This is a genomic window from Bifidobacterium sp. ESL0798, assembly GCF_029395415.1.
Classification (GTDB): domain Bacteria; phylum Actinomycetota; class Actinomycetes; order Actinomycetales; family Bifidobacteriaceae; genus Bifidobacterium.
The window spans coordinates 115,343-173,013 of the sequence record NZ_CP113914.1 but is presented as its reverse complement, the minus strand read 5'-3'; the positions used below and the strand labels follow the sequence as shown (position 1 = coordinate 173,013).

Annotated in this window: 33 protein-coding genes, 6 rRNA genes and 4 pseudogenes (2 of these 43 running past the window's edge); 12 read left to right on the top strand and 31 right to left on the bottom strand. The window is 56.0% G+C overall.

The window, feature by feature from the left end:
- Together OZX74_RS00615 and OZX74_RS00610 are read left to right on the top strand one after the other, a co-directional pair.
- Positions 1-29, top strand: partial view of a YhgE/Pip domain-containing protein gene (locus tag OZX74_RS00615; protein ID WP_277156677.1) — the final stretch only. Its footprint begins 2,572 nt before the window's first position; only the last 29 of its 2,601 coding nucleotides appear in the window; its start codon lies off the left edge, out of view; its stop codon occupies positions 27-29.
- A complete protein-coding gene (locus tag OZX74_RS00610) occupies positions 26-2,434 on the top strand; it encodes a YhgE/Pip domain-containing protein (protein WP_277156676.1) in 2,409 nt (802 codons plus the stop codon). The genes OZX74_RS00615 and OZX74_RS00610 overlap by 4 nt, the downstream gene beginning before the upstream one ends.
- Positions 2,435-2,566: 132 nt before the next feature.
- Here the strand turns inward: OZX74_RS00610 and OZX74_RS00605 are convergent, their stop codons facing one another.
- The 19 genes and pseudogenes from OZX74_RS00605 to OZX74_RS00515 all read right to left on the bottom strand — a co-directional run bounded on the left by OZX74_RS00605 (position 2,567) and on the right by OZX74_RS00515 (position 25,869).
- Positions 2,567-3,358 carry an ABC transporter ATP-binding protein gene (locus OZX74_RS00605; protein ID WP_277156675.1) on the bottom strand — a complete coding sequence of 264 codons (792 nt, stop codon included), beginning with the start codon at positions 3,356-3,358 and terminating at the stop codon, positions 2,567-2,569.
- Between the two features lie 260 nt (positions 3,359-3,618).
- Positions 3,619-4,257: pseudogene (locus OZX74_RS00600) on the bottom strand (FtsX-like permease family protein); the annotation flags it as partial.
- A gap of 531 nt (positions 4,258-4,788) precedes the next feature.
- Positions 4,789-5,310: pseudogene (locus OZX74_RS00595) on the bottom strand (ABC transporter permease); the annotation flags it as partial.
- A 261-nt stretch (positions 5,311-5,571) separates the two neighbouring features.
- Positions 5,572-7,080, bottom strand: a complete 1,509-nt coding sequence (locus OZX74_RS00590; protein ID WP_277156674.1) for an FtsX-like permease family protein — start codon at positions 7,078-7,080, stop codon at positions 5,572-5,574.
- Positions 7,081-7,096: 16 nt separating this feature from the next.
- Positions 7,097-8,371: a Fe-S-containing protein gene (locus tag OZX74_RS00585; RefSeq protein WP_277156673.1), complete on the bottom strand. Its 1,275-nt coding sequence runs from the start codon at positions 8,369-8,371 to the stop codon at positions 7,097-7,099.
- A 476-nt stretch (positions 8,372-8,847) separates the two neighbouring features.
- A complete protein-coding gene (locus tag OZX74_RS00580) occupies positions 8,848-9,495 on the bottom strand; it encodes an iron transporter (RefSeq protein WP_277156672.1) in 648 nt (215 codons plus the stop codon).
- Positions 9,496-9,705: 210 nt separating this feature from the next.
- Positions 9,706-9,834 carry a hypothetical protein gene (locus OZX74_RS00575; protein ID WP_277156671.1) on the bottom strand — a complete coding sequence of 43 codons (129 nt, stop codon included), beginning with the start codon at positions 9,832-9,834 and terminating at the stop codon, positions 9,706-9,708.
- The gene (locus OZX74_RS00570; RefSeq protein ID WP_277156670.1) at positions 9,831-11,477 is read right to left on the bottom strand and encodes an FTR1 family protein; all 1,647 of its coding nucleotides are present in this window, start codon (positions 11,475-11,477) and stop codon (positions 9,831-9,833) included. The genes OZX74_RS00575 and OZX74_RS00570 overlap by 4 nt, the downstream gene beginning before the upstream one ends.
- Before the next feature lie 127 nt (positions 11,478-11,604).
- Entirely contained in the window at positions 11,605-11,964 is a 360-nt protein-coding gene (locus OZX74_RS00565; RefSeq protein ID WP_277156669.1) for a hypothetical protein, read from the bottom strand.
- A 551-nt stretch (positions 11,965-12,515) separates the two neighbouring features.
- A 5S ribosomal RNA gene (gene rrf, locus OZX74_RS00560) occupies positions 12,516-12,632 on the bottom strand.
- A gap of 161 nt (positions 12,633-12,793) precedes the next feature.
- A 23S ribosomal RNA gene (locus tag OZX74_RS00555) occupies positions 12,794-15,862 on the bottom strand.
- Positions 15,863-16,284: 422 nt separating this feature from the next.
- Positions 16,285-17,807 (bottom strand): 16S ribosomal RNA (locus OZX74_RS00550).
- Together the 16S, 23S and 5S rRNA genes form the textbook arrangement of a ribosomal RNA operon.
- 778 nt (positions 17,808-18,585) lie before the next feature.
- Complete coding sequence (locus tag OZX74_RS00545; protein WP_277156668.1) at positions 18,586-18,849, bottom strand: Txe/YoeB family addiction module toxin; 264 nt, start codon at positions 18,847-18,849, stop codon at positions 18,586-18,588.
- The gene (locus tag OZX74_RS00540; protein WP_277156667.1) at positions 18,846-19,109 is read right to left on the bottom strand and encodes a type II toxin-antitoxin system Phd/YefM family antitoxin; all 264 of its coding nucleotides are present in this window, start codon (positions 19,107-19,109) and stop codon (positions 18,846-18,848) included. The genes OZX74_RS00545 and OZX74_RS00540 overlap by 4 nt, the downstream gene beginning before the upstream one ends.
- Before the next feature lie 200 nt (positions 19,110-19,309).
- On the bottom strand, positions 19,310-19,756 hold the full coding sequence (locus OZX74_RS00535; RefSeq protein WP_277156666.1) for a GNAT family N-acetyltransferase: 447 nt from the start codon (positions 19,754-19,756) through the stop codon (positions 19,310-19,312).
- Positions 19,757-19,970: 214 nt separating this feature from the next.
- Complete coding sequence (locus OZX74_RS00530; protein WP_277156665.1) at positions 19,971-20,279, bottom strand: GNAT family N-acetyltransferase; 309 nt, start codon at positions 20,277-20,279, stop codon at positions 19,971-19,973.
- 299 nt (positions 20,280-20,578) lie between these two features.
- Positions 20,579-20,695 (bottom strand): 5S ribosomal RNA (rrf, locus tag OZX74_RS00525).
- Between the two features lie 161 nt (positions 20,696-20,856).
- Positions 20,857-23,925 (bottom strand): 23S ribosomal RNA (locus OZX74_RS00520).
- Between the two features lie 423 nt (positions 23,926-24,348).
- A 16S ribosomal RNA gene (locus OZX74_RS00515) occupies positions 24,349-25,869 on the bottom strand.
- Between the two features lie 327 nt (positions 25,870-26,196).
- Here OZX74_RS00515 and OZX74_RS00510 point away from each other — a divergent pair.
- The 3 genes from OZX74_RS00510 to OZX74_RS00500 all read left to right on the top strand — a co-directional run bounded on the left by OZX74_RS00510 (position 26,197) and on the right by OZX74_RS00500 (position 28,439).
- The gene (locus OZX74_RS00510; RefSeq protein WP_277156664.1) at positions 26,197-26,811 is read left to right on the top strand and encodes a hypothetical protein; all 615 of its coding nucleotides are present in this window, start codon (positions 26,197-26,199) and stop codon (positions 26,809-26,811) included.
- A 394-nt stretch (positions 26,812-27,205) separates the two neighbouring features.
- Positions 27,206-27,994 carry a Sir2 family NAD-dependent protein deacetylase gene (locus tag OZX74_RS00505; protein ID WP_277156663.1) on the top strand — a complete coding sequence of 263 codons (789 nt, stop codon included), beginning with the start codon at positions 27,206-27,208 and terminating at the stop codon, positions 27,992-27,994.
- Between the two features lie 13 nt (positions 27,995-28,007).
- Complete coding sequence (locus OZX74_RS00500) at positions 28,008-28,439, top strand: pyridoxamine 5'-phosphate oxidase family protein (RefSeq protein ID WP_277156662.1); 432 nt, start codon at positions 28,008-28,010, stop codon at positions 28,437-28,439.
- Between the two features lie 226 nt (positions 28,440-28,665).
- Here the strand turns inward: OZX74_RS00500 and ilvA are convergent, their stop codons facing one another.
- Both ilvA and OZX74_RS00490 read right to left on the bottom strand, forming a co-directional pair.
- Positions 28,666-29,931, bottom strand: a complete 1,266-nt coding sequence (ilvA, locus tag OZX74_RS00495; RefSeq protein WP_277156661.1) for a threonine ammonia-lyase — start codon at positions 29,929-29,931, stop codon at positions 28,666-28,668.
- 58 nt (positions 29,932-29,989) lie between these two features.
- On the bottom strand, positions 29,990-32,668 hold the full coding sequence (locus tag OZX74_RS00490) for a bifunctional alpha,alpha-trehalose-phosphate synthase (UDP-forming)/trehalose-phosphatase (RefSeq protein ID WP_277156660.1): 2,679 nt from the start codon (positions 32,666-32,668) through the stop codon (positions 29,990-29,992).
- A gap of 511 nt (positions 32,669-33,179) precedes the next feature.
- Between OZX74_RS00490 and OZX74_RS00485 the strand changes: the two genes are divergently transcribed.
- Complete coding sequence (locus OZX74_RS00485; RefSeq protein WP_348519568.1) at positions 33,180-33,986, top strand: sulfite exporter TauE/SafE family protein; 807 nt, start codon at positions 33,180-33,182, stop codon at positions 33,984-33,986.
- A 294-nt stretch (positions 33,987-34,280) separates the two neighbouring features.
- Here OZX74_RS00485 and OZX74_RS00480 read toward each other — a convergent pair.
- Positions 34,281-34,791 (bottom strand): annotated as a pseudogene (locus OZX74_RS00480) (nucleoside deaminase).
- 177 nt (positions 34,792-34,968) lie between these two features.
- Here OZX74_RS00480 and OZX74_RS00475 point away from each other — a divergent pair.
- Positions 34,969-37,047 (top strand): Na+/H+ antiporter, encoded by a 2,079-nt coding sequence (locus OZX74_RS00475; protein WP_277156658.1) that lies wholly within the window; start codon positions 34,969-34,971, stop codon positions 37,045-37,047.
- A 365-nt stretch (positions 37,048-37,412) separates the two neighbouring features.
- Here OZX74_RS00475 and OZX74_RS00470 read toward each other — a convergent pair whose 3' ends face one another.
- Positions 37,413-38,207: an alpha/beta hydrolase-fold protein gene (locus tag OZX74_RS00470; RefSeq protein WP_277156657.1), complete on the bottom strand. Its 795-nt coding sequence runs from the start codon at positions 38,205-38,207 to the stop codon at positions 37,413-37,415.
- A 166-nt stretch (positions 38,208-38,373) separates the two neighbouring features.
- Entirely contained in the window at positions 38,374-39,090 is a 717-nt protein-coding gene (locus OZX74_RS00465) for a hypothetical protein (RefSeq protein WP_277156656.1), read from the bottom strand.
- 569 nt (positions 39,091-39,659) lie between these two features.
- Between OZX74_RS00465 and dcd the strand changes: the two genes are divergently transcribed.
- Both dcd and rlmB read left to right on the top strand, forming a co-directional pair.
- Entirely contained in the window at positions 39,660-40,241 is a 582-nt protein-coding gene (gene dcd, locus OZX74_RS00460; protein WP_277156655.1) for a dCTP deaminase, read from the top strand.
- Between the two features lie 217 nt (positions 40,242-40,458).
- On the top strand, positions 40,459-41,466 hold the full coding sequence (rlmB, locus tag OZX74_RS00455) for a 23S rRNA (guanosine(2251)-2'-O)-methyltransferase RlmB (RefSeq protein WP_277156654.1): 1,008 nt from the start codon (positions 40,459-40,461) through the stop codon (positions 41,464-41,466).
- Positions 41,467-41,997: 531 nt separating this feature from the next.
- Here rlmB and OZX74_RS00450 read toward each other — a convergent pair.
- Together OZX74_RS00450 and ugpC are read right to left on the bottom strand one after the other, a co-directional pair.
- Positions 41,998-43,365 (bottom strand): annotated as a pseudogene (locus OZX74_RS00450) (DUF4032 domain-containing protein); the annotation flags it as partial.
- A 177-nt stretch (positions 43,366-43,542) separates the two neighbouring features.
- A complete protein-coding gene (gene ugpC / locus OZX74_RS00445) occupies positions 43,543-44,670 on the bottom strand; it encodes a sn-glycerol-3-phosphate ABC transporter ATP-binding protein UgpC (protein WP_277156653.1) in 1,128 nt (375 codons plus the stop codon).
- Positions 44,671-45,292: 622 nt separating this feature from the next.
- Between ugpC and OZX74_RS00440 the strand changes: the two genes are divergently transcribed.
- On the top strand, positions 45,293-45,643 hold the full coding sequence (locus OZX74_RS00440; protein ID WP_277156652.1) for a hypothetical protein: 351 nt from the start codon (positions 45,293-45,295) through the stop codon (positions 45,641-45,643).
- A gap of 11 nt (positions 45,644-45,654) precedes the next feature.
- On the opposite strand, the gene OZX74_RS00435 is transcribed toward OZX74_RS00440, so the two are convergent.
- Both OZX74_RS00435 and OZX74_RS00430 read right to left on the bottom strand, forming a co-directional pair.
- Positions 45,655-49,221 (bottom strand): FtsX-like permease family protein, encoded by a 3,567-nt coding sequence (locus OZX74_RS00435; RefSeq protein WP_277156651.1) that lies wholly within the window; start codon positions 49,219-49,221, stop codon positions 45,655-45,657.
- A gap of 2 nt (positions 49,222-49,223) precedes the next feature.
- The gene (locus OZX74_RS00430) at positions 49,224-49,925 is read right to left on the bottom strand and encodes an ABC transporter ATP-binding protein (protein WP_277156650.1); all 702 of its coding nucleotides are present in this window, start codon (positions 49,923-49,925) and stop codon (positions 49,224-49,226) included.
- A 316-nt stretch (positions 49,926-50,241) separates the two neighbouring features.
- Between OZX74_RS00430 and OZX74_RS00425 the strand changes: the two genes are divergently transcribed.
- Both OZX74_RS00425 and OZX74_RS00420 read left to right on the top strand, forming a co-directional pair.
- Positions 50,242-51,999: a leucine-rich repeat domain-containing protein gene (locus tag OZX74_RS00425; RefSeq protein ID WP_277156649.1), complete on the top strand. Its 1,758-nt coding sequence runs from the start codon at positions 50,242-50,244 to the stop codon at positions 51,997-51,999.
- Complete coding sequence (locus OZX74_RS00420) at positions 51,929-53,512, top strand: InlB B-repeat-containing protein (protein ID WP_277156648.1); 1,584 nt, start codon at positions 51,929-51,931, stop codon at positions 53,510-53,512. The genes OZX74_RS00425 and OZX74_RS00420 overlap by 71 nt, the downstream gene beginning before the upstream one ends.
- A 512-nt stretch (positions 53,513-54,024) precedes the next feature.
- Here the strand turns inward: OZX74_RS00420 and OZX74_RS00415 are convergent.
- The 3 genes from OZX74_RS00415 to OZX74_RS00405 form a co-directional block, all read right to left on the bottom strand.
- On the bottom strand, positions 54,025-54,909 hold the full coding sequence (locus OZX74_RS00415) for a class C sortase (RefSeq protein ID WP_277156647.1): 885 nt from the start codon (positions 54,907-54,909) through the stop codon (positions 54,025-54,027).
- Positions 54,910-55,276: 367 nt separating this feature from the next.
- Positions 55,277-57,280 (bottom strand): hypothetical protein, encoded by a 2,004-nt coding sequence (locus OZX74_RS00410; protein ID WP_277156646.1) that lies wholly within the window; start codon positions 57,278-57,280, stop codon positions 55,277-55,279.
- Between the two features lie 97 nt (positions 57,281-57,377).
- Positions 57,378-57,671: the 3' end of a hypothetical protein gene (locus tag OZX74_RS00405; protein ID WP_277156645.1), read on the bottom strand. Its footprint extends 4,908 nt past the window's final position; only the last 294 of its 5,202 coding nucleotides appear in the window; its start codon lies beyond the right edge, outside the window — the gene reads right to left on this strand; its stop codon occupies positions 57,378-57,380.

Here is a 57,671-nt window from a genome sequence, read left to right as displayed (position 1 = left end):
AGAACACGGAAGGAGGTGACCGGCGATGAGAACAATCTGGAGACTCTTCCGCGGTGATGTTCGACGCATCACCAGCAACATCATCTCGATCATCATCCTGATGGGGCTGGTCGTCATCCCCGCGCTCTTTACATGGTTCAATGTCACCGCGAGCTGGGACCCGTTCGGCAACACGAAGAATCTCAAATTCGCGGTCGCAAGCGTGGATGCCGGCTATTCCAGCGATCTGATGCCCGTGAAAATGAAACTCGGCGACCAGGTCATCGGCCAGTTGCGCGCCAACAGCCAGCTCGATTGGACCTTCACCACTCGCGACAAGGCCATCGAGGGGACCAAAGCGGGCACCTACTACGCGGCGGTCATCATCCCCAAGGATTTCAGCCGCAACATGATGACCTTCTTCTCCTCAAACGCCAAGCACGCCACCCTTGAGTACTACACCAACGAGAAGAAGAACGCCGTCGCGCCGAAGGTCACCGGGCAAGGCGCGGACCAGATCTCCAAAGAGGTCAACGAGATGTTCGCGCGTACCATCACCGGCACCGCACTGAGCGTGGCGAACGGATTGTCGAAGCAGCTCGATTCCTCCAACGCCCGTAATCGTCTGACCACATTCAACGGTAATATCAACGATCTGGCCAGCCAGCTCAATGACTCCGCTACGAGTGTAGACGCCTACGCGGGTCTTATCGACGTCTCGCAGACCCTGCTTTCGAGCTCCTCGGCCCTGCTTGGCAACGCCTCGAACGGTACCGGCGAATCGTTGCGACAGCTCCACAAAGCCGGCGGCAGCATCAACGACGTTTCGAGTGCGCTCACCACCGCGGCTTCCGCGCTGTCGCAAGCGTTGAAGGCCAGTAGCTCAGGCAACGCGACTATCGGCACGAGCATCGGCAACGCCTTCGACAGCGCCGGCAAATCCTCCGCCGACGTTTCGGCGACACTGCGTAAACAGGCGGGTCTCATCGGCGAGCAAGCGGCACAATACCAGAAAATCCGGGATACGTTGGCCGGCTTGCCGACCGTTCCGAACGAAGCGCTTGCCAGCCTTGACGACATTATCGCGCACCAAAAGGCCCTGCAAACCGCTCTGAATACTTCAGCCAGCGATTTGGAGACGAAAACCGGAGACGCAGCGCGGCAACGCGAGCAAATCGTCAGCCTCACCAATCAATCAAAAACCGCCATCGACGGGCTCAACGCCAACTTCTCAGCAACCTTGAAGCCGCAGATTGCCAGCATCACTTCGTCGCTTTCATCCGTTTCCGGTACTCTTGGCACCGGGGCCGCCGACCTCAACAACGCGGTGACGGCGCTCAACGGCACCGCCAATCAGGCCAGCGACAAACTCCAACAGGCACGAACGACACTCAGCAACACCTCAGCAACGCTTTCACACGCCAGCGGCAAACTGGCCACGTTCAGCCAGCAATTGACCGAAGCGCTCAACAGCGGCGACATGGCCAAAGTCAAGAAACTGCTTTCCGGCGATCCCGACAAGCTCGCGGCCACTCTCGCCGCACCCGTCGCGCTGAAACGCAACGCGGTGTTCCCGGTCGAGAATTTCGGCACGTCGCTGACCCCGTTCTATACGTTCATTCCGCTATGGGTCGGCTCGCTCCTAATCGCACTGACCATCAAAACCGACGTTTCACGTGGGTCTCGGCGCAGGCTGGGCGAGATCGGTTCCGGAACCGGCTGGAGCTGGTTGCGCAGACGTCGTCGTCAAAAGAATCCCGGCACGAAAACAAATGCGGCCATTGCAGACAAAGCGGATACGCTCGTTCTCAGCAATCCAATCGATGCCGATAACGAGACCACACAACCCATAGATACCGCCGATACCCATATTGAGACCAAGACCGCCGCAACCTCGGCCTCACCGGATGACGAGTCCATCCCCATCGATGACGCCGGACGCCTGTTCACCGAACCGAAGTCCTACCAGCTCTTCCTCGGACGCTTCGGCATCTTCGCTTTCATTTCCCTACTGCAAAGCACCTTCTCCTGCGCCGGCACGTTGCTCTTCCTGCGCGTCCACGCGGTTCACCCGATGCTGTTCATGCTTTCCGGCTGGATTTCCGGCCTGGTCTATGCGTTTGTCATTTACACATTGGTGGCTTGCTTCGGCACCATCGGCAAAGCGATGTCGGTGATTGTGCTTGTCATGCAGATTTCCGGTTCTTCCGGCACCTACCCGTTGCAGGTGCTGCCGAAATTCGTGGCAGTCATCAACCCGTTCCTACCGGCCACCCATTCGATCCAAGCCGCCCGCGCCGCCATCGCCGGCATCTATCAGAACGATTTCTGGATCCAGCTGGGTATCGTCCTAATCTACGCCGCCGTGATGCTCATCATCGGTCTGCTCATGCCAAAGCCTTCAAAATTCAACACCTGGTTCTCCAAGCAAATGGAACGCACCAAGCTGATCTAACTGAAATCCGCTGGCAAGACCCACGAGAGATACGCGATTGACAATAAAACATAGCGGGTTGCAATCATCGAAACCGATAGTTGCAACCCGCTATGTTTTTAAAACTCTTAAAACAAATACTGCTCTTCTTGCTTAGCCTTGCACCTTGGCGGCCTTGGTCGGATTGACGAACGAAATCGGCGCGTCACCCTGCTGTGCGCCTTCGACCTGAGCACCCGTGGAAGCCGGCTTGCCACCCGCTGCCTCGTAAGCCTCGCGCGCCTTGTCATCGTTCCACTGCTCACCGACCAGAACGCCGTGGTTCAGCATAATCTCACGCTGCGCACACGAGGCGACCAGCGCATCATGTGTCACCACAATGATGGTCGTTCCCTGCGCGTGCAGCTCGCGGAAGAGGTCGAGCACGATTTTCTCGTTCTTCTCATCCAAGTTGCCGGTAGGCTCGTCGGCCAGGATCAGCTTGGGGTGATTGATCAGCGCACGGGCGATGCACACACGCTGCTGCTCGCCGCCGGAAAGCTCGCTTGGTAGGTGCTTCGCGCGGTCCTTCAGCCCGACGTGGTCAAGGGCTTCAAGCGCTTCTTGCTCGTCGACCACCGAATGGTAGTACTGCGCCACCATCACGTTCTCGACGGCGGTGAGGTGCGGTACGAGATAGAACTTCTGGAAGACCAAGCCGATGACGTTCTTGCGCACATCGGCCAGCTGGGTGGCGTTCAGATCGTTGAGTTCGCGGCCTTCCAGCGTCACCGAACCCTTGGTGGGCGAATCCATGCAGCCGATGATGTTCATCAACGTGGTCTTGCCGGAACCGGACGAACCGACTACCGCAAGCCACTGCCCCGCCGGGACGGTGAGGCTGAGGTCATCCACCGCGTGAAGGTCGCCGTAGATCTTCGAAATATGATCAAGTTCGAGCAGCATAGCCACTCCTTTCATTCATTACCAAATAATTGTTGCGTCGCTGCTGGTAAACGGACTCTACCGTCGTTTACAAGTCCGTTTACCAGCATCTACGTTGTTGCCTACGCTGATTAACACATTCATCGGATTCATCCGTTTATCAGTAGCCATTCACATTGCTGCTGGTAAACGGACTCTTAGAACGTGTCAGAATCCGTTTACCAGCACTACCGTCGATTTTCACGGCCAACCGTATTCCCGTATCATGGTATTTTTCATGCTCACTCCTCCTGCAGCACGACAGCTGGGTCGATCCGTACCGCGTTGCGCACAGGCGGCAACGAAGCGAGCACCGCGACCAGCATCGCCACCAACACAGAAGCGAGCGCCAGCGGCCAATTGAGCGACAACTTTTGCCCGAATACGGCAGAACTCAACGCACGGGCGAGCACATAGCCGATGGCGGTACCAAGCAACCCCCCGATCAGCCCGTAAAGCGCCGCCTCGACGGTGAATTCCACTGCGATATCGCCAGACGAGGCACCGAGCGCCTTGCGTAAGCCGATTTCGTTTCGCCGCTGGGAGACGATGGACGAAATCGTGGTGCCGACCCCGACGAGCGTCAGCACAAGCACCACCACGGTGACAATCCAGAACAGCATCTGCAGCATCGTAATGATACGGACATTGGACGAGGTGATCTTCGTGACCTTCTGCGCCTTGGCGTTGAGCGAAGCCTTCTTATTGACCACGTTTGTCAGGTCACTCAACCCGGCATCGCTTGCGTCGACGGAGAATTCGACGACGTCCGCACCGCGCTCAAAGCCGGTGAGCTTGTTGACGTCAAGATTGTTGGCATAGACCATATCATCCTCGCTGCCGCCGGTGTCGACGATGCCGTCCACCCGGAATTCCATCCCACCCGCGTTGGGAGCCGTGGGCTTCCATTCAGCGGGCTCGACCGAACCGGAATAATTTTCGGCATTCTTGACGTTTGAACCCACCGATTCCCATACCGCGAGGTTGACGGAACCGGGGCTTGCGGCAGACATCTTCATACCCGGCATGCTCTGTGCGCCCTTCATACCTTGTGCGCCTGTAGCCGACATATCCATACCCGGCATATCGGGGGTCTTGTCCTCCGCCGATATGCCGTCCAACGCCTTGCCCAGCTTGTCCTTCACCGTCGCGTCGGCCATGCCCTGCCGCACATCATCGGCATGCGACGAATCGGACATATTCATGCCCTTCATGTTTTGCGTGTCATGACCCGACGAATTGCCGTTTGCCGGTGCGGCTGAGCCGGTGCCGGAACCATCAGTGTCACTGCTACCACTGGTCGAGCCGTTCGAACCTGAGCTTCCACTGCCCGAACCAGCGTTGCCGGAACCATTGGAACCATTGGAACCATCAGTTCCGCCAGCCGCGGCGGCCACGTTCTTGCCAGGACTGTACTTGATAGTGATAACCGAACCAATCTTGGCGTCGAGTTTCGTCGCCGCGTCGCGTCCGAGCATCACCCCGCCGTTCGATGGCCATTTACCTTCCACACTCCAGTGATGGTTCAGCGCCTTCACCTCGTGCGGATCGATGCCCGCCACCACAAACGGCAACGAGTTGATACGCGTATTTTCGTATCGGTACGAAGCCGAACGTTCAGAACCAACACTTTTAACCGCCGTATCCAGCGCTTCGACGGATTTCCGGTCAAAGCCGGAATCCGCCACATTGTCACCGTTAGCGCTTTCAACGGCCTTTCCGCCGACGGTCCGCTGGGTCGGGGTCACAATGAGATTGGCACCGTAAGCACGCATCTCCTCGTTCATCTGCTGCGGCACCGCCACACAGATCGCCGCGAGACAGAAAAGCGTCGCCGCCCCCACCAGAGACGCGACCACAGCCATCAAAGCCCGCGAGCGCCGCCGGAACACCGCGCTCAAGAGCATACGGAAAAACATACGACGATTCGTCATCGGCCGCCCATCGGAGACACCGACGGCGTTTGCGGCGGTGCTTGCTCTGCCTTCAGCAGGCGGGGCGACGCGCCTGTCAACGCTGCTACCGACACCTGAATCATGCTGGTCACGTTTCACATCACTCATGCCGTCCTCCTTTCATTCCCGTCATTCCCGTCATTTCCGCCATTTCCTGCGATAAAGCCATATAGCGCACAGCGCACCCGCATATTCCGACGTTGGCATTGATACTTGCGCGTGCGCTCACACCCATTGCAATCAGCGACCATGCAGCACCTCCGCCGGACGCAGGTGCAGAATCGAACGGATCGAGGAGAACGAGGCAATCAGAATGGTCACGGTCAACAGCACGAATACCAGCACGAATACCATGGGTCGCATCGCCACCCCCGAGCCGAAAACGACATGCCCGATCACTTGTGCGAGCAACGAACCGAGCCCTGCACCGACCAATCCGCCAATCAGTGAAATGACGGCCGTCTCGGTGAGCATCAGCCTTGAAACCGCACCATCCGTCGCGCCGATGGCTTTCAAGAGCGCCAGTTCCGAACCGCGCTCACCGATTGAAGACGCCATGAGATTGGCCACGGCGATGGCCGCCGCGATGAGGCTCAACGCGGTCATCAGTATCATCACGGCCTGCGTCTTGTGCAGCACGTCGCCCTGCAGCGCCGCCACCTGCCGCACCTGCTTGGCAACGGCTCCCGGCATGACCTCCTCGATCTGATAGGCGATTGAAGACGGATAGGCCGTGCAATACCAGGTCTCCCACTCCTCCTGGCTCAGCGCCGCCGGATCTTTCTCAGCCTTGCGAGCCAACGCGTTCTCGGGAGTGGTGAGCGCCTTGACCTCGATTTTGTCGATGGCATCCGGCAAATCGGAGAGCCTCTGAGCTGACCACGAGGGAATGTACAGACCGCTCGAATCATTGTCGCCCGAATCGAAAATCCCGACAACCCGCACACGCTGGCTGCGATGCTGTCCGTCGGCCGCGACCTTGGAAACCGTAACGGTCTGTCCGACTTTGGTATGGGTAACACCGGCCAGTTCCTTGCCCATCATCCCCTGAACGACACCGTTGGCATTCTCGGAATGAGATTTGTTTCCCTTGTTTTGCGTATTTGGGGAATCGGCAGTAACGGTTTGCTTTCCGCTATTGTCATCCATGTCCGTATTCGTATTCATGTCGTTTTCGGATTGCCCGGACACTTGGCCACTACCAGTCTTACCGGCATCAGCCGCCGCAACGACCTTGCCGGTTCCCGCAACTCCGGCTCCGTCCTTGGCCCAGGCCCCGTCGATCTTCCACCACGAGCGCATGCCCCTGACCCCGGCGACCACGCTTTCACCGGTTGCCAGCGGCACTTTCTTGGAAAACCACGTCCCCGTCACCGGCACATTGCGCCCGTCGATCGTGGCGTTCACGTTGAGTTCCGGCGCAAAATCGGTGATATTGAACGCCCAGAACGTCGTCTTGATGCTGGGCACGTCCGATTCCTTGAGGAACGAGGTCGGGTCCGCGGTTTCGGCACCATTACCCGCGTCGGCAGTATTGTACAAGTCCGACACCACCGCGTCGGCCTTGGGACGCACCACAATATTCGAGCCGTACGTCGACAGTTCGGCATTGAGTTTGTCGCCCACATCGAAGACGACACCGAGCATCGCCACGCAGATTGTGGCCGACAGGCATACGGTCACCGCAATCAGCAACCGCCGCTTGAGCTGCCGTGAAAACGAGCGAAACACCATTCGTAACAGGAACATTGTTAGCCTCTATTCCTCATTCCTTGAAATGCGACGACAACGCGTCGAGGTCGGAGGTGTGTATGGTGATCTTGCCGTGCGATGCCTCGAACGGGAACGGAATCGGGTTGCATCCGCCCTTGAAGCCGATGGTCGCCACGTTCATCTCCACTTCGCAGCGCTTGCAGATGATCTTGCCGTCTTTTTCGTAATAGCCCGCGTCGCCGCAGGTCAGGCAGGCGTCAAGGCCGACGCCGTAGGAGCCGCCGTTCTTCTTGATGATGATGAAACGCATCACCGTGCCGTCCTTGGCCTTGTACTGGAAGCGGTGCAAATGGCCATCATCCACCTTGTTGAAGGCGATGGTGGCGATGCCGTTATGCTGTGAATACCCTTCCGGCGGCGAAAGCGAAGGCTGTTCGTGGACTTTGGCGACACCGGCCGTCAGCGCGACCGTCACCACAATCATGGCGATCAGGCTCCATACTCCTGCGGCTTTGGCACGACGCCGGAACGCTTTGTGTTCGCGGACCACGGCATCATTGGCACCGGCCAACGGCGTGCGGAACCCGGCAACGATGGAGGCAATGACGGGAATAATAAATACCAATACCGAAGCGATGACCAGTTTCATATCATTGTTCGCCGCAACGATCAGCGCGCTGAACGCCGTCCCGTCGAATTCGACGAACATCATCGACATCAGCAGCGAGCAGAGCTGTGTCAGGTGGCGAATCAGCAAAACCAGCAGCATCAGCATCGAAGCCACCAGGAAACCGCCGCGCACGGCGGTCGTGCGCATGGTGCGGAAAATGGCCGCCACCACAACGGCTGCGGCAATACCCAAGGCGAAGCCAAGCGCGCGCAGCAGCATCTTGGAAGTGAACGGAGATTCGCCGGTCTCCACAAAACTGGTCAGCTGCATGAAGACGTCCTGCGAGGCGAAGAACGTAGTCAGTGCGATGCCGATCGCGCAGACCGCGTTAGCCACATGGAGTCGAACCGGATGCTTGTGCCAGTCGCGCACAAGCCGTTTCGAACAGGCCATAATCGCCAGAATGAGTACGTCACACACCACACAGCCAATGAGTACCGGCAGATTGACCCCGGAGCGCCGATCGACGATGACCAGCACGCGCAACACCGTAAAGATCAACGCCGCCACAATCCCGACGAGCAGCCCATAAAGTCGCCACTGCCGGCTGACGGGCCTATCGCGTCCCTCGCCCACACCGAGCAGCACGCTCAGCGTCATCACGAGCAGCGCCGGCGCCACCATCCCCGGCAGCGCCCCCACAAATTCCTCGAGCATTTCTCGAATCCTTATCCTTGCCAATCATCACAACTCGGCAGTTTGCAACTCATCATTAAGAGATCAATGATGCGGTTCATACCAGTTGCTTTACAATATGGCGAACATTTACCTCGGAATAAGTTGAATTCCCTGAGTGGTGGAGGAAGGGGACATGCTTGCTGAGGAGTAAAGCTTGGCCTACCGGCCTTGAGGGTTCCGAAGCAAGTATGTCCCCTTCCTCCACCGCGTCAATCATTCCAAAAGATTTTATGCATCCATCGTCTAAAGCATGGCTACCATCGCAGTCAGAAGAAGACATTTGCTAATGAAGCTTGGCCTAAGCAAAATCAGAGATTTTGCCTTCGCGCTCGATACATCGCGCTCACCTCGCCTACAGACAGCCCACAGGGCTATCTGCTTAACGGTTCAGCCCGGAGCGTGTTGAACACAATACATATCGCCCCACCACGTCAGTTAGTTATCTGCAGAAGCAGTCACCATTGATGCACGACGTAGTTCCAGTCGAAGCTCGCCACGATCGGCTTGGTCCAGAAGCGCCCTTTGACGCCGGTATCCGGGTCGACGTGCAGCGTCCAGCCGTTGGTTTCGGGGCTGTAGATGGTGTAGGTGAGCTTGTACTGCCCGGCCTTGTCGAGCTTGATGTTCGCGCCGTAGTGCGGCCCGTCGTCGGCGTTCATCTCCATGAACGTGCCGTCCTGCTTGTTGTTCGGGTCGTTCTTGTCCTGGATCTGGTACTTGACGGTGAGCTTCGGGATGAAGTCGCCGGTGCCGTAGCCCAGGTTGTTGTCCTTCAACGCGTGGATGTCGGCCTCGAGGTGCAGGTTCGACTCGGCCGCGGAAAGTCCCATCCCCTGCGGGTACATATCGACCGGCTGGAAGTAGACAGTCGCGATGTTGAGCGGGAAGATCTGCTGGTCGTGTCCGATCGGAATCTCCTCGAACTTCGCACCGTTGCTGTTGGCCTTCTGCTGGGCGCTCTGCGAGGATGACGAGCTGGCCTTGCCCTTGTCGCCCGATCCGGAAGCGGAACCCGAGCCGTTCGACCCACACGCGGCCAACGAGAACGCGAGCGCCCCGGCGACCACAGCGGTCAGCAGGCCGGTGAGTTTGCTTTTCTTCATTGTTTTCTCCTGTTAATTTTGGAATATTTATTATTACGTTTCATTTGATTTGGCATCAGCAATTTTGAAACAAGTTCGGAATAGATTCAGCAGAGGCTTGAAACACAGACACCAAGCGAAACCAGAAGTCCTGCAATGCGGACTTCATCTACGATCCGTTTATCAACCTTGCCGTCAAACACGTTTCCCAAATCGCTATTTTGGAAATTTCTATGCAGGTGTTTCCATTGAACCAGCGGTTTCCGTCATATTCGCCGCTTTCCCATGGCGCTCGGCGGCTTCGGAAATCACGGACCACATGGCACCTGCTAAGTGAGGAATGGCCTTTTCTCTATTCATTTCACCATCGCCTCCTTGCAATCAGAAGGTTGAGCAGCCTTTACCACCTTTTCGCGGTGCTTGCGAATACCGAAAACGACGAACAACCCGATAATCACCACGGCGGCAATAATCTGCGCGACGATGGTTTCGGTATACGGATAGAGCCCGAGCCATTCGTTGGTCGGCATACTTGCCAGATACGTTCCGTTGACGGCATCTCCTTCAATGAGCGAGTGCACGCCGCCGCCTGCGAACGTAACGGCCAAGACGGCCAACAACACCGACGTAATCAGGAAGAACGGATGCAACGGAATATGGACGGAAGTGAAGCGAATCAGTACAAAGACGATAATCAGCACGACCGCAGCAGCCAAGCCGCCGATCCACATGCCGCGTGAATCCTTCGTCATCGAATAGACGCTCTGATAGAACATCACCGTCTCGGCGCCCTCGCGGAAGACCGCCAGGAAGCTCAGCATGGCCAGTGATACCACCCCGGCGAACGTCAGTGAATCAGCCGCCGCGACATTCGAAATCGCCTTCTTCGTTTTGCTGCCGATATAAGACTTCCACGCCTCGGTATCGGATTTCGAAAGCATCCAGTTGCTGGTGTAGATGAGCATGAGCATCGCGATCAGCGCGACCACGCCCTCCATGATCTCCTGCTGCGGCCCGTTGCCGTTGAAGAACACCGCGAAGAGCACCGCCATCAGCCCCGAACCGATGAGCCCGACAACGACGCCGAGATAGATCCAACGCACCAGTTTCTTGTTGCCACTTTTAAGCATGTAGGCGATAATGGCCGCGACCACGAGCAGTGCTTCAAGCCCCTCGCGTACCAGGATCAGGAATGATTGGCCGATGGAGCTGGTGGCAAATTTCGTGGCGCCGTTGACTTGGGCCTCGGCTCCGCCGTCGAGTTTTTTAGCATCGACAACGAGATTGGCTTTGAGCTCATCAGCCTGCTTCTTGATACCTGCGGGCGCGTCCCCTCGTATCATGGCCTTGCGCAGTTCCTTGAAGCAGCTTTCCATATAGGAGACGCGCGAGCCGGAAATCGCGTTCATCACGTTTTTCTCGAACCCGAGCTTTTCGTAGTACTGGTAATAGGCGACGTTCACCTTGTCGGAACCTTTTTCGCCGTCACCGGCTTTGGCTGCGGCCACACCCTGATCGATGACCTTGCCCATCTGTCCGGCAACCTCAAGCCAGGTGCGGTTCCCTTTGCCATAGAATTTGGTCTTCTTGTTCTTCTGCAGCACTTTGCGCTGCGCCTTGACCGTCTGCTCAATCCGAGCCGCGTACGCCTTGGGCTTGGCGAGATTCGGGCTGGCGTCGAGTTGAGCGGCAGCCGTATTAAGTTCGTTGGAAAGCGCGGCAATCTGCGAGCCAAGATCGGCACCATGCCCATCGCCATACGTCAGTTGCTGTACGGACTGGAACTGGCTCATCTCGTCCTGCTGGCGATCAGCACCAAGCGTTTCCTGCACAGCCCTGCCGAAATTGGAAGCAGTGTATTTGGTGGAAACCGCGCTCATCTGCGAGGCAGCCGTAGCCTTATCCCCGGAAGCGTAAGTGCTGCCAACCTGTGTAAGCCCCTTACCAAGCTCTTTGGCCACCCCGCTCCAGGTGTCATCTTCCGCCGTAACGCTATCCGCCACAGGCCGCACTGAATGTCCCTGATTTTCGACATTTATCTGAGCGAGCGACGCGTCAGGACCCATAACTGACCCACTAAATTGCGACCACTTCTCGACCGTATTCGTATCATTGGCCGCAACTGCCATATCAGCCACAGGTCGGACTCGCGAAACGGATTTTCCTATGCTTAAACGATCCTGTAATGCGCGCATCATTTCGCAAAATATCAGCAACGACCACTGAATGAGAGGGGCGCGATTGATTCTGATTCGATGCTCTTTCATTGAAGTACGCACGTTCTTCAGTTGTTTGATTACTTCGTACTAGCTGACTTGCTTCGACTAAGCTATCTGAATCATAAGAAGCATCCGAGCTTACAGAATTTGAGGCTTTGTTATCCGCTGCAATTGCAGAATTCTGTGGCACCAATAGCGATGCGATCACCGCCATTACCGCCAGCAATGGCAACAGTGCCACAAACTTGGTCAGTCCCGCCTTCACACGCATTGCCGCTCCGCTTCACTCTGTTCTGCGACAGTGTTGTGCCGCAATGACTACAGAGTAAAGGAAAACCACAAAGAAAAAAAGACTTGTTTTTTAAATTTTTTTATGGTAACGACTTCTAAATTTCGACGTTTAGAGCTATATCTTTTTTAAACCCAGCTTGTTTTTGTTGTGGGGCGGGCGTCCCGATGGGTCCGGGCGTGCGGGGCCCTGATAAAGCTCCGTAGGCCCGTTGAACAGTCCTTCCAACTCACCTTTCCAAACGTTTACGTCCCCGCCTTCGTCATCGAGGGATCCTTGATAGGAATTGTAGAAGAATGACACCTGATCAGGTTGGGGTCCTTCCACCGTTGAATACACCACCCCGCGAGGTATCGGTCCCTCATAAGTGGCGGTAGGGCACAACATCATTGTCCGTGTCATTTACAGCTCTTGTTTTCCGGAATCCCGTGTGCGGCTGTGGCGGTTTCCGGGGGTACGGGAGCGGCTCCGGGTACGCGAAGAACCCCGTGGGAGCGATGGGGCTCGACCACGGGGTTCTTCGTTTACGTGTGATGCGGCGGCGGGCTACTCTCCCACACCCTATCGGGTGCAGTACCATCGCCGTGCCAGGCCTTAGCTTCCGGGTTCGGAATGGGACCGGGCGTCTCCCCTGGGCTATGGCCGCCGCAAATCTTATGTTATCACGGTCCCGGGGACCGCGGCATGTGGCGGCTCGGGAACCGGAAAGCGGACGCGTGTCTGATGCATGTGTATCGTAGTGTGACATCGAAATGCTCAATGCCGTCTTCGTCTATCGCAGAAAGATGCCTCACGTCCCCAACATGGTTGGAGTGTGATTGCCTTTCGGCCGTTAGTACCGGTCGGCTCCACCCCTCGCGGGGCTTCCACGTCCGGCCTATCAACCAGGTGTTCTGACCTGGGGCCTACAGAGGCTCGAAGCCTCAAGGAATACTGATCTCGGAGCAGGCTTCCCGCTTAGATGCTTTCAGCGGTTATCCCTTCCGAACGTAGCCAACCGGCCGTGCCGCTGGCGCGACAACCGGCATACCAGAGGTTCGTCCACCCAGGTCCTCTCGTACTATGGGCAGGTCTCCTCAATATTCCAACGAGCGCAGAGGATAGAGACCAAACTGTCTCACGACGTTCTGAACCCAGCTCGCGTGCCGCTTTAATCGGCGAACGGCCGAACCCCCTTGGGACCTGCTACAGCCCCAGGATGCGACGAGCCGACATCGAGGTGCCAAACCATCCCGTCGATATGGACTCTTGGGAATGATCAGCCTGTTATCCCCGGGGTACCTTTTATCCGTTGAGCGATGCCGCGCCCGTGCGCCGGCACCGGATCACTATCTCCGACTTTCGTCCCTGCTCGACCCGTCAGTCTCACAGTCAAGCCCGCTTGTGCGATTGCACTCAACACCCGATTGCCAACCGGGCTGAGCGGACCTTTGAGCGCCTCCGTTATCCTTTGGGAGGCAACCGCCCCAGTTAAACTACCCGCCAGGCACTGTCCCTGACACGGATGACGTGTCGAGGTTAGACATCAAATGGAGACAGAGCGGTATTTCACCTTGCGGCTCCACGATGGCTGGCGCCACCGCTTCGAAGCCTCCCGCCTATGCTACACAGTTTCCACCTAATGACAATACCAAGGTATAGTAAAGGTCCCGGGGTCTTTTCGTCCTTCTGCGCTTAACGAGCATCTTTACTCGTACTGCAATTTCGCCGAGCTCCTGGTCGAGACAGTGGGGAAGTCGTTACGCCATTCGTGCAGGTCGGAACTTACCCGACAAGGAATTTCGCTACCTTAGGATGGTTATAGTTACCACCGCCGTTTACCGGGGCTTGAATTCACCGCTGCCCCCGCACGAAGCGGGATGACGGATCCTCTTAACCTTCCGGCACCGGGCAGGCGTCAGTGCATATACAGCGGCTTGCGCCTTCGCATGCACCTGTGTTTTTGGTAAACAGTCGCTACCCCCTGGTCTGTGCCACCCCCCGAGGCTCCCCGCGCAAGGCGGTTCACCCCAAGGGGTCTCCCTTATACCGAAGGCACGGGAGTGATTTGCCGAGTTCCTTGACCAGGATTCGCTCGATCGCTTTGGTATTCTCTACCTGACCACCTGTGTCGGTTTGCGGTACGGGCGCCGCAGCACCTCGCGCCGAAGCTTTTCTCGGCAACGGAAACCACCGGATTCGGCCCCAACGGGCCCCACCATCGCGCCTCGCCGTATTGTGTCGCGGATTTGCCTACGACACCGGCTGCACGCTTGGCCACGGACTACCACCGCCGCGGCCGGCTCTTCCATTGCGTCACTCCTGCGCTGGCCTACCGGAAGGTCTGTCCCAACCACACCGCATCAGCCACCCCGAAGGGAGGCATCCGCGGAGCGGGAGGTTAGTACCCGACTTTCGGTCTTGACGGTCCTGCGCCGGTACGGGAATATCGACCCGTTCGTCCATTCGACTACGCCTGTCGGCCTCGCCTTAGGACCCGACTCACCCGGGGACGATGAACGTGGCCCCGGAACCCTTGGTCATCCAGCGGACGGGATCCTCACCCGTCTCTCGCTACTCATGTCTGCATTCTCGCTCCCGCACGGTCCACGGCGAGCTTACGCTGCCGCTTCACCCCGTACGGGACGCTCTCCTACCCAGTGCCAAAAGGCACTGCCGCGTCTTCGGTGGCGTGCTTGAGCCCCGCTACATTGTCGGCGCGGAACCACTAGACCAGTGAGCTGTTACGCACTCTTTCAAGGATGGCTGCTTCTGAGCCAACCTCCTGGCTGTCTATGCGACTCCACATCCTTTCCCACTTAGCACGCGCTTCGGGACCTTAGACGACGATCTGGGCTGTTTCCCTTTCGACGACGGAGCTTATCCCCCGCCGACTCACTGCCGCGCTCTACCACACGGGTATTCGGAGTTTGGTTGCCGTCGGTACGCGATACGCGCCCTCAGGCATCCAGTAGCTCTACCCCCCGGTGGAACCACGCGACGCTGCACCTAAATGCATTTCGGAGAGAACCAGCTATCACGGAATTTGATTGGCCTTTCACCCCTAGCCCCAAGTCATCCCCCCAGTTTTCAACCTAGGTGGGTCCGGTCCTCCACGCGGTCTTACCCGCGCTTCAACCTGCTCAGGGCTAGATCATCCCGCTTCGGGTCCAGGACAAGCGACTCAAACGCCTTTTGAGACTCGCCTTCGCTACGGCTCCCCCACGACGGGTTAGCCTCGCCACTTGCCACTGACTCGCAGACTCATTTTTCGATAGGCACGCCGTCACCCCACAAGGAGGCTCCGACGGTTCGTAGGCGCACGGTTTCAGAAACTATTTCATTCCCCTCCCGGGGTGCTTTTCACCTTTCCCTCACGGTACTCGTTCGCTATCGGTCAGACAGTCATATCTAGGCTTACCCCACGGTCGGGGCGGATTCACACGGGATTCCACGAGTCCCGTGCTACTTGGGAACCTGGATCGGAAGGCAGCGCGCGACCGGCTACGGGGCCATCACCCTCTACGGCCGGGAATTCAATCCCGTTCGCCTAGCACGCCGCTTTATGACTTCCGCCGGACGCTCCAGCATCCGGGCACCAGGCCCCACAACACCCGCCGCGCAACGCCTGGAGGCTATCACACGCGGCCGGTTTGGCCTGATCCGCTTTCGCTCGCCACTACTCACGGAATATCCTTTCCTGCAGGTACTGAGATGTTTCACTTCCCTGCGTACCCCCCGCACGAATGCGGTGCCGGCCCATACGGCCGGCGGGTCCCCCATTCGGAAATCCTCGGATCAAAGCCCTGTCGGCGGCTCCCCGAGGCCTATCGCGGCCCCACACGTCCTTCATCGGTACTGTCTGCCAAGGCATCCACCATACGCCCTTACCAGCAACACACACCCACACAAGGAATGCATGCCGCAAGGACCACTGCGAAAAACTCTGGACAACACATCATCACACTAAAATGATCACAAAACGATCGACCAAATCCCCAATTAGAAAATCGGAGACCGGTCTTAAAAATTGCATCTAACAAAGCAAGAATCATATCTTGCTCGCGTCCACTATCCAGTTCTCAAGCCACCACGCACGACCGCATCCGACGACCCATCAAGGGAACGCCACCCGCGGAAGGCATCGAATCGCACCGACCAAAGGTCGGGGTGGCGATCCGGGAGCCCAAAAGCATGCCCGCACCACTCACCAAAAGCAAAGCCGAATGTTTCTGATCTTTTCCACACCAGCAGGACACGGACGGGGAACATCCCCGGCGCGTCCGACACCGGATGCCAAACAGCATCCTGAATTCTCCGTAGAAAGGAGGTGATCCAGCCGCACCTTCCGGTACGGCTACCTTGTTACGACTTAGTCCCAATCACGAGCCTCACCTTAGACGGCTCCGCCCACAAGGGTTCGGACACCGGCTTCGGGTGCTGCCCACTTTCATGACTTGACGGGCGGTGTGTACAAGGCCCGGGAACGCATTCACCGCGGCGTTGCTGATCCGCGATTACTAGCGACTCCGCCTTCATGGAGTCGGGTTGCAGACTCCAATCCGAACTGAGACCGGTTTTAAGGGATCCGCTCCATGTCGCCATGTCGCATCCCGTTGTACCGGCCATTGTAGCATGCGTGAAGCCCTGGACGTAAGGGGCATGATGATCTGACGTCATCCCCACCTTCCTCCGAGTTGACCCCGGCGGTCCCTTGTGAGTTCCCACCATAACGTGCTGGCAACACAAGGCGAGGGTTGCGCTCGTTGCGGGACTTAACCCAACATCTCACGACACGAGCTGACGACGACCATGCACCACCTGTGAACCGGCCCCGAAGGGAAACGACATCTCTGCCGCGATCCGGAACATGTCAAGCCCAGGTAAGGTTCTTCGCGTTGCATCGAATTAATCCGCATGCTCCGCCGCTTGTGCGGGCCCCCGTCAATTTCTTTGAGTTTTAGCCTTGCGGCCGTACTCCCCAGGCGGGATGCTTAACGCGTTAGCTCCGACGCGGAACCCGTGGAATGGGCCCCACATCCAGCATCCACCGTTTACGGCGTGGACTACCAGGGTATCTAATCCTGTTCGCTCCCCACGCTTTCGCTCCTCAGCGTCAGTAACAGCCCAGAGACCTGCCTTCGCCATTGGTGTTCTTCCCGATATCTACACATTCCACCGTTACACCGGGAATTCCAGTCTCCCCTACTGCACTCAAGCCCGCCCGTATCCGGCGCAGACCCATCGTTAAGCGATGGGCTTTCACACCAGACGCGACGAACCGCCTACGAGCTCTTTACGCCCAATAAATCCGGATAACGCTTGCACCCTACGTATTACCGCGGCTGCTGGCACGTAGTTAGCCGGTGCTTATTCGAAGGGTACACTCACTCTCGCTTGCTCCCCAACAAAAGCGGTTTACAACCCGAAGGCCTTCATCCCGCACGCGGCGTCGCTGCATCAGGGTTCCCCCCATTGTGCAATATTCCCCACTGCTGCCTCCCGTAGGAGTCTGGGCCGTATCTCAGTCCCAATGAGGCCGGTCGCCCTCTCAGGCCGGCTACCCGTCAAAGCCTTGGTGGGCCGTTGCCCCGCCAACAAGCTGATAGGACGCGACCCCATCCCATGTCGGTAACCCTTTCCCGCGATCACATGCGATCACGCGGAACACCCGGCATTACCACCCGTTTCCAGGAGCTATTCCGGAACATGGGGCAGGTTGGTCACGCATTACTCTCCCGTTCGCCACTCTCACCGGAGTGCAAGCACTCCGGATCCCGTTCGACTTGCATGTGTTAAGCACGCCGCCAGCGTTCATCCTGAGCCAGAATCGAACCCTCCACAAAAAAACTTGCAGAAAGCCGTTCAACGACTCTCATAATAATTGACGGAACCATTCCATAAGGGGGAATGGTCCACACTAAAAACCCCGACACGAATTAAGCCCCCTAGGACACCCCGAAAACGAGGCACGCGCCGGACTGGCAATCAAAAAAAGCTTTACATATAAAAAGTAGTACAGACACACTCTTGAGTTCTCAAACCACCACCACACCAACAACTTCAATCAATCTCGAAGATTTGTTGTCGCCGTCAGGCAGCAAGTAGATAACTTACACGAGGTGTCTCACTTACGCAAGTCGCATTCGAACAAAAGGTCAATATTCGGTGAAATTTCAACGTTTCTTCGGCGTGTGAAATTACGGGTATTAATCATTTTAAGACTGTTTGCTGTGTATAGAATTCTGAAAAATAACCAGAAAATATGTCGGTCCATTTTCATTACTGGCGTGTCATCCTTGGCAAGGGCGCGGAACGGCCATAGTCCTTTATGGGTATAGCAAGCCACAATCAACATCAACAAAGTTTTGATATCCGTAGCCTTGGCATCTAAGCTAGTGACCATCAAAACCGATAATGGACATTATGTTCGCTAGGTTTTCAGAATTTCTAACCGAGGCTCTTTAATCATTAGCTTCGCTACTCAAACAACGACAAAACAAATCTACTTCATTGCAGAAATCGGAAATATTTTTATAGACAGTAGTCCTGTTTCGAACGCATAGACCTCTCGACTACTGCAAATTTAAAGCCATAGGCTTATTGAAACTTCCCTTATACACTTTATTCGTAATGGCTCCAAGCAGCATAAATCGTCACCGTCTTGGTCCGATCATCAACATCATAGACCACACGATGCTGGCTGTTGATCCTACGCGAATACAAACCTCTACTGGCAGGCTGAAGCTTTTCAAATGATTGGGTCGGCTGGTAGGGGTCGGATTTCAGATCCGCCACCACCTGCATGAACGATTGCTGGAGATGTGAACGCTTGAGTTTTTTGAGATCGGTTTTGGCGGAATTTTTGATCGCTACTCGGTAGGTCACAGCATATCCCAATCGATATCGTCGATATCCGTGGTTCCAGAGTTATCCGCACGTCGATTTTCTGCAGTAGCCAACGTACCAGTGTTTTCCAGATACAGCGTCTCTATCATCGAGTTCCAATCCGCTCGATTGACGACTACAGCCTCCTCATCCTTGTTTCCCCGCGCTGGAGAAATCACCACGGGCTTGCGCTGGACATTAACGTCTTTGAGAATCTGATAGAGGTTTTTCCTGGCCGCTGTTGGTGTATACGTATCCATATTTTCACCTGCAATAAATCTTGTTTCCATTAACGTACGCTATTCGTGTACGCTTAATCATGAGTATAGCATATTTTATTTCACCTATGGAATTTTAAAGCATTACTTTCAATCCAAGGAATTGACAATTGCGATGAGTAATAAAAAATTCAGCTCTGAAGAGGCTAAAGGTCTAAATGGAGTTTAAAAGATTGCCCGGATCAACAGCAGACAGGACGTTCCATCACAATCTCGCCATCGTCTATTGCACCGGTAGGGGAGAACCCTGACTTGCGGTAAACATGCTCCGCCAATGCGTTCCCAGGAACATAGCTCAAACGTAGGCCTACGAACCCATCCGTTCGAGCCCGCTCGGCCAATAATTGAATCACCTGGGAACCGTATCCGTGATTGACATATTCCTCCGGTATCAAAATTCTCCATATATCTCGAATATTTTTCGTCCGATCGTCATGGGTCATAGTGAAACCGACCAGCTTGTCGTCATCGTAGACCGCCAGCGGACGAACGGTATGCTCGTCACGGTAGAGCCAAGCTTCAGCAAGCGAGACACTGTTTGGTGCCACGTATTCCTCGCCCTCGGGCCGGTGCATGTCCAGCACCTGATAGAAGTTCGATTCGTCGATATCACCCAGTCGTACAGTCATAACTCGATGTTATCCGAACATTGAAGAACATTACAACCATAATTCAGGTTGAGAAGACATAAGCGGGATGCAAACTTTGACAGTTAGAAAACCAAAATGAGGACGTGGTTGACTTTAGCCATATTTGAGATATCAGCACATATGCGTCTCGAATCCTGTCCCAGTTAGCACTGTTGAGGCTGCTGAGACTGCCGCAGTCATACGAGAATCTGAATCAAATTCCGGTTTCCGCCTTAAAGCCCACATCCCGATAAGCCTTGATCGCGGCATCGTTGCCATCGGTCACGACTAAAGACACTTCGCCATAGCCCAGCCGTTGCGCAGCGTCGAGTACTTTCTTCAATAGGAATCGGGCATAGCCTCGATTCCGGAATTCCGGCAACATCGCCACATAGACGACCAAGGGTAAGCCTTTGAATTCCGTACAGAGAATCATGGAGGCCAGTTCACCGCCAACGTCCGGCCGGAACGAGCATTCGGAGATAAAGCTCCGTAGGCCCGTTGAACAGTCCTTCCAACTCACCTTTCCAAACGTTTACGTCCCCGCCTTCGTCATCGAGGGATCCTTGATAGGAATTGTAGAAGAATGACACCTGATCAGGTTGGGGTCCTTCCACCGTTGAATACACCACCCCGCGAGGTATCGGTCCCTCATAAGTGGCGGTAGGGCACAACATCATTGTCCGTGTCATTTACAGCTCTTGTTTTCCGGAATCCCGTGTGCGGCTGTGGCGGTTTCCGGGGTACGGGAGCGGCTCCGGGTACGCGAAGAACCCCGTGGGAGCGATGGGGCTCGACCACGGGGTTCTTCGTTTACGTGTGATGCGGCGGCGGGCTACTCTCCCACACCCTATCGGGTGCAGTACCATCGCCGTGCCAGGCCTTAGCTTCCGGGTTCGGAATGGGACCGGGCGTCTCCCCTGGGCTATGGCCGCCGCAAATCTTATGTTATCACGGTCCCGGGGACCGCGGCATGTGGCGGCTCGGGAACCGGAAAGCGGACGCGTGTCTGATGCATGTGTATCGTAGTGTGACATCGAAATGCTCAATGCCGTCTTCGTCTATCGCAGAAAGATGCCTCACGTCCCCAACATGGTTGGAGTGTGATTGCCTTTCGGCCGTTAGTACCGGTCGGCTCCACCCCTCGCGGGGCTTCCACGTCCGGCCTATCAACCAGGTGTTCTGACCTGGGGCCTACAGAGGCTCGAAGCCTCAAGGAATACTGATCTCGGAGCAGGCTTCCCGCTTAGATGCTTTCAGCGGTTATCCCTTCCGAACGTAGCCAACCGGCCGTGCCGCTGGCGCGACAACCGGCATACCAGAGGTTCGTCCACCCAGGTCCTCTCGTACTATGGGCAGGTCTCCTCAATATTCCAACGAGCGCAGAGGATAGAGACCAAACTGTCTCACGACGTTCTGAACCCAGCTCGCGTGCCGCTTTAATCGGCGAACGGCCGAACCCTTGGGACCTGCTACAGCCCCAGGATGCGACGAGCCGACATCGAGGTGCCAAACCATCCCGTCGATATGGACTCTTGGGAATGATCAGCCTGTTATCCCCGGGGTACCTTTTATCCGTTGAGCGATGCCGCGCCCGTGCGCCGGCACCGGATCACTATCTCCGACTTTCGTCCCTGCTCGACCCGTCAGTCTCACAGTCAAGCCCGCTTGTGCGATTGCACTCAACACCCGATTGCCAACCGGGCTGAGCGGACCTTTGAGCGCCTCCGTTATCCTTTGGGAGGCAACCGCCCCAGTTAAACTACCCGCCAGGCACTGTCCCTGACACGGATGACGTGTCGAGGTTAGACATCAAATGGAGACAGAGCGGTATTTCACCTTGCGGCTCCACGATGGCTGGCGCCACCGCTTCGAAGCCTCCCGCCTATGCTACACAGTTTCCACCTAATGACAATACCAAGGTATAGTAAAGGTCCCGGGGTCTTTTCGTCCTTCTGCGCTTAACGAGCATCTTTACTCGTACTGCAATTTCGCCGAGCTCCTGGTCGAGACAGTGGGGAAGTCGTTACGCCATTCGTGCAGGTCGGAACTTACCCGACAAGGAATTTCGCTACCTTAGGATGGTTATAGTTACCACCGCCGTTTACCGGGGCTTGAATTCACCGCTGCCCCCGCACGAAGCGGGATGACGGATCCTCTTAACCTTCCGGCACCGGGCAGGCGTCAGTGCATATACAGCGGCTTGCGCCTTCGCATGCACCTGTGTTTTTGGTAAACAGTCGCTACCCCCTGGTCTGTGCCACCCCCCGAGGCTCCCCGCGCAAGGCGGTTCACCCCAAGGGGTCTCCCTTATACCGAAGGCACGGGAGTGATTTGCCGAGTTCCTTGACCAGGATTCGCTCGATCGCTTTGGTATTCTCTACCTGACCACCTGTGTCGGTTTGCGGTACGGGCGCCGCAGCACCTCGCGCCGAAGCTTTTCTCGGCAACGGAAACCACCGGATTCGGCCCCAACGGGCCCCACCATCGCGCCTCGCCGTATTGTGTCGCGGATTTGCCTACGACACCGGCTGCACGCTTGGCCACGGACTACCACCGCCGCGGCCGGCTCTTCCATTGCGTCACTCCTGCGCTGGCCTACCGGAAGGTCTGTCCCAACCACCACACGTCCGGCACCCCGAAGGGAGCCATGATGATGAGGCGGGAGGTTAGTACCCGACTTTCGGTCTTGACGGTCCTGCGCCGGTACGGGAATATCGACCCGTTCGTCCATTCGACTACGCCTGTCGGCCTCGCCTTAGGACCCGACTCACCCGGGGACGATGAACGTGGCCCCGGAACCCTTGGTCATCCAGCGGACGGGATCCTCACCCGTCTCTCGCTACTCATGTCTGCATTCTCGCTCCCGCACGGTCCACGGCGAGCTTACGCTGCCGCTTCACCCCGTACGGGACGCTCTCCTACCCAGTGCCAAAAGGCACTGCCGCGTCTTCGGTGGCGTGCTTGAGCCCCGCTACATTGTCGGCGCGGAACCACTAGACCAGTGAGCTGTTACGCACTCTTTCAAGGATGGCTGCTTCTGAGCCAACCTCCTGGCTGTCTATGCGACTCCACATCCTTTCCCACTTAGCACGCGCTTCGGGACCTTAGACGACGATCTGGGCTGTTTCCCTTTCGACGACGGAGCTTATCCCCCGCCGACTCACTGCCGCGCTATAGCGCACGGGTATTCGGAGTTTGGTTGCCGTCGGTACGCGATACGCGCCCTCAGGCATCCAGTAGCTCTACCCCCCGGTGAACCACGCGACGCTGCACCTAAATGCATTTCGGAGAGAACCAGCTATCACGGAATTTGATTGGCCTTTCACCCCTAGCCCCAAGTCATCCCCCCCAGTTTTCAACCTAGGTGGGTCCGGTCCTCCACGCGGTCTTACCCGCGCTTCAACCTGCTCAGGGCTAGATCATCCCGCTTCGGGTCCAGGACAAGCGACTCAAACGCCTTTTGAGACTCGCCTTCGCTACGGCTCCCCCACGACGGGTTAGCCTCGCCACTTGCCACTGACTCGCAGACTCATTTTTCGATAGGCACGCCGTCACCCCACAAGGAGGCTCCGACGGTTCGTAGGCGCACGGTTTCAGAAACTATTTCATTCCCCCCCGGGGTGCTTTTCACCTTTCCCTCACGGTACTCGTTCGCTATCGGTCAGACAGTCATATCTAGGCTTACCCCACGGTCGGGGCGGATTCACACGGGATTCCACGAGTCCCGTGCTACTTGGGAACCTGGATCGGAAGGCAGCGCGCGACCGGCTACGGGGCCATCACCCTCTACGGCCGGGAATTCAATCCCGTTCGCCTAGCACGCCGCTTTATGACTTCCGCCGGACGCTCCAGCATCCGGGCACCAGGCCCCACAACACCCGCCGCGCAACGCCTGGAGGCTATCACACGCGGCCGGTTTGGCCTGATCCGCTTTCGCTCGCCACTACTCACGGAATATCCTTTCCTGCAGGTACTGAGATGTTTCACTTCCCTGCGTACCCCCCGCACGAATGCGGTGCCGGCCCATACGGCCGGCGGGTCCCCCCATTCGGAAATCCTCGGATCAAAGCCCTGTCGGCGGCTCCCCGAGGCCTATCGCGGCCCCACACGTCCTTCATCGGTACTGTCTGCCAAGGCATCCACCATACGCCCTTACCAGCAACACACACCCACACAAGGAATGCATGCCGCAAGGACCACTGCGAAAAACTCTGGACAACACATCATCACACTAAAATGATCACAAAACGATCGACCAAATCCCCAATTAGAAAATCGGAGACCGGTCTTAAAAATTGCATCTAACAAAGCAAGAATCATATCTTGCTCGCGTCCACTATCCAGTTCTCAAGCCACCACGCACGACCGCATCCGACGACCCATCAAGGGAACGCCACCCGCGGAAGGCATCGAATCGCACCGACCAAAGGTCGGGGTGGCGATCCGGGAGCCCAAAAGCATGCCCGCACCACTCACCAAAAGCAAAGCCGAATGTTTCCTGATCTTTTCCACACCAGCAGGACACGGACGGGGAACATCCCCGGCGCGTCCGACACCGGATGCCAAACAGCATCCTGAATTCTCCGTAGAAAGGAGGTGATCCAGCCGCACCTTCCGGTACGGCTACCTTGTTACGACTTAGTCCCAATCACGAGCCTCACCTTAGACGGCTCCGCCCACAAGGGTTCGGACACCGGCTTCGGGTGCTGCCCACTTTCATGACTTGACGGGCGGTGTGTACAAGGCCCGGGAACGCATTCACCGCGGCGTTGCTGATCCGCGATTACTAGCGACTCCGCCTTCATGGAGTCGGGTTGCAGACTCCAATCCGAACTGAGACCGGTTTTAAGGGATCCGCTCCATGTCGCCATGTCGCATCCCGTTGTACCGGCCATTGTAGCATGCGTGAAGCCCTGGACGTAAGGGGCATGATGATCTGACGTCATCCCCACCTTCCTCCGAGTTGACCCCGGCGGTCCCTTGTGAGTTCCCACCATAACGTGCTGGCAACACAAGGCGAGGGTTGCGCTCGTTGCGGGACTTAACCCAACATCTCACGACACGAGCTGACGACGACCATGCACCACCTGTGAACCGGCCCCGAAGGGAAACGACATCTCTGCCGCGATCCGGAACATGTCAAGCCCAGGTAAGGTTCTTCGCGTTGCATCGAATTAATCCGCATGCTCCGCCGCTTGTGCGGGCCCCCGTCAATTTCTTTGAGTTTTAGCCTTGCGGCCGTACTCCCCAGGCGGGATGCTTAACGCGTTAGCTCCGACGCGGAACCCGTGGAATGGGCCCCACATCCAGCATCCACCGTTTACGGCGTGGACTACCAGGGTATCTAATCCTGTTCGCTCCCCACGCTTTCGCTCCTCAGCGTCAGTAACAGCCCAGAGACCTGCCTTCGCCATTGGTGTTCTTCCCGATATCTACACATTCCACCGTTACACCGGGAATTCCAGTCTCCCCTACTGCACTCAAGCCCGCCCGTATCCGGCGCAGACCCATCGTTAAGCGATGGGCTTTCACACCAGACGCGACGAACCGCCTACGAGCTCTTTACGCCCAATAAATCCGGATAACGCTTGCACCCTACGTATTACCGCGGCTGCTGGCACGTAGTTAGCCGGTGCTTATTCGAAGGGTACACTCACTCGCTTGCTCCCCAACAAAAGCGGTTTACAACCCGAAGGCCTTCATCCCGCACGCGGCGTCGCTGCATCAGGGTTCCCCCCATTGTGCAATATTCCCCACTGCTGCCTCCCGTAGGAGTCTGGGCCGTATCTCAGTCCCAATGAGGCCGGTCGCCCTCTCAGGCCGGCTACCCGTCAAAGCCTTGGTGGGCCGTTGCCCCGCCAACAAGCTGATAGGACGCGACCCCATCCCATGTCGGTAACCCTTTCCCGCGATCACATGCGATCACGCGGAACACCCGGCATTACCACCCGTTTCCAGGAGCTATTCCGGAACATGGGGCAGGTTGGTCACGCATTACTCTCCCGTTCGCCACTCTCACCGGAGTGCAAGCACTCCGGATCCCGTTCGACTTGCATGTGTTAAGCACGCCGCCAGCGTTCATCCTGAGCCAGAATCGAACCCTCCACAAAAAAACTTGCAGAAAGCCGTTCAACGACTCTCATAATAATTGACGGAACCATTCCATAAGGGGGAATGGTCCACACTAAAAACCCCGACACGAATTAAGCCCCCTAGGACACCCCGAAAACGAGGCACGCGCCGGACTGGCAATCAAAAAAAGCTTTACATATAAAAAGTAGTACAGACACACTCTTGAGTTCTCAAACCACCACCACACCAACAAACAACTTAACTCTTGGAAGAGAAGCTGTCGTGTTGAGCAGCAAGATGTAAATATACGCGACAATCCGATATCGCGCAAGTCGAAGGGCGCAAAAACCTTAAGAACCGTTGCAATGATGCGGTTCTTTCGGCGTGTCACTTCAGGTGTCTCTGCACCTTTACGCGTTATTTTAGACCCTTACTATCAAGAATCAAATCGACTTAATTCCTTTTTACGGCGTGTCAAAACGAAAGTGCCAAAAACAAATAACCACATGTTTTTAAAACCTTTCCTCTCTGTCTTGGATATTGAGATAAGCCAGCTGGCACCGAAACATACTTCCGCTCGATCAGCGATAAACCCACTCACAGCAATTCAGTGTTCCCGTACACCGGATTCGCAATCGATACGGTACCGGTCGATTCACCAGCATCAACTGCCAAGAGCGCCAGCGCTTGCCTTATTGCGCTCCTCCCCGTTTTCAAGACATACATTTTCCGCCCTGCCCCTTGCGATTCATCCTTCATCGGCCATGACTCAGCATGGTTCCGACAAATCATCCCTGGAGAAAGATCTACTTCATAAAGACACCTCATCAAGCGGGGCAACAGGAACTTGGCTCATTGGCGGCAAACGGGTAATCGACGATAGATGGCACGGTTATACTGTCTGCTATGAGCCCCAGAAAACACCGGCACAAACTCCATTTGCCTTGGTGGGCGTATCTGCTGGTGGCATTGCTGCTTGACGTGGAATGGGGAACTACTCTGGCGCTTAGCCACCGATTTGATAAAATTCCCTATGCGATAGCGTCGTTGGTGGGTATGGCTTTAAGCATTGCGTCTTTATATTTCGGCCGGCGAGCGAGCCGGAGAGGAACACTCCAATCATTCGGTTGCCGGTCTTCTATCCATCCTTAATATTTTAGTGGTGGTATTCATTACTATGCACGTTGAAATTCCGACAAGATTTCTCGTCTTCATAGCAGTTGTGGCGCTTCTGATTTTCCTAACGTTATTCTGCTTGCAATAGCAAGCCGGCAATAGCGAATTCCGTAAGAAATCGGGAACAATTCCACTGTTGCCGCAATGGGCTGGCGACCGCCAAAGCGAAGTTGCGCAAGCCTGATTACAATACTCTATATGGCTAAAAAAATTGCGGTATTGACTGGTGCCGGCATTTCGACTTCGGCAGGAATCCCTGACTTTCGCGGACCGGACGGGGTGTGGACCAAACACCCGGATCAAATGAGCGTCTATGACATCGACGCGTTCATAAGCGACAAGAAGGCACGCGAATATTCCTGGGCCTGGCAGAAGGCGTCGCCGGTGTGGAACGCGCAGCCCGGCGAAGCGCACAAAGCACTGGTGAAGCTGGAGAAAGCAGGACTGCTGACGCTGCTGGCCACGCAGAACTTCGATGCTTTGCATGAGAAGGCCGGTAATTCCAGCGATCTGATCGTCAACCTACACGGCACCATCGGCACCTCGCACTGCATGAAATGCCATGCCGAATATAAAACCGCCGATATTATGGACAACCTCGATAACGAGCCGGACCCACATTGCCACCGCAAGCTGCCGTATAGCGGCAACATGCCCTGCAACGGGCTGATCAAAACCGACGTGGTCTACTTCGGTGAAATGCTGCCGGACGGGGCGATGGGAAAATCGATGGCGCGGGTGGCCAAGGCCGATGAGTTCTGGGTGATAGGCTCGACGCTCGAGGTCTTCCCTGCCGCATCGCTGGCGCCGACCGCCGTACAGGCCGGAGTGCCGATGACCATTATGAATATGGGACGCACGCAATATGACAACATCGCCACGAGGCTATTCATTATGAATATGGGGCATACGCAATACGACGACGACGACATCGCCAAAGCGCTGCCCGAGCTGGTGGACGAGACCATCGCCGAAGCCGAAAAATAAAAGGGCATATACAGTGAATACGAAAGAAGAATTCTACCGGATCCTGGCAGAACAAACAGAGATGGCGCTGGCCACTTCGGTCGACAACATTCCTGATGCGCGAATCGTCAATTTTTACTTCGACCCTGCCGACAACATCCTTTACTTTGCGACTTTTAAAGGCAATAACAAGGTACAGGAAATAACGGCAAATGCCCATGTCGCTTTTACGACCATTCCCCATGACGGCAACGCGCATGTAAAGGCACAAGGCATTGCTCGTCCAAGCAAGAAAAGCATCGACGAGATTGCTGACGAATTCGTAGCCAAGATTCCGGCTTATGCGAATACTCTGCGCGCGGCCGACGGGAACCTGCTGTTGTATGAAATCAGTTTCGACACAGCGACCGTGACCAAGGACCTTAGCAATATCGATACCTATACTATTAAACCTGCTGTTGTATGACATCAGTTTCGACACAGTGACCGTGACCAAGGACCTTAGCAATATCGATACCTATACTATTAAATAAGTTTCACTATCGCACGATGATCTTGATATGGTCGTGTGAGTTTCAAAAGTACTAGAAATTCAGACGTGGCAGCTCAAATATAAAAACGATAAAGATGTGGCCTTGCTGCAGTTCAATACTGTCGCAAGGCCACATCTATTCGACGATAAACCGAAATTATCAGTAGATGCGCTTCGGGTCGAAACCGGCGGCCTTGAGGGCTTTGAGGACCTGGGCGATATGATCGGGGCCGTTCGTCTCGACGGTGACGCCGAGCGATACCGAGTCCGTATAGTGCCCGGAGGCCTTGAACTGGTCGTGGTTGAGCTCGATGACGTTGGCGCGGGCATCGGCAAGCACCTGCGCGACCTTGACCAACTGGCCCGGGGTATCGGGCAGTTCGACCTCGAAGTTCATGATGCGGCCGCGGGCGATCATACCCTTTTGTATGACAGCTCCGATGGTGACCGTGTCGATGTTGCCGCCGGAAATAATCGGAACGATGACATGTTTGCCCTTGGCCTGCGCAAAAACCCGCGAGCGCAGGCTCAGATGCTCGAGCGCGGCCAGCGAGACCGCACCGGCGGCCTCGACCACAAGCTTGTGCTTCTCCATCATCAAGAGAATCATTTCATTGATGTCACGCTCGGATACGGTAATCAAATCATCAAGGTACTCGTTCAAGATCGCGAACGTAAGGTCGCCGGGATGGCCGACGGCAACGCCTTCGGCGGAAGTGACCACTTTATCGGCCGGAACGACCGTGCCAGCAGCGAACGAATTCTTGAAAGCAGGTGAACCTTCTGGGGTCGCGCCGATGACGCGAACCTCCGGCTTGAACGTCTTGATGGCGAGCGCCACGCCGGCACCCAAGCCGCCTCCACCCAGCGGAACCACGACATCGGTGACATTCGGGACGTCCTCAAGAATCTCAAGGCCGATGGTGCCCTGCCCGCAAAGTACCTCGTAATCATCGAAGGGATGGACGTAGACCAATCCGTCACGCTGCGAAAGCTCGGAGGCGTATTCGGCGGCATCGTCGAAAAGGTTGCCGTGCAACACGACGTTGGCGCCGTAGGACTTCGTGGCGTCGACCTTCAAGGGCGGGGTGCTTTCGGGCATCACGATGGTCGCCTTCGCGTGGCGCTCGCGGGCCGCATAAGCAACACCCTGCGCATGATTACCTGCCGAGGCGGTGACGATGCCCTTGGCCAATTCCTCTTCCGACAAAGAGGCAATCTTGTTGTATGCTCCACGAATCTTGAAGGAACCGGTAACCTGAAGATTCTCCGGCTTTAAAAGAATCTCATGACCGGTCGCCTCGGAAAGGACGGGTGAAGGCATGATACGCGTATGGCGCGCAGTGCCTTTGAGTCTCTCGGCAGCCTTCTTCAACTCGGCCGCATGATCATGCTGCAGTGCCTTGACAACGTCTTCCTGTTTCATACCGGAATTGTACGGCTCTGAAACGCGCTGCCTGCATCAATGTCCCAAAATACGAATATTACTTCTTGGACTTGGACGCGCGCTTGGGCTTGGACGCGGGCTTTGATTTTGAGGCGCGCCTAGGCTTCGGCTTTTCAACAGGGGCGGTGCCGGCAGTAACGGCCTCGGACTCGGCCACCAGGTAACCCAGCAGGCGAGCAGTGTCGGTTGGGGTGGCGATGCGCGAACGGGCGTTCGTCTCGCCGGCACCGACCTTGATCGTCCATGCTGCAGAAGACCTGGGAGATTTTGAGGCAGGCTTCGAACCTGCATCCGCAGACGCCACGTCATCAACCGCGGTGACCGTCTCGATGGAATCGACCATCTTGGCCACGCCGGCATTGTCGACGTCAAGCTCATTGAGCGCATCGGCCTCATCGCGGGCGCAAGCGCAATCGGTGACTGAAGCGAACATGGTTTCGTCGGTGGTGTCATCACCCAACGCGAGCACGAAATCGTACCGACCGCTTCCCAACAGGGGTTTTACCGCCTCGCCCTTGCTGACGTTAGCCGGGCAGACCTCGATGACCTTGGCATTGCGCATGACCGTCAAGCCATACTGCGGGCAGACCTTGTTCAGCTCGTCAACCAGACGTTCGCGCTGCTCCAGAGCCAGCTTCTGGTCGCTCATGCGATAGTGCCATGCCAGATCCGTGGACTTGTATTCGATGAACGACTGCGGAACGCGGGAGACGGATTTGTTCATGATGGTCTCGATAATCGGACGCCACTCGTCGGGGTCGGGAAGGCCGTCGGCACGCCGCCAGTAACGCTTGGGAGTAATCGTCCTGCCGTCCGCGTTTTTGGCGGTTTCCCCGGCAATCGGCTTGGTGTGCCAAGCCCCGTGCTCGGCAATCAGACCGATCGGCAAGCAGCCGAACCACTCATTCATCGTCTCGCGGGTACGGCCGGAGACCAGATAAAGATCGACATCAGGGATGGAGCCAACCTCGCGCAGCAAATCAAGCAAACGATGCGTCGGCTTGGCACGGCCCGGCGTACGCACGATTTGCGTCAAGGTGCCGTCGTAATCGCACAGCACAAGCTTGTGCTTCGATTGACCCCACTCGCGAACCAGATGGTCGCGTTGGGCACTTTGCAGGCGATGGTCGGCCATACGCGGATCACTGACCTGACGCAATGTGCTCAGGAATTCCGCACTCCACAATCCTGCGGTGCGATACTTCAGACGGGCCTGCATGGCGGCATTGCGGCGCTTGGCCTCACTAGAACTGATCTCCAAGGCCGAATGCAGCGCTTCGCACACCGCTTCGGTGTCATAAGGATTGACGATGAACGCGTCCGTCAACTCACGGGCGGCACCGCATTCGTCGGAAAGAACCAGCGCACCGTCACGGCCATCGCGGGCGGCCAGATATTCCTTGGCGACCAGATTCATGCCGTCTCGAAGCGGGGTGACCAGCGCCACGTCGCCTGCCGTATAGATACCGCAAACCGGCTTGATGGGCAGGGAACGGGTGATGTAATGGATCGGCTCCCAGGAAAGAAGCGAATACTTGCCGTTAATCTCACCGACGAGCTGATCGACCTGATCTTTCAACTTGCGATATGTCTCCACGTCCTCGCGCGTAGGCGTCGCCAAAAGGTAATACGTAACGTGGCCGACCCACTCGGGATAGCGGCTCAGCATCAAATCAAATGCACGCAGACGCTCCGGCAAGCCCTTCGTGTAATCGAGGCGGTCGACAGAGACGACCACCTTGTTGTCTTCAGTGCCGCGTTTGGCCGCGGCCGACTGTGCAAGCTCGACCTCGGGAAGTTCGTCACCTGTATGGGCGCTCCACCAGTTTTCTTCCTGATCGCTCGCCTCCGCTGCGGCCTGGGATTCTGCGGTCAACGAGGTGCTGACTCGCCTTGTGCGCTTGCCGCTGACGGCCTCGATGCCGTGGCGCATGGCCTGTGCGAGGCTGGAATGGGCGTTGCGACGGTAAAGGCCGTAATCGATGCCTATGGGGAAGGCGTCGACCGTGACGAAACGTTGCGACGCGCCGTTCCCGACAGGAATGCGGCCATCCTTGTCGACCTCGATGCCTAGAAGTGCGCGGACAGAGGCCAGGAAATTCACACAGAAATCTTCGGTGTGGAAGCCCAGCAGATCCGCACCCATCAGGCCTTCGAGCAAATCCTTGCCGTTGGGAAGCTGGCGAAAAATCTCGGGGCTCGGGAACGGAATATGAAGGAACCAACCGATTTTGAGCTTGGGGAAATTAGCACGTAGCATGGCCGGGAGCAGCAAAAGATGATAATCCTGAATCCACACGGTATCGTCAGGGTTGACGAGCTGAGCGACGGTATCGGCGAACTTCTGGTTGACCTCTTGATAAATCTTCCAAGTGGACGAATCGAACTTGGCCTCATGCGCGAAGTCGTGGAACAGGGGCCACAGCGTATCGTTGGAATATCCGGCGTAATATCCGTCGATCTCCCGCTGGGTCAGGAAAATCGGAACGCAGCGGCGACGCGCGAATTCGTCACGAATCTTGTCGATTTCGACCTTCGTGCGCGTTTCGGGATCGATGCTGCTCCAGCCGACCCACAGACAATCGTTATGGGACTTATGGTACGGGCCAATTGCCGTGGCCAGACCACCGATGCTTTGCTTCAGGGCGTAAGTACCATCGGGTTTGGCATGCAGAGACACCGGAAGTCTATTGGAAACAATAATTAAACGAGCCATAATTACTCCTTCGTCGTTGGAATCGCTATTCGCAAAGGCAAATTCAAGCTCACCCTCACAGACATCTACCGATATTTGTATTCTAGCTCACAAAACCCATACGGGAGAATCGTTTGCGCAAAGGCTGAACCTCCACGGATGGACATGCGGAGAAATCAGGAAACTCGTTTGACCACATCATGAGCTTTCGACGGGAATCGAGGCAGAATCTTTGGCGGGCTTCATACAATATGTGGAATATAAGAGAACGGTTATACAATATGTGGAATATAAGAGAACGGTTATTGACCCGAAATGTTGCCCGCTTGGCTTGAATAACGACAGAACCGGAAACAAACCCGGAGGCAGCATGGTAGGCAGTGACAGCGGAAAACGAGAAAGAAGCGGGAACGGCATGGGCGAGAAGGAACACACGGCGAACGAAGGAGCAGCTGCCGTAACGAACGGTAAGGCGGATAACGAAGCCAGGGCTAAGGCCGAAGTGGAAGCCGGGGACGAAGTTCAGGAGGAAATGCCCGTTACGCGAGGGCCTGTGGAACAGATAGTCATCATGATTGTCGTCGGCCTGATCGCCGGCTTCTTCTCCGGACTTTTCGGCATCGGCGGCGGATCGATCATCGTGCCGGTATTGGTGTGGCTCGGCATGACCCAGCGCCACGCAGCGGCGACTTCGCTGGCCGCAATCATCCCGCTTTCGATTTCCGGCGTGGTTTCCTACGCGATGAGCGGGCACGTCGATTGGATTGCGGCACTGTTGATGGTCGTCGGCACGATTATCGGCTCACAAATCGGCAGCTGGCTGCTTTCACGGCTTTCCGAAGTGTTCCTGCGCTGGTTCTTCGTGGTATTTCTGGCGTTTGTCTTAGTCAGCCAACTGGTGCTGACGCCTTCGCGCAACTCCAGTATCCATCTGACCGCGATCAAGGGCATTCTGCTTGTGCTGCTTGGCATTTTCATCGGCGTACTTTCAGCGCTGCTGGGCATCGGCGGCGGGGCCGTCACCGTGCCGGCGCTTTCACTGCTGTTCGGGGCAAGCGACCTCATCGCCCGTGGCACCTCGCTGCTGGCCATGTTCCCCAGCGCCATCACCGGCACCATCGCCAATTGGAAGCGCGGATTGGTGCATCTTAAGAACGGCCTGATCATTGGTATTGCAGCGGCTTGTGCCACGCCGCTGGGAGCTTGGGTCGCCGCGTTCGTCTCGGCAAAAGTAGGCTCATATCTGCTTGCGGCCTATCTTTTCGTCATTATGCTGCGCTCCGCTTGGACCGCCCTGAAGATCACGCCCGGCATCGCGCCGAAGCTGCCGCACAAATAGAATATCCGGATATTTATTTTGGCAATGAAGAAGCACGACCAATCGGTAAGTGCGACTGTACGTGGTACGCAGCGCTAAAAGTTAAAATACTCAAAATAAAAGTTCGGTGCTGCATTTATATAGCATTTATCGAAACGAAAATCCCAGAACGGCGTAATTTCAACGGTTTGATAGTTCACCATCAAGTCCGGCATAGCAGGGAACGGCAAAAGATTCGCACCGTTCGTTCAATACTGTAAAAACGACTTGCTCTTCACAAATTCATCACATATTCAATGAACGAAGACGCCACCGCTACCGTTTTACAGAGAAAAACCCCGTGAGCAGCTGCGCACATTCGCTCTCCCGCACACCGCCGATGACCTCCGGGCAGGCCCCGATGTGCGGATCGCGCGGAATATCCCAAACCGAACCGCATGCACCCAGTTTGGCATCCCAAGGAACCGAAAACAATACGGCCAACATGAGTCTGTAATGCAGCACCGGTGCACATCGGGCATGGTTCAAGTGTGACCACCAGCGTGCAATCGGCAAGATTCCAAGGGTTTAAAGTCTTCGTTGAAGAGCTGCCTGCATCACGGGCAGCAGCTTCTTCGACTGTTCCCAACCCGCATTCAGCATTCTTCCGCGATTCAGCCGCCTCACGCATCGCCACCACTTCGGCGTGGGCGAGCGGATCGCCGTCGGACTCGCGCCGATTGCGGCCCCGACCGATAATCGTGCCGTCAGTGCCAAGCACGACCGCCCCAACCGGGACTTCGCCGGCATCCGCCGCCTCATGCGCCAAACCCAGCGCCTCACCCATCGCGTTATACAAACTCGCAGTGTTCATGATTCCCAGTCTAAAAGCAATCGGCAAAGCTTGAGGCATAATGCCGAAACATCCATTCGTTATAGTGAATATAAGAAGTGTCCGCATATGTCCGAACCGTTAAACCGCCGAACCGCAATGAAGCCAAACCAAGAAAGGAATCGATAATCCGTGGCAATTTTCGAGCTGATCCTCTGCATTCTGGGGGCCGTTGTGCTCTCGTCGTTCGTCAGCCGTTTTATTCCGCGAATATCGACCCCGCTTGTCCAAATCGCGCTCGGCATCGCCCTCGCCTTCCTGCCGGTTTTCCCGCACGTCAAGCTTGACCCCGAACTGTTCATGGTGCTGTTCATCGCTCCCCTGCTTTACGTCGAAGCGCACGAAATCGACAAACGGATGCTCTTCAAAACGTTGAGATTCTCGCTGCCCATGGCCATCGGGCTGGCGCTGGGAACCATGGCTGTCGTCGGCTTCATGCTGCACGCCGTATGGCCGGTGATTCCATTGGCGGCGGCGTTTGCGCTGGGCGCGGCGCTCGGGCCGACCGACGCCGTGGCAGTGTCCTCGCTTTCCAGCGAAGCGACACTGACCAAGCAACAGGCCGGAATACTGACCGGTGAATCGCTCTTTAACGACGCTTCCGGCGTCATCGGCTTCCAGTTCTCGATTCTGGCAGCGGTCACCGGTTCCTTCTCGATGGCCAACGCCACCAAGGATTTCCTGCTCTCGTTCTTCGGCGGGATTATCGTCGGCATCGTCGCGGGCTTCCTCGCCAACTGGATTTTCGCCTTGGCGCGACAGCTGGGCTGGGAGACAATGACCACGCGCATTCTCATGGAGCTCTTCCTGCCATTCCTGGTATTTCTAGGAGCCGAGGAACTTCATATCTCCGGCATTCTTGCGGTGGTTGCTTTCGGCTTGACCGTTCATTTCGACCGCAACGGCATCGGAGGGCCGAACGTCGCGCGCACCAATATCGTTTCGAACAGCGTGTGGGCCGTACTCTCGTTCGTTTTGAACGGCACTGTATTTATTCTGCTCGGCATGCAGCTGCCGAGCGCCATGCGGGCCAGTTGGCTGAGCCATAATGTCAGCAATACCGCGCTGATCAGCATCATCCTGCTCGTCACCGTCGTTGCCATCGCGATTCGATTCCTGTGGGTCTGGCTCATCGCCGCCCCGACCCGCGACCCCGAAACCGGCAAACGCGTACCTCTGAAACCGCGTTCCCTACGCGACGCGGCGGTGATGACATTCGGCGGGCCGAAGGGCACCATCACCCTTGCCTTGATGTTCACCATCCCGTATAGCGTCATCTCCGGCGACGCGTTCCCGATGCGCAACGAGCTTATTTTCATTGCTTCCGGTGTGATCGTGCTGACGCTGCTGCTGGCCAATTTCATGCTGCCGCTGCTCGCACCGGCCAAAGACGATGCCGACGAATCAGAAAAGCTCATCGAAATCACCATCGAGGAATTGACCCGCACCGTGCAGGAACTTTCGAACCGCGTCACCGATGACAATCGCCGCGTAATCCTGCCCGTCATCGATTCCTACAACAGCCGCATCACCCGCCTACGCCAACGCATCGGCGGCTTCGACATCGAGGAATTCGAGACTCTGCAGATCGATGCGTTGCACTGGGAGAAAGATTACGTACGCGACCGACTCGCCAACACCCAGGCCGACACGCAAATGAATGAGCACAATCAGAAGCTGCAGATCGAGGCGTGCGAGCGCATGATGGACCAGATCATGAACACGCTGCGGCACACGGCCGACAAGAAGACCCATCATCGTGCAGTCTCGCAGATTCGCGGGCGAGCGCATGCGCTACGGCGTCAGATCACCACGCTGGCAAGGCGAGCCAACAACAAGTTCCGCCGTTCAGCGCCGATGCTCAACGAGCATGAAATTTACTATTATCTGCGAGCCACCCAAATCGATGCCATCGACCACGTCATTAACCGGCTCTACAAGGAAATGCACGGCGATACCTACAAATCGGAATACTGCACGCTGTTGCTGCGCGACTACCAGCGCGCACGTGCCGAACTACGCAGCCGCAAGGACATTGTGGCCGCAGCCAAGAACGCTCCACAAATCGACGAGGTCAAGCACGAAAGCTATTCCATCGAGCTCAGCGTCATTCAGGACATGCTTGATTCCGGAGAAATTTCACGCAACCAAGCGAAGCGTCTGAGAAGGAACGTGTATGTGATGCAAGTTGATGCTGAGGCGGAACTGTAAATAGGATATCCGGTTCTACAACCGCACTCATTTCAACTTGCATCATTCGCGCGTGTAGACGCGCTCACCTCGCCTACGCGGAGCCCACAGGGCTGTTGGCGTTGAAAAACATACTCTAATTGAGCTCTTATCGCTCTTTCGCGCTCGATACATCGCGCTCAGTTCACCTACAGAAAGTCCACTGGACTTTCTACTTAACGGCTCAGCGGCTCAGCAAGTCGACGCGGAAGCGGAACTGTAAATAGGAATTTAAGCACAAAAACGAGTGAAATTATGCTTAAATTCCTATCAAAGTCGTTCGAAAGCATTTTAAGCATAAAAATCGCGCGAAAACGCGCTCAAATTCCTAATAAACGTTCAACAAATCACACCACACCCGATGAGATGTTGTTGAGCAGGAGCCATTGGGTCAGGTCGGTGAATTCGGCTGGACTTACGGCATGGTCGAGCTGGTGATAATTCTTCACCGTCAGCCATGTATGTTCCTCAAGCCAGGCGGTCGCGCCGTAAATCTCATACTTCGGCAAGACGTTGTCGCGGTCTCCGTAACCATAGAAAACCGGCTTTTCCATCTCTGCAAGCCGATCGTCGGCCGGAGTCGTCCCGGCAACCTGCCCCGGAGCCACAAAACCGGAAAGTGCTGCGACCGCACGGTAACGCTCGGGATGCACGCGCAACAGATGAATCGCGAGCGCCGCACCCTGAGAGAATCCGATGGGCACCAGCTCACGATCGGCATCGACATGTTCGTTGACCCAGTTGTCGACAGCGGTGGCCGCAGCGAAAATGTCCCTGTCCAAATCCTCGCCGGTGGGCACGCCGTCATGGAACCAGCTGTAGGCCCCGGAACCGCTGCCGAACTCGCCCGGCCCCTCGGCTTGCAGCACCAGTGGCGCACGCAGCGAAACGTAATCGTTGCCGGGAGCGACGTAACGCATCATCCCGGCCAGATCCTGTTCGTTGGAACCCCAGCCGTGCAGGCACAGGAACATCGGCCGCGTGGGCCGAGCCCTGCCGCCGCCTTGGGAATAGATGACATGGGAAATCTCCATCGGGTCGCCGAAACGCCCGGGAATAGCATCGGATTGACGGCCAACTAAGCCGTTTTCGCCCTTGCGAGCCTCATTGGAATATTCGCTGTTCACTGCTTCGTCGGTCATAGTCCCCATGATAAGCAGCAAGCCCAACAGAAGCCCAAAATGTTCACTGGCAGATTCGCAGCAGGTTCACGAAATTAAACCGACCAATATCTGGCGAAATAATCGAGAGCATTCTGACATGCAGCCAATATCGCCAGCCGCACCGTCAACCTATCGGCAATAAAAGCTACTTGTCAGAATCGCCAGACCCGATTTCCTCGAGCTTGCCACCCCACTGCTGCTGCAAAGCCGTCATTGCATCCTTCTTACCAACGGCCATCCACTGGTCGTTGCTCAGCACGCGCAAATCGTTCTGGTCAATCTTGTCGCCCGCATATCGGCTGATGAGATTGGGCGCCTGCGAGCGCACCATGTCACCGTCCATCGATGCCGCGGCCTTCGTCTGGAACGTAACGAACGCGACCTGCGTGGCCTTGCAGAACGATGCGGTGCCAACGCCTGGCAGCTGGCTGGCAATGTCAACATCCATCCAACCGCCTGTGCAGGTGCCGGCGAATTGCTCGATACCCTGCTTCATTTGATTGGCATCGTTTTCCGGCGCTTTGGTCTTGCCCTGAACCGTCTTGGACGTATTGTCTTCGCTTGACGAACTTGTATTATGTTTCAGCGTTTTGAGAGAAATCAGCAACGCAACGGCAATCAGGATAAGAACGACGATGACGACGATCGCGCTAATGATAAAAGACTTGCGATGTCGACCTATACGCGACGACTCGGAACCGTGGCGGCGCAATTCGTTGACATTATAGGTATGGGCATTTTCAGGCCGGGAATTGCTTCGGGCGTCGCCGGAGCGCAGACCGCTGTCGGCTCGAGACGCATCGCCGGATTGCCGGAGCGAAGCATTACCCTGATTGCCATGATGGCCGGAATCTTCTTTCATAGCCCCTTGTGTCCCATCTGCCCGAATCCGCATTCGTGATATATAGGCATGTTATGCAACCCACGATTCCATACAACGGACTTGTGGCTTCATCTGCCTGAAAAATAAACTGCTTGTTTTAGTCTACCCCGCGCGGGACCAATCTGCCGCACACCGCGCCGTCACGCCTACCGAGACTCGCAGAAAACCATGACCTATAGAAAGAGAAACCCCGGTACTAGAACGTACCGGGGAAGAGAAGAGAGAAGAAGAAAGGGTTCAATTATCGGCAAGATCCAAAATCTCAAGATCACCGGTCAGCTCTTGCTGACAACTCTTATATAACTACACTATCCTTGGCGCAAGAATCGGATTACCTGAAAATTACCTGAAAATTTGAACTATTTTGCCTATTTCCGGGTCCGGACGGATATTTAGGCGGAAAAATGCCCTTCTCCGCCGCCTTAGCTAACGTCAGACCGCCGCAACGTCTACACTTAGAGCAGAACACGCAATAGCCGCGTTGGCTTGAATCCGGTTTCAGCAACCTTCGTCGCACGCGGCACGCAACTCGACCTCTGGAGGAACGTATGCTGCTGTCAGATAGCGACATCCTCGCCGCCCAAGCCGACGGCCATATCTCGCTGGACCCGTGGACGCCCGAAATGGTGCAGCCGGCTTCCATCGACGTGCGCCTCGACCGGTATTTCAGGCTTTTCAACAATCATGCGTACACTTACGTCGATCCGGCCGAAAATCAAGGCGACCTCACCGAACAATTCGAGGTCGGGCCGGACGAACCGTGGATCATGCATCCGGGCGAATTCGCACTGGCTTCGACGTGGGAATACGTCAAGCTCGATGGCACCATCGCGGCACGGCTGGAAGGCAAGAGCTCGCTGGGCCGTCTCGGCATCCTGACCCATTCCACCGCCGGCTTCATCGATCCCGGCTTCGAAGGGCATATCACCCTGGAACTTTCCAACGTGAGCACCCTGCCGGTGAAGCTCTGGCCGGGAATGAAAATCGGGCAGATGTGCTTCTTCGAGCTCAGTTCGCCGGCAGCGCACCCTTACGGATCGACCGGCGTGGGCTCGCACTACCAAGGCCAGCGCGGCCCTACTCCGTCGCGTTCATACGTCAACTTCTATAAGGCCGAAATCAAGGACTGAAAGCGGACGAGGGCACACCGCTGCCGCCTACATCCATCTGCCTTGTCATATTGAGCATGCGATGAAAATCAGGATTCTGGGCTTATTTTCTTGATTTTCATCGCATGTTTTTTTGAAGATGCGAGCAAAATCAAGATTTTGCCGTGATTATCCTGATTTTGCTCGCAGCTTGCATTCGCCGAGCACGTTGGCGCGGGGTGCTGGGACAATTGGGAGTATGACTAACAAGAAGGGCCCGGTCAAAGGTTCGGGCGGAAAACATCGCAACGCATTGAAGGGCCGCGGACCGACGCCCAAAGCCGAGGACCGCGTGTATCACAAGGCATATCGCGCCAAGAAGCAGAACGAAAAGCGCCGTTTCGCCGACCCTCGGCTGGCAGCACGCCGTCGCGCGGCACACTACACTTCGGATTCTGACGATTTGGTGGTCGGACGCAACGCGGTGCTTGAGGCGCTGCGCGTGGGCGTACCAAGCACGCAGCTATATATCGCCAATCGCATCGAGCACGACGATCGCACCCGCGAAATCGTGAAGCTCGCCGGTATGCAGGGGCTCAATCTGCTCGAGGCCGACCGGTTGGAGATGGATCGCATCGCGCATTCGCGCAACCATCAGGGCATCGTCCTGAAAGTGCAGCCCTATCAATACCACACGCTTGCGGAGCTGGCGGATAGGGCCGACAAGAAATCGCATGCCATGGAAGAGGCCGATTCGCAGCGAGCCCGCATCAACGCGCGCCCGCTCTTCATCGCCCTCGATGGCGTCACTGATCCGCAGAATCTCGGAGCCGTCATCCGTTCGGCGGCGGCATTCGGAGCCAATGGCGTCATCTTGCCGGAACGCCGCTCGGCTTCCGTCAACGCAGCTGCATGGAAGGTTTCGGCCGGCGCCGCCGCACATCTGCCCGTGGCCCGCGTGGTCAATCTGACCAAGGCCATCGAGGCGCTGAAAGAGCGCGGCTACTACGTGGTCGGGCTTGACGGCGGCGGCAACGCCATTGTCGGCGAGTCCGGTTTCGAAACCGATCCATTGGTCGTCGTGCTCGGTTCGGAAGGCAAGGGCCTGAGCCGTTTGGTGCGCGAGGCTTGCGATTCCATCGCCGGCATCCCGATTTCCAGCGAAGTCGAGTCACTCAACGCTTCGGTAGCGGCGGGCATCAGCCTCTACGCCGTCTCCCGAGCCCGCAGCAAGGCCGGCGAAAAGGCCGACAGCGAGACCAAGTAGCCGGTAGAAATAACTGCTATCGGATCCACAAATAACCCGATAAACGAAAATCTCCCATGGAACGATTCCGTGGGAGATTTTCGTATGTGAATGCAGAAACGTTCAGTGGCTCCAGACAGCGGCGTCCTGGTCATATTCGTCCGGATCGTAGTAGTCATCGTCATCACCAGTATCAGCGTCAACATCGGTACCGCTGTCGGCAGCGAAATCGTTAGCATCATTCCCGGCTGCATCCGCGTTTTCCTTTGCGGAATCGGCTTCCGAGCCATCGTCGCTCGCGGCCTTGCCGTTCGTATTATGAGCAGCAGCCGTAGCGGGATCCGGCTGGGTCGGCCAGATGTCTTCCGGCACGTCCGAATCGGCATCGAGATTAAAATCGTCGCTGGTGGTTTGCGTGGCGCCTACGCCTAGATTGCCGAGCCCGTCGCCGAGTACGCTGTAATCGCCACGTCCGATGCTGTCGACATCATCGTTGTCGGAACCTACGGTATCCGCGACGTTCGCATTTTCCTCGTCCGAGATTCCGCCAGCAGGATTGTCATACGTCGAGCTATCGTCGACCACGCCCGAATCGGCGTCCTCGTTGATTTCGGCAAGCGCCCTCGAATCGAGGTTATACTTAGGCAGATTGTGCTTGATGTAGTCGCTTGCCGCCACGGCCGTAGATACGTCATGTCCGGCCCTTTCGGCCATGAACCAACGATTCTGCAAGACTTCATGGAAGAACTGCGCCGGCTCGATCTTCGAGCGGTATTCCTTAGGAATCATGCGAACAACGGGCTCGAAAACCTCGCGCATCCAATCGGTCGCCACGATTTCCAGCTCTTCCCCGTCACGCCAAGTGGAAGCGCGGTAGGCGTCCAAATCGTTCAACAACCGACGGGCCTGGTTCTCCTGCACGTCGAGGCCTGTCAAGCGCAACAACTTGCGTGAAGCGTAACCCGCATCGACCACGCGCGGACGGACAAGCACGCGCTTGCCGTCATCAGCGGTCTTGACTTCAAGCTCATCGACATCGAAGCCCAAATCGTTGAGCTTGTTGACGCGCTTCTCGATCTTCCACATCTCGTCGGGACCAAAGTCCTCCTGATCGGTCAACGCACCCCATAGTGAGGCATAGCGCTCAATCAGCCTGTCGCCGACCCCGACCTCGTCCACCTCGTCAGGCAGCAATTTGCCGGAAGCCAGGTCCATCAGTTCGCCGATGATGTTGGTGCGGGCAAGATCCATGTCGTAGTTGCGCTGGCCCTCGGTCAGCGTTGTATAGAGCGCACCGGTTTCCGCGTCGACCAGGAAGGCCGAGAACGCGTCGGCGTCGCGCAGGAAAAGAACGTTGGAAAGCGAAACGTCACCCCAATAAAAACCGGAAAGATGCAGACGAACCATCAGCACGGCGAGCGCGTCAATGAGACGGTCGGCAGTGTCCGGCCGCAGATTTCCGGCGAACAAAGCACGATAAGGCAGCGAGAACTTGAGTTGCTTGGTCACCAGCATGGATTCGAGCGGCTCGCCCTCACGAGTATGCCGTCCGGTGACCACGGCAATCGGACGCACGGTAGGCAGCTCAAGCTTCTGCAGGCGTCGCAAAAGCTCATATTCGTGTGCGGCGACGCGGCTGGTGATTTCCTTCATCGCATAGATTTCGTCACCGACGTGCACGAAACGGACCACGTGCCTGGAGATGCCTCGCGGCAGGTTGGCCAACAGTTCCTTGGGCCAGGTCGCCAGCGGCTTCTCCCAAGGCAGGGTGAACATCTTCGGATTTGAGCTGGCGGCAGTGATTTGCAGCGCATGCGGCTCGGCGACATCGGTGCCTCCCACCTCGGAGGCAGTTACGGATGTCGCTTTCAGCGCTCTTGGGTCCATTTGCATTCCTTGCATCCCACCACTTATTTCCATACCTCTCAATCTACCGCCCGCGCAGGATAGCTCACGATTCGTCTCACGTCCGATTGCATCCATATCTGCTTAAGCGTGAAACAGCGAATTCAGGTTATTACCCAGAGAATATGAAAAGACCCACACACGAATGTGCGGGTCTTTTAAATGATGCTAAAACGCTGAAATATCAGCGAATCAGTTCAGGCGCAGCTCGGTGGCCGGGGAGAACAGATGCATCTTGGACGGATCAATCTTGATCTTGACGGTGTCACCGACCTTCGGCAGCTGACGCGGGTTCACGCGAATCGTGGTCAGCTTGTTCTGGTCGGACATCATGGCAGAGGACTCGGCTGCGGAACCATCGGTGATGATGTTGCCGTAGATGTAGCCGTCGCTGCCCAGATCCTCGACGTTCTCAACCTTCAGCGAGAAGGCGTTGGCCTCGTCAGGAGCGGCGAGCGTTGCGTCCTCGGGACGGAAGCCGACGACGATGCGGCCCTTGTCTTCTGGGGTAAGCTTGGCGACGGCGTCCTTGTCGAGCTCGACGGTGTCGCTGCCGATCTTCGCCTTGCCGTCAACGACAGGGTGCGTGTTGATGTTCATGGACGGCGAGCCAATGAAGCCGGCGACGAAGACGTTCTGCGGCTTGTCATAGAGCTCGGTCGGAGCGCCGACCTGCTGGAGGATACCCAGCTTGATGACGGCGATGCGGTCGCCCATCGTCAGAGCCTCGGTCTGATCGTGGGTGACGTACAGGGTGGTGACGCCGAGCTGACGCTGCAGGGCGGCGATCTGCGTACGGGTCTGCACACGGAGCTTTGCATCCAAGTTGGAAAGCGGCTCATCCATCAGGAAGACCTTAGGCTTACGAACGATTGCGCGGCCCATGGCGACACGCTGACGCTGACCACCAGAGAGAGCCTTCGGCTTGCGGTCGAGGAACTCGGTCAGATCGAGGACCTTGGCGGCCTCTTCGACGCGCTGGCGAATCTGATCCTTCGGAACGCCGGCGATCTTCAGCGCGAAGCCCATGTTGTCGGCGACGGTCATGTGCGGATAGAGTGCGTAGTTCTGGAAGACCATAGCGATGTCGCGGTCTTTCGGCTGCATCGTGGTGACGTCCTTATCGCCGATGAAAATCTTGCCCTTGTTGACTTCCTCGAGGCCCGCGAGCATACGCAGGGTCGTTGACTTGCCGCAGCCAGAGGGGCCGACGAGCACGAGGAATTCGCCATCTTTGATGTCAAGCGAGAGATCGGATACCGAGGGCTCCGTATTGCCCGGGTAGATACGAGTGACATGGTCAAATACGACTTTTGCCATAATTTAATATTCCTTTCATCGGCAGGTACGTGCCGAACGATCCGTTGTGAAGGGGTTTGCATCCACCCGCAAGCCAACCTCGGCAAGCGAATTTCCGCACTTTCATTTCATTATGAGTGAAGCCTTTCGAGGTTCCTTCCCCATCGGACTCAAAAACAACTATACACGGTCAATGTCGAAATATCGCACAACACGCCACGTATCGTATAAGCTTGTCGTAAGAAAGGCGGCCGGCGCCTGGTTCGTCATGCGACAGGGCACACAACAAGGAAAGACACGCCCGTTTTATGCCGTCGACGTAAACGGTCAACGTCATTCTATTTTAATAATTTTTTTAGCAAACTTTTAAAAAACTATTGACGTAAACTTTTAAGCCAATTCCTGAATCACAGATTTTGCAGTTTTACATAGCTTTATCAACGCCGCATTCACGAAATATTTTTTGCAATGTAAGTGGCAGTAAATCTCACTGCTCTCAAGCTTTTTCCAAGCATCAGCACAACGCAACCTAAACTTCAGTAAAAGAGCAGAAATCAGATTTAATGCAATACATATAAACGTCAAACGTAAGCACTATTTTTAAAGTCTTACTTTTTTTACGCAATTATCGGAAAATAAGAATATGGAAAAAACAAACACATCCGGCAAGCAGATTGCCTGGCTACGCAGAATCACCCACGACGACTCCATCAATAGCATCGCCAAACGTACCAATATCCCGTACGCGACACTTTACAAGCGGTTCCAATCCGACGAGCTGGCGACCTCCGAGATCATCACCATAGCCCGTTGTTATGGAATCAACCCCATCAACGCCTTGGTGGACACCGGCGTCATCAGCATCGACGAAGCCGCTGGGGTACGCGGCAACAACTCACTAAGACTGTTCAGCATAGAGGCCTTGACGAAGGAAATCGTGCGGCGCAGCAACGAAGGCGCCACGGCTCCGGTCAACACGGTCCACGACGATTGAGAGCAAAGCCGCTACTCTCTGGCCTGCAACGCCTTGAGCATATCGATTTTTGCTATTCTCGCTGATACATAGAAAGCCAGAATGACAGTCACCACTGCAATCACGATAACCGGGAACAGGAATTGTCCACCAGTAAGATCGGGCGAGAACATCATGTTCTCGGGAGCGACCTGACGGATGATGCGTTCGTGCAGCAAAATGCCGGCGCCCGTACCCAACAGAACACCTATCACGGTGAGCCCGAGAGTCTCCCTGTAGATATACATCGTGGCTTCGCGGTTGTAATAACCCAGCACCTTGATGGTGCTCAGCTCACGCAAACGTTCGGAGATGTCGAGATTGTTCAGATTATAGAGAATGACGACACTGAGCAGAACCGATACGGCAATCAGCACCTGCATCAAAAGGCTCAGCGAACGCACGAGCATATTGGTCTGGTCCACGAGCATCGAATTCTGCGAGACCTGGGTAATGCCGTCGAGCGCCATGAACTTTGCCGCCTCATGCTTCGCGTTGGAGGAACTGCGGTTTTTCAGTCCGATCATATTCGCGTTGGGAACGTAGTCCTGATGGAATATCTTTTTGTACGACTGCGAATTCATGAAGATGAAATGGCCGATATACATTTCGCAGACCCCGCTGATGGGGATCACGCGATTGTGGCCGTTCGCATCCTGAATGGTCATGTTGTCGCCCGCTTTGACATTGTTGAGCTTCGCGAGCCGCTCGGAAATCACAGCACCATAATTATCAAGGTCAAGATGACGCTTGCTGGACCTCTCGTGCAGGTCCACATAACCATCAAAAGCCCCTGCGTTCTTGGCAGCGATAATCGTCAGGTCCTGATTGTTGCGGTACGGGCCGGCGTTCATGTTGCCTTGCTCATAACGAATCGAAGTGAACCGCTTGATACTGTTGCTGTGCAATTCCTTGGATATCTGCTTTTGCTGAGTGCTGGTCACCTGATTGCTCTGCCCGGCGATGAGGTCATATTGAATGACATTGCCGTATTGCAGATTATTGATCGAATCGACCGAACGCTGCACGCCGACGCCCCCAACAAGCAGTGCAAGTGCTCCGACGACGCCGATTATCGTGGTGATGGTACGAATCTTATAACGGAAAATGTTGCGCAAGGTGATCTTGTTCTTGAAGTTAAGCTTGCTCCAGAACCAATCAACCTTCTCCAAAGCGATGGAAGCCCCTCCTGTCGGAGGCTTCGGCGCAAGGAGCGCACTCGTTTTTTCCTTGAGCTGGCGGCTGGCCGCGATATAGGCCGGCAACACAGTGGCCGCGAAGGCAAGGATGAGCGCAACCACCGTGGCCACGACTCCAAGCCGCAGATGTGAGGACGGCACATCAAAGCCCGTGCTGTAGGCGTTATAGACGATCCGCGGCATGCCCAATTGCCCTGCTGCGGCACCGATAATGCCACCGGTCAGGCCAGCGATGAAACCGTAGGCGATGAACTTCTTCATCACATCCCAGTCCGAATAGCCGAACGCCTTGAGCGTGCCTGCACCCACACGTCCCTCGTCGACGAAACGCGTCATGGAGGTGAACGTCAGAAGAGCGGCTATCAGATACATGAATATAGGGAAAAGACCACCGAGCGAATCGATGATTTGGGAAATGGAATCGTAGGCCACATATCCGGCACCGCCAGGAACATCGCGCCTTGAATCGATCGAGTAAGTAGGAAGCACAGACGTAGATTCGGACTGCGTCTGGGCTGCTGCCGAGGCGTTGCTGTAGGAAGCAGGAACAACGCTACTGGCGGAAGACGCGGCGTGGGAATCGGAAGTCTGCGAGACTTCGGCATCACGGTTGTCGAGCGAATCGGCAAGCAGATCCTTTTCCTGTTGGACCTTTTTGTCATAATCACTTGAAATATGATTGGGCATATCGTCAAGGGCCTTGTAGCGCAAACGCGCAATATTATATGACGTGTAGGCGGCGAACGCCTTCGGAAGGACCACGCCATAGCCGTCGAGAGATCCCGAGCCTGAATCCGAAAGACCACGATTGACCGAACCGATGATTTCCACGGAATCGACCACACCGGTCACCTTATATTTGGTGCCTTTGAGCATGGTCTGTCCGTTCGGACCGGGTTTCTCCATGAAAGACACGGTGGAACCGACCGGATGCTTTTTGGCCTGCTGAGCATCGATCGCGATCTCATTGGCTTTCTTCGGCATCGAGCCGCTGCGCAAGGCGTAGCTGGAAATACTGTGGGTACTCGAGAAAATACGCATGCTCTCATCGCGATGGCGAACGGCGACATCCTTGAAGAAGCCGTACTCGACCTTCGTGACCCCGGAGGCCTTTTTAATCGCTTTGATCTGCGAATCGTCGAAACCGGTTTTGCTGATCACAGAAATATCGGCAAGCTGGTGCTGTTCGAAATACTGGTCGGCCGTGTTGCGCATATCCGGCCCGGTCACATTCAGACCGACGAGGGCGAACGAACCCAGCGCCACCATGCACACGATCGAGATGAAGCAGCCCAGCGACTTGCCCAGCGAACGGCGGGTATCACGCCAAAGCATACGATGCGAAATCTTGTGTTTGCCGCTTGATTGGAAATTATCCCAAGCCTCCACTCGGGGCATGGAAAGCGAGAGCGCGGCGGCCGGAGAACTACTGGCGGTGTTCTCCGATCGGGATTGTGTCGGAAAAGGCGGAACCGATGAAGCGTGGGGATTTTTCAATCCCAACAACCGCGACACCTGCTTGGGGCGAGGCAGCGGGACCGCGCCTCCGGCGACCTCGCCGCCGCTAGCCATCCACGGATCGTACTCCGCCCAGGTATGGGTGGCGTGCACCTGCTGGGGTTGGTGTCCGTATTGCCGGAATTGCTGCCCATACTGCTGGTCTTGCGGCTGGCCATACCGCCCAGGTTGCTGCGGAATTTCCCGTGGACGGGACGCCGGCACAGCCTGCGGAATCTGGTGGAAGGTAAAGAAATGGTGACGTTTGGGCAGCGGAACCGAACCGCCGGCCATCTCGCCGCCGCCAAGGGCCCAAGGATCGTGCTCCGCCCAGGTATGGGTGACATGAACCTGCTGCTGCGGCTGTGCCGATTGGCGCGACCGGCGTGCTTGCGGCGGTATGGAAGGAAGGGATGCCGACTGGGCGTCTATCGAATCAGCGCTGCTGGTTCTTGGACCACGCGGGAGGGCAACGGCTTTCGAAAAATCGGAATCCGATGGCCCGTGCACTTTCGTCTTGGCCGGCAGATGGGGTAAGGCCGGGTCCGCCGGAAGTCCGACGTGGGGCCGGGCCGACCCATTACTATCCTGCGTACGAGGTTTTCGCCCGGAATCCCACTTTTGGCCATCTTGCCAGCTGGCCCTTTCTTCACCAGACTGAGTTCCGGAAGCCTTTGTTTCGGAAGCCTTCATGCGGGCTAGTTTCGTTTCGACGGATTCCCCCGTCTTGTCGGTTTCGCTGTGAGAAGCCGACGCCGAGGCAATGCCATTGGCAGAAGATCGCCTTACGGCATTCCTGGTCTCGGCAAGACGCCTGGAAGCCGAATGCTTCCCTGTTTTGTTGTGTGAAATTAGAAATTGCAAAATCACCACTCCAATTGATCGACATTACAAGGATTAACATTGCGCTTGACCTCAGCGATACGCGAATCATGCATCCGTATAACGCGATTGGCCATAGGGGCAATGGCGGAATTATGGGTCACGATGATGACCGTGGCGCCGTTCTTTTGGCTCATGTCCTGAAGGATGTGCAGCACCTGCTTGCCGGTTTTGTAGTCAAGGGCACCGGTCGGTTCGTCGCATAGGAGGATTTTCGGCCTTTTCGCCACGGCGCGCGCGATGGCGACACGTTGCTGTTCGCCGCCGGAAAGCTGGGACGGGAAGTTGTTGCAGCGATCGGCGAGCCCGACGCTGGCCAACGCCTCCATGGGATCATTGGCGTACGGGACGATTTCGGAGGCCATCTCGACGTTCTCGAGTGCGGTCAGATTAGGAACCAGATTATAGAACTGGAAGACGAAACCGACGTCGAGCCGCCGATACTCAGTGAGTTGCTTGGCGTTATATTTGGCGATGTTCTCCCCATCAACAATCACATCGCCCTCATCGCAACTATCCATGCCGCCGATGACATTGAGCAATGTCGACTTGCCGGTGCCAGAGGCCCCAAGAATCATCACCAGCTCGCCCTGCGCGATGGAAAAAGTAACATCGTTATTTGCGACCAGCCTTTTGCCACCGGTATTGTATCGTTTAACCTCGTGGATTACATCGATATAACCCATCTCATTCCTCTCCCCAAAAAGTCCAGCACAAATCTGCGGTTCTAACATACCCTGATATAATTATATCATTATCAGCTAGAAAACATCTCTTCTTATTAAAAAGTTATTACTTCGTGATATTATAAGACATACAATGACACCAATAGTGGATTTTTTTATCCATGGTTTGTGAATGCATTCAGTTATGTTCGCAACCCGGAAAGAGAGGATCATGAAGAATTCAATGCGAAATCCGCATAGAAAGTTAATCGTTACACTTACGACGATAATAACTTCAGCCTGCATGGTGATGGGCCCGGCAATCTCAGCCAACGCAGTGCCAGAAAGCTCTACTACGCAAAGTGAGCAACCACAAACCGCCGCCAATAACGGGACCGCGCAGGCGCCACAGGCTGAAAACCCCAGTGCACCTGCGGCTCCGACAAGCGGCGAAAACAAGCCGGCCACGCCGGCTCCTGCACCTAACAGCCCTGCTGCTTCGGCCTCGAAAGAAGGGGCAAGCCCCACTTCCGGCAATGCCGCCAAGTCAGGTACGGCCTCGAAGGGAACAGCCGGCAAGACGCAGCCCGAAAGCAAGAGCACCCAGCCGCAGACGCCAAGCGCACAAAGCACTCCGCAGCCCGCAGCCCAGGGAGGAGACGAAGCTACGGTAGACTGTGGAACGCTCAAAGGCTGCTTCCCCGACGCATCCTTCCGTGCCTACCTCACGAAGTTCATCAACACCACGCAATACCAGAATCCCAACCATGAAACCGGCTGGAGGTTCTCCAACCCGAATTTCGCCGATGATTTCCCGGTGACGCAATCGTGGCTCGACTCGATAACCAGCATCTCCAGTGATGGAATCCCGAACGCGGGCAGCACCACGCTTTCCAGAAAGATAATGGACATCAGAGGTATCGGTCTTTTCCGAAACCTCAAATCCTTCAATATGTATTATGACAACAGCACTGATCACCAGCAGGCGTCTTCTGTGGCAGGCTTCGCCTACCTCACTGATTTCAGCCCCCTCACGTCAGCCAACATGCCCAATCTGGAAACCCTGAGACTCAATGACTTCACCGATGCCGTAGCGCAGAGCTGCAAGGGCTTCACTGAGGCCAAGGCTCCGAAACTGACCAATATCTATCTCTACGACGTCGCGCACGCCTTCTCCGACGCGAGCATGTTCTACGGTCTTCCCCACCTCAAGACGCTGTCATTGGGCAACACCGACCTCGGGCGAAACGGCACGTCGGACGTGCAGGCAATCGTCGATCATTTCCCCGATCTGGAAAGCCTGTCGTTCGAGAACGCCTACAACCTGAAGTCTCACCCGGACAGCCTGTTGGCGTTGAAGAACCTCCAGCATCTGAAGTCATTCGGATTCACGGGGCTGTTCCTTTATCAGAACCCGGTCCTCAAGGACATCTCGCAGCTTCACCAGATCAGCGATCTCGACCTGAGCTCCAACAGCATCTACAACCTCGACTTCCTGTCGGGCATGACCAATCTCAAGACCTTGAATCTCAACGACAACGAAATCAGCGACCTGCGGCCACTCAACTCCTTGACAGGGCTGGAATCGGTCCAGGCGGTCCACGAGATACCGCGAATTGGCGCCGCCCCCATAATTGGAGCGGACGGATCCGCCAGCTTCAGCTACGGCAACAACTACAACGTCGATGGAACCGTACCTTCTCTGTCCTCGGTCTCCTATTTGATTACCGGTATCGGCGACCAAACCATCCCGGCGGACAAGTACACGAACGACGCTGCCAACCACGTCCTCACGGTCCCGTCCATTGACCCCAACATCCAGCAGCTCAGCTATACGCTCAGCAACTCCATCATCCTCAATGGCAGGAATGTCGGCACTCTTGAGATCATCAACAATCAGAACTATCACAATCCACAGGTCACGTTCGATTTCCGCGGGGGCAGAACCCCGAACGGAAACAACACCACGACAGCGCCTCGAAGCGCGCCATACGGTACCAAACTGGCAGCAATGTGGCACCCGTGTGTTCAACAGCGATGGGTCCAGGGACGAGACCACCAACCTGTTCCAGGGATGGGTCGGTTGCCCCACTAGCCTGAAAGTCAATCCGGACTACGACGTCAGCCTTGGCCAAGGTACGCCATATACGAATGAATGCACCTTCGACAAGGCCGAACCCTTCGACTACACGAATACCGTGATGACCCAAGATTGGACGCTTTTCGCTCTGTGGAGCAGCGATAGCTACGACGTGACGTTCGATTCGAATGGCGGGCCGGACATAGCCAAACAACATGTCCTGCGCTTCAAGACGGCAACGGAACCCACGGATTCCAAGGGCAACGCTCCGGTCCTCACCGACAAGAAGGGCGGCACCCACGCCCTACTCGGATGGTATACGCCCGACGGCACCAAATATGATTTCAGCCAGCCGGTAAAGGCCCCCGTCACATTGCACGCCAAGTGGCAAGGTATCAAAAACATCTACACGGTGAGTTACCTTTCCAGCGAATCAGGTCCACAAATTTCCAGCGAAACCGTCTATGACGGCGACAAGGCCACAAATGTGCCAACCCCCGCCGCGAGAGAACATTACAAGTTCGACGGTTGGTTCGAACAGGATTCAAAGACCCCGTTCGATTTCAACACACAAGCCATCACCCGCAACGTCACCGTCCATGAACAGTGGACCAAATTGGAAACCCACACAGTAAGCTTCGACGCGCATGGCGGTAAACTGGCCGACGGAACGGACACGGAGACCATAGATAATGGCAAGCCCGCGACCCAACCCGCGGACCCGACCAGAAGTGGTTTCGAGTTCACTTTCTGGTCCAAGGAAAAGAACGATGGTCCCAAGTTTGACTTCACCACGCCGATTACAGAGGACATCACTCTGTACGCGCAATGGAAGGATTTGACACCGACGCCAACACCGACGCCGACGCCAACACCGACGCCGACGCCGACGCCAACACCGACGCCGACGCCAACACCGACGCCGACGCCAACACCAACACCGACGCCGACGCCAACACCAACTCCAACGCCAACGCCAACGCCAACGCCAATGCCAAGCCCGAACAACGATTCTGCTGCCCCGACTCCTGGCTCGGCAGGCCCCGTCGGTCCTGCCGGCCCGGCTCTAAACCCGAGTCGTAGGCCGATCGGCAATCCAGGTGTCAGGACACTGACCATCGTTCGTAACCGTTACGTCGGTGCCGCCCCCAATGCGGCCACGAATCCTGCTCCAACCCAGCAGCAGCAGCAACCGCAGAGCGATCAGAGCCAGGATAACAGCTCCTCGAACAAGAAGAGCGAAAAGAAAAAGAAGGCTGTACCGGTTTGCCCGGAAGGCTATGTCCTGCAGCAGTCCTCCTATTTCGAGAACCCCAACGGTACGGTCCAAATGGCCAAGATGAACCCACGGTGCGTCCAGGCCAATCAGACTGCCACGCAGAGCAAGACCCACCATTCGTTCATGTGGCTCTGGTGGCTGCTGCTTCTGCTCCTGCTCGTTCTCGTGGCGCTGTACGCCTACCATCGCTACGAGAAGAACAAGGAAGAGAACGAGCAGCCCGCGGGCTCTCAGCACGTAGCCTACTGAGCCGTGGACTAGGATTTCTCTCCCTGTCTAAGTAAAAGGCCGGTCGCTGTGAAGGCGACCGGCCTTTTACTATGCCCGAAACAAGGCCAGAACTTTAGGCGCACACATAAGCAAGAGCATCAGAATAAAACATTGCAGCTCACATTACACCAGGGATCAACAGCCCGATACCGCCCGTGGAATCTGGGCTTTTTACTTCTGATACTAAGTATCAGTAACATTTTCCCGTTCGGGAATTCACCGTTGTTGCATCCTGACAGGTTCCGGCATCTCCGACTAACCTATTCCAGAAAGCTATCAGTGCCAGCCCCTGAATAAACTGTTTGCTGCATCTCGTCGATTTAAAAACGAAAATTACCAGTGCGCTAGTTCCTGAAATGAACGTTTCAGTATCCCAACTCCACCGCGTCGAAGAAAACAGTCACCGGCAGCCACTCAATAATTGGTTTCCTGCAATGAAGCAGACGCAGGGACGAAACCAAAAACAAAAACCTGTCTGCAACTCCGGATCTTCAGACTGTATCAGCGCGAGAACTCCCCGAGAAGTGCCACGGAATCGGCGAGAAATCGTAACGAGCATGGCGAATCATGACAATGACGACGCCGGCAAGAAGCACGCCAGCCGCACTTAGAAGGCCACGCAACAATGCGTCGCCAGCCGTCGTGGAAGGAATGTCTTCAGGGATCCTGCCACGCTGTGCGGTGATGACGAGACGATGGGAATTGACACCATACGGGGTGCAGGTCATCAACGTGAGCAGATCCTTGCCCGGTACGACCTTATAAAAATCTATGTCATCCGGCACAACGACGTGAATGCCGGTGACCCGATAACCCATCGTATGCTGAAGTGTATCGATATAGATGATGTCGTGGACGCGCAGCTGGTCAAGACGCGTGAACATGGTGGCATTGGCAAGGCCTCGATGCCCCGAAATCACTGCGTTGGTTGACGTTCCTCCAACTGGCAGGCTGGTGCCATAAAGATGGCCGGCACCTTGCGAAAGCGCCGTATCGGAGGTGCCGTGATAAATCGGCAGCTTCACCGATATCTTGGGAATCCTGATCGTTCCCATAATGCCTTCGACGGTGTTGAGTCTGGCCTGGTATTCCTTGTCATTGGCCGATTGAAGGTCCTTGTGCGAGTCGTCGTCGGAAAACGGATCGATCTTCTCACCGAGCAAGGGCTGCCCTGACTGAGCGATTTTGGCATTGTATTGCTGATCGGCGGTAAGCTCGCCAACAACGTCGCTCTGCGGCCATTTTCCGATTGCGCGTTGCGACATGGCAATCGCCTTGCTCTCCTGCTGGGAGCTGTAGACACGGTTGATCGGTATCCAGAGCACGGCGACGATAAGCGCAAGGACGACGATATCGTGGATGATCTGAATGACCAACCCGTAGACGTCTCTTTCGTCGTCTTTTGCTTTATCGATGAAATCCTGAAATTCAGGAAAAGGGTAATTAACGGTGTCCGAAGAGGAGTTTGAGGCGCGGTTCACCATTGAATCGTCTTCATAATGCGAGGTCTCAGTCAATTTAACGTACGCCATTCCCTATTTGTCCGAAAGCTAGAGTCAGCGGACAAAATATACCTGCTAAAAGTTTATATTCCGCTAAATTATATCAGTCTAGAAAACAAAACGTCTGCCAGAACAGGCATCAACCTATTCCGGCAGACGTAATATCAAGGTTCTTACCTCGGCCTCTTACGTAAGAAAATCAGGAAATTCATTCTGAAATTCATGCGTCAGAGGCTGGCAATCACTTGGCGCGACGAGCTGCTTCGTGGCGGCGCTTGAGCACCGTAGTGCCTGCTGCCACCAAGGAGAGCGCGACGATCGCGAGCACGATCAGCGCAATTCCTGCGCTACCGGTAAGAGGCAGCTGGGAGACTGCAGTCACGTTGTTGACCGTGACCGTGCCGTTAGGTGCATTGTCGCTTGCGGAAACGAGCTGAAGGTTCCAGTTATCGGCGCTGTTCTTGACGTACGTAGCACCGGCGGAATTCTTGCCTACAGTGAGCTTGAACTGCGGCAGGAACAGGCTACGGACACCGGTCGCACCCTTGACCTGCTTGACGACGTAATCGCCGCCATCGAGATCCTTGAGCTGAATCTTACCCATGTTCGAACCACTGGAGGCAGGAGTCACGTTGGTCAACGTATCGCCTGGCTTGGTCGACAGCGAATAGACACCAGGGTTGTTCTGATCAGCAGCGAAATGAAGCGGATTGCTCAAGCTAGTGTCGCTGGACCTGAACAGCCTGAATTCCGAACCGGCCAACTTAGCACCGTTGTCACCATAGAGCTTGTTGATCAGGGAGACACCATAGAGCGTGTTGTCGACGACGGAAGAGCCGCCGTTGTCGCCGTTCGAGTTGCCGCTATTGTTGCTGGAACTGCCGGAACCAGAGGTATGACCGTTGTTGCCGGAGTTGTTCGCGTTACCGTTGCCGCTATCAGTCGGCTGGTTGTTCACATCGTCGGAATATTCCATCTTCGCCATGTTCTTGACGTTCTTACGATCACCGTGATCCACATCGAACTTCATCCAATAGGAAATGAGGATCTGGTCACCATGCTTGTAGTGTCCGACAAACGTGTCGTAGAAGTTGAAGACAATGCGATGGGCATAACCATTGGTCGGAGCGCCGGTCACCGACGTACCATCAACATCACTATTGAGAATGCTGTAGGAATTGGAAGGAATGGCGGTATCGGTGTCAGGATCCGGGGCTGTGTTCTTGACGAAGACCTGCGTCTTGTGGGTGCTATCGCTGACATACGTCAACGGATCGGTGGAATCATCCTGTACGTTGAAGACATAGTGCTTGAAACCAGTGGTCAGCGGCACCTGAGTCTTGATGTAGTACTGGATGTAGCCATTGTTGTCACCCAGTGCCTGGTTCTTATCGGCACGTTCCTTGACGATGGTGGGCAGATCGTTCTTCATGCTCACCTGTCCCAAAGCCTGACCGCCATTGGCGACGGCGGCGTAGGCCTTTGTATTGCCGGAGCCGAGGTCCGAATACACAGCGGTGCCCACGAGCATCGGAATCGAATTCGTACCACCGTTGGTGCTGCCACCGGTAACATCCTCAATGGCGTACAGGCCAGGCTGGCTGACCGGCACATCGAAGGAGGTGTTGGTGGTGCTCACAGGGGCCCTCATACCAGAGTTTGCGACATTCGCGTTGGCGGCAGCGGCTTGCTGCTTGGCCGCGAAGTCGCTCTGCTTGGTCAGCGAGGTAACGAAGTCACGGACACCGCCGGCCCACATCGACGTCTTGTTGCTCTGAGCGGTCGGGTCGTACGAGGTCGTATCCTTGTTCGTCGAATTGTCCGTAGCAGTAAAGCCGAGGTATTGCGAAGCCAGCTCACCGACAGGATTGTCCGTCGAGTAGTTGCTGTCATGCGTGAAACCGGGGATGCTGTTCAACGCGGTCTTCGCACCAGTCAGCACACCGGGATCGGTGTCGAGCATGAAACCAGTCAAAGCGCCGTTGTTGTCAACGGAAGCTGCTTTGTAGGTTCCCAAGCGAATCGCAGCGAACGTATGTCCGGAAATGTTCTGAGGAGAAGCCATCACCTTGATGGTCGCCCCTACGTTCTTACCCGGATCAACCAGGGTGAGCGGCGTCGAGCCGTCATTGTCACCATGGCTTGCAGGATCTGCATTTGCTACACCGAAAGGCGCTAACGACAGCAATGTGGCAGCGGATACGACCGCTCCCAAAAGCGCGCCTAGCTTTTTCTTCTTATTCATTGTTTTCCTTTACTTCTTGTGTTTGTTTAGATTTCCACAACACGAGGGCCTCAGGGCCCGAGCGCTGTACAACATTGATTAATCTGACTTTTCCTCATCAGTGCGATGAACCCTCCCCTCCGATGGACTTCATCGAATGCTTTTTCTGAGGCCGTTTTTGGCTCATGAAGTAGGCAAAGGCAAGTGCCACTGCCGCCAGCAATGCAGCCAACAGGGCCCACCAGCCGCCTGTAATCGGCAGGTTCTTGGTGCGCGTCAGGTTGAGCGGCTTGGTCTCAAGTGCTGACTGGTTGGTCTCCTTGTCGGTGACCCGAACCTGAACATCACCCTGGTTCGTACCGTTAGGTATTTCGAAGGACCACTTTCCATCAGTACCGGTGAAAACCTTGCT

Bases quoted from the DNA above. Each gene is read 5' to 3' on its own strand.
- OZX74_RS00610 (WP_277156676.1), top strand. From the start codon at position 26: ATGAGAACAATCTGGAGACTCTTCCGCGGTGATGTTCGACGCATCACC.
- OZX74_RS00535 (WP_277156666.1), bottom strand. From the start codon at position 19,756: ATGACTGTACGACTGGGTGATATCGACGAATCGAACTTCTATCAGGTG.
- OZX74_RS00485 (WP_348519568.1), top strand. From the start codon at position 33,180: ATGCCCGTTACGCGAGGGCCTGTGGAACAGATAGTCATCATGATTGTC.
- OZX74_RS00565 (WP_277156669.1), bottom strand. From the start codon at position 11,964: ATGCGTGTGAAGGCGGGACTGACCAAGTTTGTGGCACTGTTGCCATTG.
- OZX74_RS00590 (WP_277156674.1), bottom strand. From the start codon at position 7,080: ATGTTCCTGTTACGAATGGTGTTTCGCTCGTTTTCACGGCAGCTCAAG.
- OZX74_RS00490 (WP_277156660.1), bottom strand. From the start codon at position 32,668: ATGGCTCGTTTAATTATTGTTTCCAATAGACTTCCGGTGTCTCTGCAT.
- ugpC (WP_277156653.1), bottom strand. From the start codon at position 44,670: ATGGCAAAAGTCGTATTTGACCATGTCACTCGTATCTACCCGGGCAAT.
- OZX74_RS00410 (WP_277156646.1), bottom strand. From the start codon at position 57,280: ATGAATAAGAAGAAAAAGCTAGGCGCGCTTTTGGGAGCGGTCGTATCC.
- OZX74_RS00510 (WP_277156664.1), top strand. From the start codon at position 26,197: ATGATGCGGTTCTTTCGGCGTGTCACTTCAGGTGTCTCTGCACCTTTA.
- OZX74_RS00580 (WP_277156672.1), bottom strand. From the start codon at position 9,495: ATGAAGAAAAGCAAACTCACCGGCCTGCTGACCGCTGTGGTCGCCGGG.
- OZX74_RS00505 (WP_277156663.1), top strand. From the start codon at position 27,206: ATGGCTAAAAAAATTGCGGTATTGACTGGTGCCGGCATTTCGACTTCG.
- OZX74_RS00470 (WP_277156657.1), bottom strand. From the start codon at position 38,207: ATGACCGACGAAGCAGTGAACAGCGAATATTCCAATGAGGCTCGCAAG.
- OZX74_RS00540 (WP_277156667.1), bottom strand. From the start codon at position 19,109: ATGGATACGTATACACCAACAGCGGCCAGGAAAAACCTCTATCAGATT.
- OZX74_RS00465 (WP_277156656.1), bottom strand. From the start codon at position 39,090: ATGAAAGAAGATTCCGGCCATCATGGCAATCAGGGTAATGCTTCGCTC.
- ilvA (WP_277156661.1), bottom strand. From the start codon at position 29,931: ATGAAACAGGAAGACGTTGTCAAGGCACTGCAGCATGATCATGCGGCC.
- rlmB (WP_277156654.1), top strand. From the start codon at position 40,459: ATGACTAACAAGAAGGGCCCGGTCAAAGGTTCGGGCGGAAAACATCGC.
- OZX74_RS00575 (WP_277156671.1), bottom strand. From the start codon at position 9,834: ATGAATAGAGAAAAGGCCATTCCTCACTTAGCAGGTGCCATGTGGTCC.
- OZX74_RS00585 (WP_277156673.1), bottom strand. From the start codon at position 8,371: ATGCTCGAGGAATTTGTGGGGGCGCTGCCGGGGATGGTGGCGCCGGCG.
- OZX74_RS00430 (WP_277156650.1), bottom strand. From the start codon at position 49,925: ATGGGTTATATCGATGTAATCCACGAGGTTAAACGATACAATACCGGT.
- OZX74_RS00605 (WP_277156675.1), bottom strand. From the start codon at position 3,358: ATGCTGCTCGAACTTGATCATATTTCGAAGATCTACGGCGACCTTCAC.
- dcd (WP_277156655.1), top strand. From the start codon at position 39,660: ATGCTGCTGTCAGATAGCGACATCCTCGCCGCCCAAGCCGACGGCCAT.
- OZX74_RS00440 (WP_277156652.1), top strand. From the start codon at position 45,293: ATGGAAAAAACAAACACATCCGGCAAGCAGATTGCCTGGCTACGCAGA.